Genomic DNA, 56,980 nt, shown 5'->3' with positions numbered 1-56,980 from the left:
ATGATGAGAAAGGGAGTATCCTAAATGAACAGAAAGCCGATTATTATCGGTGTTGCAGGCGGATCCGGTTCCGGAAAAACGACCGTTGCAAACGAAATCTACTGCCAGTTTAAAACCCAGTCGATCGTGATGATCGAACAGGATGCCTATTATAAAAACCAGGATCATCTGCCGATGGAGGAGCGTCTTCAGACGAACTACGATCATCCTCTCGCTTTTGATAACGACCTGCTCCTCGAGCATCTGAAAATGCTCAAAAATGAGGAGCGGATTGATAAGCCGGTTTACGACTATAAAAACCATACCCGCAGTGATGAGGTTATTCCCGTGGAGCCGAGGGATGTGATCATTCTTGAGGGAATCCTCATTCTTGAGGATGAACGCCTGCGCGATATGATGGATATTAAGCTGTTTGTGGATACGGATGCAGATATACGCATTATCCGCCGGATGATGCGTGACATCAACGAGCGTGGCCGGACAATCGAATCTGTGATCGATCAGTATACTGATGTGGTCCGTCCGATGCACCAGCAGTTCATTGAGCCCACGAAACGGTATGCGGATGTCATCGTTCCTGAAGGCGGGCAAAACCGCGTGGCCATCGACCTTATGGTTACGAAAATTAAAACAGTACTTGAAGAAAAAGCCATTTTATAATAGGATTAGGAAGAAACGCACAGACTGTCTTTAACAGTATGAAATGTATGTTCAGCGTCCTGAAAAAGGGCGCTGAGCCTTTATTTATATAGACGGCAGGTATTCTGTTTGCGTTTTGAGCATTTTTTCTTTATGCTAGTACCTATTCTTACTTAGCGAACGTGATTTGGACAGACAGACCGTTCAGACGGTTCTGTTAAAATACTGTTCATTTTTACCCGAAATTCTCATATGACTGATATACAGGGCGTGTCCGGAATGGACGCAGGCGCTTTTTTCGCGTAAAATGGCCTTTAAAAATTGTAAGCGTTCGCTTGTGGAGCAAATTGTCTGGAGGAGTGAAAGAGCATGGTAGAAGAAAAGCATTATATGACAGAAGAAGGAAAACAGAAGCTCGAAAAGGAGCTGGAGCACCTGAAAACAGAACGACGCAAGGAAGTCGTTGAACGGATAAAAGTCGCTCGTGACTTCGGTGATCTCTCCGAGAACTCCGAGTACGACTCTGCAAAAGAAGAGCAGGCTTTCGTGGAAGGCCGTATCAACCAGCTGGAAAAAATGATCCGTAATGCAGAAATAATCGAAGAAAACGCCGGAGATTCCAATGTGGTAAGCCTTGGTAAGTCCGTGAAGTTTAAAGAGCTTCCTGACGGGGACGAAGAGAGCTATCAGATTGTCGGCCGCGCAGAAGCCGATCCAATCGAAGGAAAAATCTCCAACGATTCACCGATGGCCCAGAGCCTTCTCGGTAAAACGATCGGCGAAAGAGTCAGCGTATCGACTCCTGGCGGCGACATGGAAGTGGAGATTATCGAAGTCAGCTAGCATTATGACAGTAAAGAAGGCACCCTGTTCCGGCGGGGTGTCTTTTTGCATGTTCCCGCTGTTCCGGACAAGGCGTTATATAAAAGCTCTTTTCGTAAAGATTGTTGCAATTGGTGTTATTTAGGAGCGAAAGGCCGATGACTCCAGCGACGAGCGATTACTCCGTGAGTTATCTTCGAGTTGCTTCGACGCAGCCTTCTTCGGAGCTTAACCGGCAGAGGAAGAAGCAGGAAACTTTCACGCCGCTGAGGTGTTGCCTGCGGAAAGCGTCGGTCTGCAGCGTAGAAAAACAATCTTTCCGAAAGGCTGTGTTCGTATAGATTGTTGTTATTGACCAAATTAATAATGCAGCGAAAGGCGGCGACTCCGGCGGGAACAGCATCAGGCGAAGACCCCGCAGGGTGTTTTTCCCGAGGAGGCTGAAGCGATGCCCGCGGAAAGCGTCCGCCTGCAGCGGAACAAAAAACAATCTTTCCGAAAACGCCTATATAAAAGTCTGCAAGAGATCCTCACAGCTGTGCAAAGAAGAGCCGGACTCGTGTAAAATTGTCGAAAACACGGTCACACCGGTGAATTAGGCCTCGAAAAATATACGCAGACAGGTTATAATAGCCGTGTATGAGCTTGCCGCAAAGGGAGGGGAAAGAATGGCTCAGTATGGAACATACGGCAGCCCGAATCGGGCAGAAATGAGAAAAAAACAGCGAATTAACCGTTTCCTGAACATCGCCATTGTTCTGGTAGTCGTTTCTATTTTTGCAGTCGGAGGAATGACACTCTTTGGAGGCGGAGGCACAACGCCTACCGCCGGTGATGAGGAACAGGAAGAAAACAATACAGCAGAAGAACAAGCCAATGAAGAAGCTCCAGAGGAAGATGAAACTGAAGATGATTTCGGGAGCGATTTCGATACAGGAACTAACGAAGAAGACGCAGATGAATCAGAGGATTCAAACGGTACAGAAGATGAAGGGGCATCTTCTGAGGAGACAGCTGCTGACGATTCCTCCGAAGAAACAAATGGTACGGAAGAAGACGACACATCAGATGAGAACGGCAGCGGGTCTTCTGCACCGGAAGACGGTGAGTGGGAACCGATTGGGACCGAGCAGAACTTTTCAGAAGGTGAGTTCCACGCTGACTATACAAGGGACAGCACGAACTGGAACGAAATGCGTGAGGCATTTGCCTATGCCATTGATGTAAATGAATCCGATATGATTATGTGGCGGGTTGAAAATGGCGGGGATGCCCAGAGCGCTGTAGGGACGGTAGGTCTCGATGAACACAGTGATAATCCGTTTAGAGTCCGGATTGAGTGGGTAGATAATGAGGGATGGCAGCCTGTCTCTGTAGAGCAGCTTGACCATAACCCTTACTAAAAACAGCAAGAGTAAAAAGGGTGATCAGTAAGGTGAAAGAACCGCCTGACTGATCGCCCTTTTTTTCTTTCAATTGCGGGAAGCACGGAACTATAAACCTGTCATTTATCGAGCTTAAAGTGAACAACTGCAGTGTAAATCCGCTGCCCCTTATCCGTCACTGTAACCTGATGTGATACATGGTGAACGCCGAGCATCAGCGCCTGGTTGTCATCAATTTTCCGCTGGATCTGCTCTTCAAGCTTTGCCATTGAGGCGGCTTCAAAGAACTCAACTTTATCTTTCAGGCTGTCTGTGTGAAGAATCATGGTTTAAAAACTCCTTACTTAGATTTCTGCTTATTAAGCATACTAAAAAACATCTCAAATGAACAAGCGCAGGGACGTCCCTTAAAATAACTGCATCAGTATAAACCAATAGACTCAATACACTATAAATATTTGTCGTTTCTATTTCTCGCGGGAGGGATTGCTGTGTCACCAGAAATGGTAGGGCTGGCGTTTATTATTCTTGGTTTATTTATCGTGATAGGAAAATGGATCCGCGTTTTTTCACCACTGCTTCAGAAACTGTTTCTGCCCTCATCGATCATCGCAGGGCTGCTTGCTCTGTTTTTCGGACCTGAAATTCTCGGGAGGATCGCAGGGATTTTTGCCAGTGATGATTTTTTCCTTACAGATGGATTTATACCGGAGGAAGTAGTAGCAGTCTGGGCAGAACTTCCGGGCCTGTTTATTAACATTGTATTTGCTTCACTCTTTCTTGGAAAAACACTGCCGAGTCTCAGGAAAGTCTGGATTATCGGTGGACCGCAGGTGGCAATGGGGCAGATGGTATCCTGGGGTCAGTACGTTGTCGGACTTCTGCTGGCTATCTTTTTTCTTGCTCCGGTTTTCGGGGTAAATCCGATGGCCGGTGCGCTGATTGAAATCAGTTTTGTCGGCGGCCACGGAACAGCTGCCGGACTCAGCCCCACGTTCAGTGAACTTGGTTTTGAAGAAGGGGCTGACCTTGCGATCGGTCTTGCCACCATCGGTATTCTGACAGGGGTGATTGTCGGTATTATCCTCATTAACTGGGGAGCGCGCACAGGACGTGCGAAAGAAATCGGCGGCGAGCGTCAGGGTCTTTCAAGTGAAGGAAGAAACGGCATCGTGGAACTTGAAAACCGTGACAGTGCCGGTGAAATGACAACTCGTCCGGAATCCATTGAACCTTTGTCGCTGCATATCGCTTATGTCGGAATTGCGATTCTGATCGGCTTCTTTCTTCTGGAAGGGCTGATTCTTCTGGAAGCTCTTACGTGGGGACCGCTGACGGATACGTATCTGATGATCTATGTGCCACTGTTCCCGCTTGCGATGGTCGGAGGCATCATTACCCAGCTGATCTCGGATAAGTATGACCGTTTCAGGCTGATCGACCGTAAAATGATCAACCGGATCAGCGGGTTTTCTCTTGATATTCTGATTGTAAGTGCGCTGGCGACGGTTTCCCTTACTGTAATTGGAGAAAACTTCGCTGCTTTTGCCACTCTTGCTGTTGCAGGTGTTGTCTGGAACGTTCTGGCCTTTATCTTCCTTGCACCGAAAATGATTCCGACCTACTGGTTCGAACGTGGAATCGGGGATTTTGGTCAGGCGACGGGGATCACTGCGACCGGACTTCTGCTGATGAAAGTGGCGGACCCGGATAACCGGACTCCGGCTCTTGAAGGTTTCGGATACAAACAGATTTTATTTGAACCGTTTGTGGGAGGCGGACTGTTTACCGCTGCATCACTTCCGCTCATTTTCCAGTTCGGTCCGGTTGCCGTTCTTATACTTGCTTCAGTTGTAACACTGTTCTGGCTGCTGTTTGGTCTTCTGTACTTTGGCCGGAAATAAAAGCTTGTCCGAACTTTCGTGATCGGCTATGATAAAAAAAGTGACCCAATAAGAAGGCGCGGGCAGGTGATTTAAAGGTGCTGTTTTTAACAGAACGGCATCTTTTTTGACACCGGACAGTACGTGCAATTTCCGGAGAGAAAGGACATCCCATTATGACAGTAGGAATTATCGGTGCGATGGAAGAGGAAGTAGAGCTGCTGAAGAAAAAAATGAACGTAAGAGACGAACAGGTAATTGCAGGCTGTGAGTTCTTTTTCGGGAAACTTCAGGGAGTGGAAGTCGTGCTTGCCAAATCGGGAATCGGAAAAGTGAACGCGGCAATCAGCACAACGCTGATTAACCAGCTTTATCATCCTGATGCGATTATTAATACAGGCTCGGCAGGAGGCTTTCACAGTGAGCTTGCGGTCGGCGATGTGGTTATTTCGACAGAGGTGCGCTACAACGATGTGGATGCAACTGTATTCGGGTATGAATTCGGTCAGGTGCCGCGGATGCCGGCTTCCTACGAGCCGAACGAGGAACTTATCACAATCGCCAAGCGGTGTGCCGAGGAAGTCGGTGTCCGTGCAGTGCCGGGCCTGATCATTTCCGGTGATTCGTTTATGAGTGATCATGAACGGGTGGAACAGATCCGGAAACGATTTAAGGATCCCTACTGTTCCGAAATGGAAGCAGGGGCGATTGCCCAGGTATGCCACCAGTTTCAGTGCCCGTTCGTAATCATTCGCTCACTTTCTGATATAGCCGGAAAAGACGCAAAAATTTCATATGACGAATTTCTTGAAACGGCGTCGGTTAACTCCGCCCGTCATGTTCTGCTTATGCTCGAGGAACTGCGCAGACAGCAATAGATGCTTATAATGCAAACCACCCGCTCCCGGGAATACCGGAGCGGGTGGTTTTTTTCGGGAAATAAGCAGAAATGTGCTCAATTGAGCCCGAACGTCACGACCACCTCCTGTTATATCGGGACTTTGAAGGTTTTCCCCTTAGCTATTGTGAAGGAATCTACCTTATTCTGGAGAATACAATTATAATTAACATGAGCCTAACCTGCATAGGGAGGCCCTAAATGATATTTTTCATGACAGCGATGGTCGGTTTGAGGCCGAGCTGCTGAAAGTCCGTAAGGAATAATAATATTTCCGCCAGGAGGTGTTTTGCTTGCGTCGTTTGTTTGAATCCGATCACATTGCGCCATTCTTAATTGCATTCGGGGTACTCACGATCATTGCCTCTCTGTTTGTCCCCATCGTTACCCTTATGTACGTGCAGGATGCGCTGTTCCTAAACGAGGCTGTCTGGGCTCTCGTGCGTCCGCGGGAAGCGTATCTGTACTTTGGAGGGGCTTTGATTGGTTTGGCCGTAATCTGTTTTGGTTTGTCCGCAACGATCATCTGCATCACAAATTTTTACTGGTTTCGTTTTTCCGTTATTCTTCACAGTGCGGGCGTGTTCGTTATTGGTATTTTGATTGCGCTGTCGGTTTTTCATTATCAAACGATTACAGAAGACGCTTTTGTCGAAAGTCCCATTTTCTCTCTTACCGCTGACACTTTCCCTTATAGCGACATCACCCACGCTGAAACCGAGGAAATCTTCCGCGCAGACGGCCCCCGGACGAAATATACGTTTTATACAGACTCGGGAAGCATCTCCATCGTGAATGACCGTCGTAACCACGCCCTTCGCACAAGCCTTCAGCAGGTGCTCGAATCCCACACTTGGCCGATTACCGCCAAGTAAGAAATATATGATTAGGTTAGCTTATAAGTCAAACCATAACTGAGCTTCGCGGTAAGGGTTCAGGGTGCATCTGCCAACAGCTGGTGCGAATTGCCACCCCGCCTCAGGTCTCTCCCATGTTATACTGTTTTCAGAGACAACGAGAGAGGTGAGCATCGATGGCAGAAAAGCAGATGAAAGCACTTAAGGAAAAAGTAACTGATTATAAGCGCTATGCATTCGTACTTCTGAGCTTAAGCATATTCATGTTTATCGGGCTTCTCCTCCCGACAGAAGCACTGGCGACAGAAAGCCAGCCCCTCTATGTAGTTATGAACATGGCCGTTCTGGTTCTGGCCGTTGTTTTTCATAGAATTGCAATGTTTAATCAGAAGAAGCTTAATGAAGGTGAAGCATAATAGTGTAATATAAATAAGTACAACGGATGTCCTAATGCGGGCATCCGCTTTTTTGTGCCTGCGTCCGCTGCATTAGGCCATCTCTTTTACCTGGCGGATAGATGGTATACTTTTACTTAGACATACGAAAAGGACCGGGAGTGGCCAGTAAATTTGAGCGGACATTGAGGGGGAAGCGGGAGTGACAGGGAATAAGAACAAAAGACCTTTGGTACTGGCTTGTGTGATGCTCGCCATGTTTATGGCAGCAGTGGAGGCAACAATTGTATCAACAGCGATGCCGAGTATCGTAGCCGATCTCGGTGGATTTTCGCTGTTCAGCTGGGTGTTTTCAACCTACTTGCTTATGCAGGTTGTTACTATACCCATCTACGGCAAACTTTCCGACATGTTCGGAAGAAAGAGGGTATTTGCTGCAGGAGTTACCCTTTTCCTTGCCGGATCGATTCTTTGCGGATTTGCCCCGTCCATCGAGTGGCTCATCGCCTTCCGTGTCCTTCAAGGGCTGGGTGCAGGAGCTGTTCAGCCGATAGCAACCACGATTGTAGGAGATATTTATACCCGTGAGGAGCGGGCAAAAATACAGGGGTACCTTGCCAGTGTGTGGGGAATTTCAGCTGTTCTTGGCCCCGTGATCGGCGGTCTGATTCTGCAGTTTGCTCACTGGCAGTGGGTGTTCTGGATTAACATCCCCATTGGTATACTTGCTGTCACCGGTGTGGCACTTTTCCTGAAAGAAGACGTTGAGAAACGGAAAAAGCCGATCGACTATGCAGGGACAGCCATTCTTCTGACCGGTGTAACGGCCCTGATGATCGTTTTCATCCAGGGAGGCACGGTATGGGATTGGACCGGGCCTGAGATTATAGGACTGACTGGTCTGTTTCTTGTCTCCTTACTGCTGTTTATCCTACAGGAAAAGCGGGCAGCAGACCCGGTTATGTCCCTTACGATATGGAATAACAGGCTCATCGCCACTGCCAACGTGGCTTCTCTAACCCTTGGAGCGGTCCTGATTGGGGTATCCAGCTATCTGCCCACCTATGTTCAGATTGTTTTAGGAGAGTCGGCGATGGTGGCAGGTTTTACGCTCACCGCCATGAGTGTGGGCTGGCCGATTTCATCCACCCTTGCCGGACGTTGGCTTGTACCTCTTGGCGCTAAAAAAACCGCCATGATCGGCGCTGCCAGTCTTTTAACCGGAGCAGCCATGTTTACCTTCCTGCCCCAGGTCCAGCACCCGCTGTGGGCGGGTGCAGCATCCTTTTTCATCGGAGGCGGTATGGGCTTTACGACAACAACGTTTATTGTTTCCATACAGAGTCAGGTGGTCTGGAACCTCAGGGGGGTGGCGACAGCCTCCAATATGTTTATGCGGCTTCTTGGAAGTGCACTTGGAGTGGCGATGCTCGGGGGCATCCTGAACAACCGGCTGGCAGCATATCTCAGAACGGAGGGCGCAGATCTGGATCTCCCGCGGACGCTTGATGTTGCCAATCTGCTCCTAGACCCTGTTCAGCGCAGCCGGTTTACTGAATCGGAACTGGCTGTACTGGCAGGCGGAATTTCGGAGGCGCTTAACAGCGTGTATACAGGGGTGTTTATAATGGCCGTTATCAGTATCATTCTCATCATCAGTCTTCCGAACGGGGATGTTTCCAAAGGATCAGGCGATCAGCGTGACGAAAGCAGATGAAGGACGTGCTTTAAAATTCTTGCCGTCAAACCCCATATGACCCGCCCCTCGTACTCGTAAAAATGCTCATGAACTACCCCGGTGCGCCAGTCATAATCCCTGCCGCCGGGGATTAAATGATATGGAAACGTTTCTTCAGGCTGAACTTCGTGGTAAATGTTGTATGTGCTCGGCTCCATTTTCAGAAGGGCCTTTACAGGGACGGTAAACACTTCCTGAACCTCCGCCCTGTTCAGATTCATTTCAGCTTCGGATGAGATCTCACCAAGAAACGGATAAATATTGAATTTGTACGGAGTGATCATGTAGTCGAGCTGGGCGTAAACCGTAACCTCGGTGTTTTTTACGCCGATTTCCTCGATCAGTTCCCGGACTGCTGCTGCTTCGGCTGATTTGTCACCGGGATCGACCCTGCCGCCGGGAAAACAGATTTCCCCAGGCTGACGAATTTTTTTCCCGCGCACCTGAAAAAGAAGGTGCGGACCGTCTTCTTTATAAATGAGAGGAACAAAGATGGCAAAAGAGCGGTACTGCTCTTCATCAAGCAGTCCTGCTTTCCTGCTGTTAAAGTACCGGTAAAGATCTGTGTCTGAAGGCTGTTTCACTGTGACCGTCTCCTTTACTGCAAGCTGTTTAAGTTTCAGTTTACCAGAACGAAGGAAAAACAGAGAATAATGAGCACGAAAAAATCCGTTGCCAGTCACATGGAAACTCATTATAATAAAACTAATGTGAGAGGAGGCGAAGAAGATGAAGTTAGTCGTTAACAAACCGATTTTTGCGGAAACAGCCAGCACATTCGTCAATACGGCATCAAAATATCCGTCCACCATCATGATAAAAAAGGAACACTGGGTGGTGGATGCGAAAAGCCTGCTTGGCGTACTCGCCTTGTCTCTGCAGCCCGGCCAGGAAATTGAATTTACTTTTGACGGTGAAACTGAGACAGGTTTCATCGACGACCTGCTGGAAACAGGAAAATTCTCCAGAGCAGAATAACGAACGAAACGCAAAAACAGCGGTTCCCGCAAGGGCCGCTGTTTTTGTTTGATTTAAGAAACTTTAAAGTTCCACTGCAGGCGGACGCTTTCCGCGGGCAGGGCTTCAGCCGGCAGAGTAGTTTTCGTGCTTCTTCCTCTGCCCGTAACGCTCCGAAGCTTCTGCGTCGAAGCAGCTCGAAGCGAACTCACGATGTAAACGCTCGTCCCTGCGGGGTCTTCTGCTCCTGCTCTTCCCGCAGGAGACGCCGCCTTACGTTCCGCTCTACTAATTAAAAATTACTTCAGATACTGTTCAAACCAGTTCTCCAGTTCCTTCAGGCGTGCGTAGCGGAGTTTTGGCAGACCGCTCCTTGACAGCTCGTGGTTGGCACCCGGGAAACGTACAAACCGCGTCTCCTTCTTCTGGTGTTTAAGGGCCACGAACAGCTGCTCTGCCTGTTCAACCGGACAGCGGAAGTCCCGTTCCCCATGAAGAATGAGGAGGGGCGTATTGATATTTTTTACGTATTTCAAGGGAGAGTGCTCCCACATCTTATCCGGGTCGCTCATGAGATCGGCCCCGATTTCCCAGTCAGTAAAGAAGTATCCGATGTCACTTACGCCGTAAAAGCTAATCCAGTTTGAAATGGAGCGGAGGGTGGCGGCTGCCTTGAAACGGTCGGTATGGGCGACAATCCAGTTCGTCATGAAACCGCCGTAACTTCCACCCGTAACTCCGAGCCGGTCTTTATCAATGAAATCGAACTTTTCCAGCGCCTGGTCTGTGGCACTCATAAGATCGGTGTAATCACTGCCTCCGTAATCACCACGGCAGGCGTCTACAAATTCCTGGCCGTATCCGTGTCCACCCCGTGGGTTTGTGTAGAGCACAGCATACCCGGAGGCAGCGAGAAACTGCATCTCATGGAAAAAGCTGTTCGCATACATCGCATGGGGCCCGCCATGAATCTCAAGGATCGTCGGATATTTCTTTCCTTCCTCAAATCCGTGGGGTTTCATAATCCAGCCGTGAATATCCCAGCCGTCATCGGCCTTGAATGTCACTTCCTCCGGTTCGGAAAGAGTGACTTCATTCAGGTAATTTCTGTTAACATCTGTGAGCGTGCGATGCTCGTTTGATTCAAGATCGAGAAGCACCACATCTCCAGGATTTACCGGCGTGCTTACAGCAAGGAGCGCTTTACCGTGCCGGGGTGAAACACTGTATCCATATACATGATGGCGGCCAGTGAACAGTTCATCGACTTTGCCGTCAAGGTTTACCCTGTAGAAATTCGTATTCCCGTACACACTGGCGGTCAGATAAACAGCGGTTCCTTCCTCGTTCCATACAGGCCCCGGGGACGGGTGACCGGAGCGTAAATCTCCAATTGCCGAATCGCCAAGGTTCACATCCCAGTCCTCTGTTACGCATTCCGTGTCACCGGAATCCAGCTCCGTCACCCAGAGCTTACTGTGTGTAGCTCCGGAGTATTCCTTCCGGTGACCGAAATAGGCGAGCTTCTTCCCGTCAGGACTGAAAGACGGCAGTGAAAAGACGCCTTCCCCGTCGGTGAGGCACGTTTCCTTTTTCGACTCCACATCAAGCAGGAAAACATCCGAAATAATGTGATAATCGCTTTCCTCTTTTTTATTGGCTGAAAAAGCAATCTGTTTTCCGTCAGGGGACCATCCGCCTGGTTCATGATGATGGGGTCCTTCAGTCAGAAGTTCGGATTCGTCCTTTTCAAGAGAATAGCGGCCGATCTGTTTGTACGTGTCGTCGAGAAAGCCTGTGGCATCCGACTTGTATTTCAAACGAGTCACTACAAGCGGTTCAGAGTCTTTACTGCCGTTCTTTTTCTTATCTTCATCATCACTGTTCTCGTTCAGGTCCTCCCCTTCTTCAAGGGAGGTGGTGAAGAGAATATGGCTGCTGTCAGGTGACCAGGCAGGCTGCATGGCTCCATTTTTAAATGAAGTGAGCTGTCTGGCCTCGCCACCGGATGTGGAGAGGAGGAACAGCTGCGGCTTGTCTTTACGGTTTGAAACAAAAACCACCCATCTGCCGTCCGGGGAAAAGCGGGGATAGCTGGCCCGTTCCTTCCCGAACGTCCACTGGACAGACTCCTCACTGTCGATGGACTGTAGATGTAAATGGGAAACGTACTCGTCTTCCTCGCTGACGATCTGGTTTATGTAGGCAAACTGCCGTCCGTCAGGGGAAAACTGGGGTTCATTCAGGACATTAATTTTTTTCAGGTCTTCAATTTCTACTGGTCTTGTCATGTCAGGTCTCCTTCTTATCGGGGGTTGTTATCCAGTATAAAGAAGATATTCTGAATCTTCAATTCTTTTCTCCTCCTTTGAAAACGTTTTTACAGTGTGATATTGTAGAGAACGTAAACGTTTACGTAAACGAGGTGATGCAATGTCGATCACGATTAAGGATGTGGCGAGGAAGACCGGTGTGTCGATTGCCACAGTGTCGCGGATTGTCAATAACCAGAGCGGATATTCCGAGCAGACACGAAAGAAAGTAATCATGGCGATTGAGGATCTCGGTTACAGCCCGAATGCCCTGGCAAGAGGGCTTGTAGGCCAGGCCACCAGAACAGTGGGGGTTCTTCTGCCCAATGTATCGAGCCTTTTTGCCGGTAAGCTCCTTGAGGGAATTGAGGCTGCTGCACAGAGTGAAGGCTACAGCATCGTGGTGTGCAACACCGGCTCGGAAGGGGAGCGTACGGATGATTATCTCACCATTCTCAAACAGAAGCGGGTCGAAGGTATCCTGTACGCAAGCGGTGATTTCCCGAAAGACCTTGGTGAAAAAATTGACGGTCTTGGTCTGCCGGTAGTCACTGTTGCTACACGGAGCCATGAAGAGACAATCCCCTATGTAAAGGTGGATGACCAGACAGCAGCGTTTGATGGAACGAGCTGCCTGATAGAAAAAGGTCACCGCAGCATTGCCTTCCTTGGCGGCGGGCTCAGTGATCCGGTTGCAGGAAAACCCCGGTTTGACGGTTACCTCGACGCACTTAAGGCCCACGGGATTCCGCGCCAGGACTCTCTGGTCCGGTTTGGGGATTTCCGCTTTGAATCGGGCAAACGGGAGACTGGCCGCCTTCTGGATGAGGGAGCTGCGTTTACAGCTCTTTTTGCATCAAGTGATGAAATGGCAGTAGGCGCGCTCCATGCAGCAAGGGAACGTGGTGTCAGGGTGCCTGAGGAACTGTCGGTGCTGGGGTATGATAATACGCTGGCAGCGGAAATGGCACTGCCGCCCCTGACCACCGTCGAGCAGCCTCTCCATGCAATGGGTGAGCAGGCATTCAGAACACTCATAAATGGTGGGGGATCCCTTACTGCAAAGCACGCGATTATAGAACGACAGACAGTTAGACAAATAGAGGAGGAATAAAAATGAGCAGACAATGGTGGAAGGAAAGCGTTGTATACCAGATTTACCCGAGGAGCTTTAATGACAGTAACGGAGACGGCGTCGGTGATTTGAACGGTATTACAGAAAAACTGGACTATCTGAAAGACCTGGGAGTGGACGTTCTCTGGCTGTCCCCGGTCTACGACAGTCCGAACGATGACAACGGTTACGACATTCGCGATTACCAGGCCATTATGGATGAGTTCGGTACGATGGAGGACTGGGAGAATCTCCTCTCCGAAGTACACGGACGGGGTATGCGTCTCATCATGGATCTTGTTGTCAACCACTCGTCAGATGAGCATAAGTGGTTCGCTGAATCCCGCAAATCCAAGGATAACCCGTACCGCGACTACTATATCTGGCGTCCGGGAAAAGAGGACGGTTCGGAGCCGAACAACTGGGAGTCTGCATTTTCCGGTTCAGCCTGGCAGTACGACGAGCAGACCGGGGAGTATTTTCTCCACCTGTTTTCAAAAAAGCAGCCGGACCTGAACTGGGAAAATCCGAAAGTGCGCGAAGAAGTATACGGCATGATGCGCTGGTGGCTCGATAAAGGAATCGACGGTTTCCGAATGGACGTGGTGAACTTCATCTCCAAAGTAGAAGGACTTCCGGATGCAGAACCCCAGGAAGGTAAAAAGTATGCCCCTGGCGGTGAGTACTTTGCCAACGGTCCGCGCATTCACGAGTTTCTCCATGAAATGAACCAGGAGGCCATGAAAAACTACGATGCCATGACAGTGGCTGAGATGCCTGGCGTCACACCTGACCTGGCACAAAAGTATACAGATGAGGCGCGCGAGGAAGTGGACATGGTGTTCCAGTTTGAGCACGTCGATCTCGACTCCGGTCCGGGAGGCAAATGGGACCTCCGTCCGCTCCGACTCCGTGATCTGAAAGAAAATCTCAGCAAATGGCAGAAGGCACTTGAGCATAAGGGATGGAACAGTCTGTACATGAACAACCATGACCAGCCACGGATGGTGTCCCGCTTTGGCAACGACGGTGAGTACCGGGTCAAGTCAGCAAAAATGCTTGCAACGATGCTTCATATGATGAAAGGAACGCCGTACATCTACCAGGGTGAGGAAATCGGCATGACGAATGTGAAGTTTGAATCAATTAATGAGTATGAGGATATTGAGACTCTGAACATGTACCGTGAGAAACGGGCTGAGGGCGTGCCTCATGAGGAAATCATGAAGTCGATTTACGTGAAGGGGCGTGACAATGCCCGTACTCCTGTTCAGTGGAATACAGAGAAAAACGCCGGATTCACAACTGGCGAGCCGTGGCTTAAGCTCAACCCGAACTATACTGAAATTAACGCCGAGCAGGCGGTGGCAGATCCCGATTCGGTTTATCACTACTATCGCCGTTTGATTGAACTGCGCCACAATAACGAGGTTATCGTATACGGAGGCTATGACCTTCTTCAGCCTGAAGACGAGACGTTTTTCGCTTTTGAGCGCCCTTACCAGGGAGAGAAACTTCTCGTGATCTGTAACTTTACCGGTGAGCAGGCCGAATTTGTACTGCCGGAGGAATACAGCGGAAAAGAAGGCGGCCTCCTGATCAGCAATACCGAGTCGGAGGAAGTGGTGACATTTGATACGAAGCTGAGCTTCACTCCTTATGAAGCGAGAGTGTACCGCGTTATGGTCTGACGTTTCGCTTAAGGCAGGGAAGGGAAAATCATCTCCAACACACTATCACTAAAGGAGTGACGGAGATGTTATTTTCCTATAAACGAATGCTCAAGCCTTTTGATGTAATCGGAGAAGATGATGAGATCGGAAGTGTAAGTGACCTTTATTTTGACGAGCATTCCTGGACCGTGCGCTATATCGTGGTGGAAGGGGGATGGCTGAAAGGTGAAACACGTTTTTTATCCCCTGCCTCGATTAAGAGTTTCACCATCGAAGAGGAACGTCTTCACGTGGATGTCACAAAAGAACAGGCTAAAGACAGCCCGGCACCTGAAGATGAGCCGATGACCCGGAAGTTCGAACGGCAGTTTTCCCGGTTTTATGGACTGAACCCATACTGGATGGGGGCCGGGCTCTGGGGAAGCGGTGCAGTGCCCCGTGACCTGTCCCAGGGGGAAACAGAAACAGTTGAGGATCTCCAGGAAGAAGAGACGAATATTATAAGTGTTAAAGATCTGGTGGGGTATGAAATATCCACCGGTGATGAAAGCTTCGGCAAGGTAAAGGATATACTTGTCGAAGAAGATTCCTTTAAAGTGCGCTACTTTGTGGTGGATACGAACCGCTGGCTTCCGGGCGGAAAAGAGGTGCTCATCTCCACTGAATGGATTCTCGATGTAAACTGGCCTCAGTCCATTGTGAGCGTGGACCTGAAGAAAGAGGCAGTGGAAGAGGCACCGGAATATACGGAAGGCATGACCCTCGATCGTGATATGGAAACAAGTGTCTTTAACCATTACGGAAAACCGAAATACTGGGACTGATCGCAGGCTCTGTCCAAACCCGGGTGCATATGATGCATCCGGGTTTGTTTGTGTGCTCACTATAAGAGGAGATACAGGGATTTCGATTAATTTACCTGTGTGTGATTCATTACCTGTACTTAAGGTGCAGCCTGCTCCAGGATTAAAGTTAGAAACGGGAGTTTTTCCTTGACTCATAATAGATTCATCCCCTATAATGTGGACATAATCACAAAAGTTGCACAAGGGAAACAAACATAGCTTGAGAGAAAATAGTTTTAGGACGTCACACTTTTACATAACCATCATAATGTGATGATGTAATCATGAAGGGAGCGGACATCGGCAATGAAAAAATGGTTTAAACAGACAGTAGCAGCAGGTGTTATTCTTGCGGGCGGCCTTACACTGGCGGCTTGCGGCACTGATGAAGGAGACGCAGAGGACAGGGAGGGTCTGGCGATTACAACAAGCTTTTCCGTACTGGGCAATATGATTGAAGAGGTTATCGGGGACCGCGGTGAAGTTGATTATATTGTACCGGTGGGAGAAGAGCCTCATGAGTACGAGCCTGTGCCGAGTGACTTCAGAAAAGTGAGTGATTCAGACGTTTTTTACATTAATGGAATGGATCTTGAAGAGTGGCTTGAGAGAATTGTCTCAAACGCTGCTGATACAGAAATCGTCGAACTCTCTGAAGGTGTAGAGCCGATTCCGCTTGAAGGAAGCGACGAAGCTGACCCTCATGCCTGGCTGACGCCGAAAAGCGGTATCACTTACGTGGAAAACCTTCTTGATGACCTGATCGAGCGCGATCCGGATGGGGAAGAGCATTACCGGGAAAACGCGGAAGCCTACATTGAGGAACTACGTGAACTTGATGCATGGATTGAAGAGGAAGTCTCAGTTATACCTGAAGAAAACCGTCTCATCGTTGTAAGTGAAAATGCGTTCAAGTACTTTGGTGCCGATTACGGTTTTGACACTGAAGGAGTCTGGGAAATCAACTCCCACGAAGAAGGGACACCTCAGCAGATCAACCGCGTCATTGACCTCGTTCAGGACCGGGGCGTACCTTCCGTATTTGTGGAAAGTACAGTCGATGACCGTTACATGAGCCAGGTATCCGACAACGCCGGCGTACCGATTGCCGGGGAAGTTTACACAGATGCGCTTGGGGGAGAAGGATCCGGAGCGGAAACGTACATCGATATGCTCCGTCACAATGCAGAGACGTTCGTTGAGGGCCTTAAATAAGAATACATGTACCTGCCTGCCGCTTTCTCCCTATTCCGGAGAAAGCGGTTTTTCTTTCGCTTACCGAATTTAATTTCCATCCATTCCCACAACGTGCGGGAGTTCCTGTATAATAAACAGCAGACCGGGAAATTTTAGAAAATTCAGCCGGGTCTGGAGGGACACTGAAGATGGATCAATACCGTGAGAATGTCCGTCTCGGACTTCTTTTGTTCGGCATTATTGCCATTGTAGGGGGAACGCTGTTTTCCCTGTTTACGCTGTACGTGACGCACGGTTACTTGTATAATTCACTGCCGTACTGGTTTATGGTTATTCCCGATCAGGCATTCCTCATGCACTACACTGCCTATGCATGGGCCGGAATGGTGTGCCTCGGTTACCTGATCGTTACGAATTGGATGGATGAACGCGGGGTGCTCAGACCCGGACTTGCCGGTACAGTGGCAGCGGTTCTGTTTTCATTCAGCTTTGTTATTTTTTACTTCTCCCTTGAACATCACTACTACGCTGATATGGAGGGCATTACCTACAAGCCGGCGTTCAGCCTGGGCGAGGAGTACATTGCCTGGGACGAAATTGTGGAAATGCAGCCCGTGGCCAATGAAGGGCACTTTGAGCTGTATTACGAGTTTTTTGTTTTCAAAATGGAGGACGGATCCACTTTCAGGCTCGAATCGTCCGAAGCTTTTCTTGAATACCGGCGTAATGTCTACCAGATTATCCGACACCACGGTGGTGAGGTTAACCGTTACATACGAATAGAGGAATACCAGGGATGATACTCCGGTAAGCTTCTTTTATGTCAGAACCGGAGTTACCCGGTCACATAATGTCACTTTTTAAAAAACTTAGAGAAAGAAGCATCGTGCTATTTCTCCTTTTCCGGTCATTTTATCTTTGTACACGCACACAGGAGCGGAAGTGGGCATAAACATAGAGGTAAAGTGCCCACAAGGAGGTTTTTCCATGTCCGGATTTTTGGCAGCGGTCACCTACCTCATCAAAGAACTGTTCGTTTTTGTGTCCTTCGTGAAAAACAACGCGTTCCCTCAGCCGCTAAAAGAAGAGGAAGAACGAAAGTACCTGAAACTCATGAAGGAAGAAGGAGACCCAGACGCCAGAAACCGTCTCATCGAGCACAACCTGCGTCTTGTCGCCCACATTGTCAAGAAGTTCGAGAACACCCGGGAGGACACTGAAGATCTTATTTCCATCGGGACGATCGGTCTCATCAAGGCGATCGAAAGCTACTCGTCGGGAAAAGGCACCAAGCTCGCCACTTACGCAGCACGATGCATTGAAAATGAAATCCTCATGCACCTGCGTGCCCTGAAAAAAGTGAAGAAGGACGTTTCACTTCAGGATCCGATTGGTACGGATAAGGAAGGGAACGAAATCACCCTGATTGATGTGCTCCAGGCTGAAACGGTTGACGTAGTGGATGCGATCCAGCTGAAGATGGAAAAAAAGCAGATTTACGAGTTCATCCACGTTCTCGATGACCGGGAAAAAGAAGTGATTGTGGGCCGCTTCGGGCTTGATCTGAAAAAGGAAAAAACCCAGCGGGAGATCGCCAAAGAGCTGGGGATCTCAAGGAGCTATGTATCGCGCATTGAAAAGCGTGCCCTTATGAAGCTGTTCCACGAGTTCTACCGTCACCAGAAAAACGCTTTGAAACCGAAGGAAACGGATTAAACAAGCGCCATCCGCAAAGGGTGGCGCTTGATCTTTTAGTCTCCTGGCAAATGGATCCCGAGCGCCTCAAGTGTGTAATACGGTCTGTCACAACAGAAATGATCCGAGTACGATAAAGCCGACCATGATAAATACGTTGATTACCGGATACAGGGCGCTTAAGAAAGTTTCCGGATACAAACGGACGTTGAGGGCGATAAAAACGATATTTTGCGCCAGGAAAACGGAGAGAACATAGGCAATAAAGAAATCGAAGAACGTGATGGGCATCCCAATGCCGTACAAAGTTAAAAAGGATCCCGTAACGAACAGAAAAGCAGTAAGCTGATGCCAGCTGACGTGAAATGATGCTTTTGTCAGTGATGTTGCATCTGATTTCCGCAGGTCTTTAATTATACGTTTTTCTCCCCACGCTGCGTGGGCAAAGCATGTCACAATCGCTAGAATACCGCTCACAATAAAAAAGCCGTTCACGTCGTTCACCTGCTTTTAAAAAAATGAGTGTTTGTAAAAAGAGGGTAATTGGAAGGAAGTCAGTTTGCTTATCAGCCGTCATCTTCGCGAGATCTTCAGTGACGATTCTGAGTCTGCCGCTTGAATATCGGTGTTCACATACTTTTTAATGATATTTATAATGGGATTCCTTTATAAAACAGGACTCAGGTACTTATTAGCCGAATTCGATGGAAATAAACAATATATTCATTTAAACAAAAATAACCCCAAACACGCCTCTGTAATCCAGGAAATAAGAGGCGTGTTCGGGGTGCCTGAAACAAGTAAACCTGTGGCCCATCAGAACAGGCTTTTTCATAAAAGATACCGTAATGTTTACTTTTAGGGTTGCGATGTACAGGAACCACGACTGGTTTTATTTCAGCGCGAACTCTGCAACTGCATTGGAGTGTATGTACGTTGTATCAAACAAAGGCAAGGATGTGTCCTTCTGATTTATGAGCAGGGGTATTTCTGTGCAGCCAAGAACTACTCCCTGTGCACCCTTTTCGGCAAGCCTTGACAGAATCGTCAAGTAAGCATTCTTAGAAGATTCTTTTATAACCCCTTGACAGAGCTCCTCATAAATGACATTATGAACGGCTTGCCGGTCTCTCTCGTCAGGAACGACCACATCGATCCCATGCTTTTTCAAGCGCTCCTTGTAAAAATCCTGTTCCATAGTAAAATTAGTGCCGATAAGGCCTACTGTATCCAAGCGCTGTTCCTTAATCTTAACAGCGGTGGCATCGGCAATATGAATCAGCGGAATCTCTACATTTCCTTCTATTACTTCAGCCATTTTATGCATCGTGTTGGTGCATATGACAATGGCCTCGGCCCCGGATCTCTCAAGTGTCTTTGCCGCCTCTAACATGGCCTGTGTCGCTTTTTCCCATTCTCCGTTATGCTGCATTTCAACTATTTCAGCAAAATTAAAAGAGTGCATGAGGCATTTAGCGGAGTTTAATCCACCACGTTCTTCCTTCACAAACATGTTGATGTAACGATAATATTCTGCGGAAGACTCCCAGCTGAGTCCACCTATTAAACCGACTGTTTTCATAATATATACCTCCCCGTCTGTAAAAAATATATCATGCTATACTGGTAGGTAATAGAGCCACAGATCAGTTATTTTGATAGTACCAGAAAAGAGCGGGGGCGTTCTGATTGCTTACTGTGAAACGCGAAAGCAAGGTATCTCTTACACAACAAGTATATGAACAGATTCGAAGCGGTATTTTAAAACAGAAATTTACAGAAGGGGAAAAACTCCCCTCCACCAGAGAACTGGCCGCAAGCCTTGGAATTTCAAGAAATGTGTGTCTGGAAGCCTTCGATCGGTTAATTACTGAGGGATACCTGGACGTGAGACCCAGGTCAGGAACTTATGTAGCAAAAGGGATAACCTTTCAGAGGGAGGAAGAAAGGTCTCACCCCGTTTTTCCAGCCAGGGTTTCTAATTTATCCAAGGATGTTATTGATTTTCGGGCCGCCAATCCAGCAATGGATCACTTCCCCCGGAAAATATGGGGCCGTTTATTAAAAGAGGTGTGTATTGACACGCCGGAAGAAGCATTTGCCTACAGTGGTTCCGAGGGAGTCAGGAAACTCAGAGAGGTGCTCTCCCAGTATTTACTGAAAATAAGAGGTGTGCACTGCCATGCGGATCAAATCATCATTACAGCCGGTGCAACCCAAGCTTTGTATATGATTTCCAGGGTATTAACACACCACAATGATCGGTTTATTGCAGTAGAGGATCCGGTGACTGATGAAATGAGACGGATCTTTTCTATTGCTGGAGCAAAGGTGCATCCTGTTCCGGCTGACGAAGAAGGGATTATTCCGGAAAGTCTGCCGCTTCACATTAAGCCAAGCTTTCTTTTTACCATCCCATCCCACCAGTTTCCTTTAGGAGGGACACTATCCATTCAGCGGAGAGTAAAGCTTATAGAATACAGCAGGAAAATGGATACCTATATTGTGGAAGATGATTATGACAGTGAATTTACGTATGAAGGAGTTCCGGTGCATTCCATTCAGGGGCTGAATCCGGAAAGGGTCCTTTATGTGGGAACCTTCAGTAAGATTTTATCGCCGGCACTGAGAATAGGATATGTGGTGCTGCCGCCGTACCTGGTGAACCGCTTCCGCGAGCTGAAATGGTACACTGACCGTCATACCTCCTCGCTGGAACAGCATGTTTTAGCCAGGTTTATTGAAGAAGGCTTTCTTGACCGACATGTCAGAAGGATGAAGAAAATATATCAAAAACGCCGCGAAGCACTTACGGCCAGTCTTCGTGAGCATTTTCCTTCAGCAAAGATATTAGGGCAGTCATCGGGGATGCATTTAGTGGTTGAATTCCCGGGAGTCGTATTTTGTGAAAAGGTGAAGGAACTGCTCCATGAAGCCGGTGTCCTCGTCTACCCCGTGGAAGATTATGCACTCAATAAAGGTGCTCACCAGCAAAAAGTTGTCTTAGGATACGGAAGCTTAACAGAGAAGAAAATAAAGGAAGGTGTGAATAGACTGAGTGAAGCGCTGCAGAGGATTAAAGAAGCGCCATCCTAAGCCGGATGGCGCTTGATCTTTTACTCTGCAGGCAACTGGTTTCCGGGCGGCTTTTCCTTCTTCAGGCGCGAAGTTTGAAAAAAAAAACACTATAATAAGATATAAAACAGTTAAAGGAAATGTGTAAATAGACCCGATCGGTGATCAGATCGGGCTATTCCTATTCCTTTATTGAGGGTTATTTCCACTCATACTACTTTCATTCGAAATATCAAATGTATTAAAAATGAAGGTCTCTTCAAATTTTTTTTAAACATTAAGGTTACAATGGGGAAAAAAGCATAGGAGGACATATAGTGGTTAAAATCCTGATCGTTGAAGATGAAATTCAGATGCAGAATCTGCTTTCTTTCTGCCTGAAGTCCATGGATGCCCAAATTACCAAGGCTGATTCTGGTGAGCAGGCTTTAAGCATTATAAAAAACGAACCGTTTGATATCATTCTGCTTGATATCCTGATGCCTGGCATGAGCGGATTCGAAGTACTTGAACAGCTTGAAAAGGAAGGAAGTCCTGTTCCGGTAGTTATTCTGTCGGCCCTCGGTGAGACCGAGGAGGTTGTAAGAGGGCTGAATGCCGGAGCGTACGATTATGTAACCAAACCATTTGAACCTCAGGAACTGCTGGCCCGTGTGCAGTCTGTGATCAGGAGGACAAATCAGCCGAAAGTCAGTAAAAAGAGGAAAGTGAATGGAGGGATTGTTCTGGATACAGAAGATATGATGGTGCTGTACAGGGAACGCCCTGTACCTCTGACAAAAAAGGAATTCCACCTCTTTGCACGCCTTTTTTTAAACCCCGGCAGAGTGTATACAAGAGAACAGCTCCTCTACCTGGAATGGGACGATCTGGATGAGCGCGATTACCGAAATGTTGATGCGCACATTAAAAATGTAAGGGAGAAGCTGAAAAGCGCGGGGGTGGAGCGTAAAGTCATTGAAACGGTATGGGGAATCGGGTATCGGATTCCGGTGGAACCGGAGGGGCAGACATGAAGCTCTCGTCAAAACTGTCATTTTTCATATTAGCTGCCACAACAGCAGTCATTCTTGTTATGGGAACATCCTATTATTTTATCTCAAAGAATTTTTATCAGAGCCAGCTTGAGGGAGAAGTGAAAGATCGTCTTCAGGCACACAGAGATGCAATAGAGTCTGAGCCTGCCGAGGCTACTTTCGAACACGTTATTCTGATGGAGCGGAGAAACATTGAAAATAGCTTCATTATCTTCAACGAAGATTTTACGGTACAGGCAGAAACAGGTGCCATATCAGAGGAAGATCTTGAAGTATATCAGAGCTGGATAGCTGCTGCCGAATCTTCAAGGCATGGAGGAGCAGGGTTTGTAGAAACAGTGGAACAGCATATTCCTCATATATGGGCATTCGAACCAATCGTAGTTGATGGTGAAATTACAGCCTTTTTGTTCATTGATCAGGACACCGGTGAATTTGAAACGATTAAACAGAGTCTGATTATGCTGATCGTCATAATGAGTGCTGCAGCTCTCGTTTTCTCAGGCATCATGGTGATTTATTATACAAATAAAATTACCTCCCCCCTTGTGAAATTGCGACAGACGACGAAGGAAATTGCATCAGGAAACTTTAATGTGGAATTTTCCAGAAGGGAAAGAGACGAACTTTCCTTTCTGATAGAGGATATTTCATCTATGGCGAAGCAGCTGAAGGAATACCGTGATACTAAACAGTCATTCCTGTCCAATATATCTCACGATCTGCGAACGCCATTAACTTACATTAAGGCTTATTCTGCTTTTCTGAAGGAAAGAGATGGCGATCAGGAAGTACAGGAACAGTCAGGGATCATATATAAGGAAGCTGAACGTATGGAAAAACTGGTTCAGGATCTATTTCATTTAATGAAACTGGAGGAAGGTAACGAACCACTAATGTGCCAGAGAACAGACCTCTCACCTTTTCTTAGTGAAGTCATCAGTAAAGTGAGGTTCCTTACAAAGGAAAAGAACCTCACGGTCACGGAAAATTATCATCAGGAGAGCATCCATGTGGAGCTTGATGCTTTTCAGATGGAGCGGGCACTTCTGAATCTAATGGAAAACTGTATCAGGCATACCCCTGAAGGAGGGTCTTTAAAAATTGGAACGGCCCTGATTAATGGTCAGGCGATGATTGAAATAAGTGATAACGGAGAAGGCATTCCACAGGAGGCACTTTTAAATATCTGGGACCGATTTTACCGGGTGGACAAGGCAAGAAACTCTGAAAAAGGAGGCAGCGGTCTGGGGCTTCCAATTACTAAACAGATAGTTAAACAGCATGGCGGTACAATTCAGGTGTCCAGTAATCCTGGAAAAGGAACAACTTTTTATATTTATCTGAATGCTGAAAGTTGAGGCTTCAGGTTCAATCCTGAAGTCTTTTTCTACAGTAATTTCAGCTTGCCTGTCCCGATCAGTCATCAAAAATAGACAATTTTATACAATAAAATTGTTAATTTTTCACCTTCATTACATGAATTTATTAGTTTGGTAACGAATATCAAATAATCTTTTATATATTCCCTTCAGAATGTAAGATAAAACCTGTGGTAGCGACAAAATAGAAATAGAGAGAAAAAATACCACAATCATTAAACAGGGAGAGGAATTATTATGAAAAAGGTTATTATGAGTGCATTAATTGCAGGAGGAGTTTTAGCAGTTCCGTCCATAGCAGATGCATCTTTGAGCTCTGGAGATCGTGGACAGGATGTTCGAGACCTGCAGATTGCTCTTGCAGAAGAAGGGTTCAGCGGAGGCACACAGGGGATTTTTGGTCCAAAAACCCTTGCAGCTGTACAAGCCTACCAGCTTCAAAACGGTATATCGAGCCCGGCAGGTAACTTCTATGGTGTAGCAGGTCCACAGACATTAAGCTCACTGGGACTGAGTGGTTCATCTTCGTCACCTGCAGTTGCAGGTGTCAGTACAGGCAGCACATCAGGCGTTATTGGTACAGCTGAAGGTTATCTTGGAACTCCATATGTTTGGGGAGGGACAACGTCGGCGGGATTTGACTGCAGCGGTTTTATCCAGACCGTTTATGCTCAGCATGGCAAACAGCTTCCGAGAACAGTTGCACAAATGTGGGATGCGACAAGCCCTGTCTCAAATCCACAACCGGGAGATCTCGTCTTCTTTGAAACACGGACAGGTCCATCTCATGCCGGTATTTACATGGGTAACAACGAATTCATTCACTCCGGAGCCTCAACAGGGGTTACAGTATCTGATATGACCAGCTCATACTGGAGCAATGCCTATATGGGTGCACGGCGTTAATAGATTAAATATTTCAGGATGTCTAAGACCGTCTGTGACGGTTGGGGACATCCTTTTTTATTTTGCTCTGGAAAAATGGCAATTATGGAGATCTGTTCTTCATAAAAACTTCAATTTTCTTTTATATGATTTAGAACATGTGACTGTAGTGATCGCTATTGTTTAAGGATGGAGAAAGGCGAGCAGATTAAATAGCTTAGAACCTTCTGCGTGTGCAGGAGGTTTTTATTATAGTGCGCTTTTTCATACTTTCTTAAAATTTCTTGGGTATGGTTGTTAGGAATCTACAAAAGGAAGTGTTCTAAATGAGTGATATAAGTAAAAATGCAATTCAGACAAGGCTGAAAAATGGACTGATCGCCATACCGCAAATATTAATGGAAGAGGAGATCATAAAAAAAAACACAGAAATTACGGTAGTGATTTCACCAGGAACAAATGATATTGTTCTCAGGAATGATAAGGAACCGGGCCAGGAAAATAGAGCCGTTGTCAATAAGAGGGGAGCCTTCTGGCTTCCGGTGGAAATAAAGAACATTCTTGGTATTCGGGAAAACGATCTTTTTATGGTATATGCAGGCCGGGAGAAGGAAGTCATTTTGACACCTGTGCCTAAAGGTGAGGAAAGGCAGGGGAGGTAATATTAAGAAGCGGAGAATGTATCTCAGATCTGCTGTGTTGTCCATTCTAATCCTCGCTAGTTTAATTAATTGATAAAGACGGAATGGTGCTGGAAAGAACTGTTGGGGGAAAAACCGAAGACCAGGTTATAGAAGCGTTGGACCGCCTAATTCCGGATGTGTCATAAATGAATTAACGCCTGCCCTGTATTTTCATACTTTCTTTAAATATCCAGGGTAGGATTACTGTAGATGGTGGAAATAACGGTTGGCCTTTAATTGCTTTATCTTCACTTTAATACGTTAAGTGTCAGGATGGACCAGGGTCAGCCCCAAGATTAGTAAAGCCGGGGGAGGTATTCGTTTTTGTTTGAGGCAGTAGAGCGAGTCAGTTCCATCTTCAGAGAACCATTTATGAATGCTGCGATGAGTGTAGAATCAGTCCCGATTCTCTTTGCACTGATGCTTGGGAGCGTAGGGGCCCTGGCCCCATGTCAATTTTCAGGGAATCTCAGTGCTATTACCCTGTACGGCAGTAAATCAATTAATAAAGGAGTTTCCTGGTCCGAGACGCTTTTTTACACGCTTGGAAAAGTGGTGGCGTTTACAGGGCTTGGAGCCATTGTCTGGCTCCTTGGTCAGGAATTCCAGCGGGAACTTACATTATACTTTCCATGGATCAGACGCCTTTTAGGCCCAATGCTCATTGTAATTGGTTTGTACATGGTGGGGGTATTTAAACTCAGAGGAAATCTGTTTTTGTGGAAACAGAAAAAACATAAGCAGAACGGAGGAAAATGGGGCGCATTTATGCTTGGTTTCAGCTTCTCTCTTGGATTCTGTCCCACAATGTTTCTGCTGTTTTTCATGCTGCTGATGCCCTTAACCTTATCAACTTCCTATGGTGCAGTTCTCCCTGGGGTTTTTGCTATAGGAACAGCAATTCCTTTCTTAATCGTCATTTTAGCAATCTGGTATTTGGGTTCAGGAAGTTCAGTGATAAAAAGAGGGAGGAAAATAGGGAAAATAATTCAGTATTCAGCAGGGGTCTTTATGATTCTGCTTGGAGTACTGGATATGCTGACTTTCTGGTAATTAAATTGGAAGGAATTTAAAAAGAGTTTTTTTACCCTAATTTTAAAGGAGGAAATATGATGAAAAAGGCAAAATTTCTTGCAGCAGCTATCTTGACAACCGGTGTACTCGCAGCAGCCTGTGCCCCTCAGGAGGATCAACAGGATAATATGGATGATGACATGGAACAGGGTGATATGGATCATGAAGATATGGACGAGCACCATGAAGACATGGACGAGCATCATGACGAGGATGAACACCATGAAGAAGATTCGGATAACGGTCATCATGACGACGATGAGCATCATTCGAATGGAGAAGAACATGATGCTTCTCCGCCGGGCAATATGAATGACAATGCCCGGGAAGGCCTGCAGGTGGAAAATACAAAGAATGTTACCAGAATTAGTGAAGATAATCCCGTGGCATTTTCCGTTCTTGCTTCCCAGACAATCTGGCCTGCTACCCACGAAGAGAATCAGCCAGGCACCGTTATTCTTGCACCATTGGATCAGTGGCAGTACTCGCTGGCATCACTGACGCTTGTCCATCACCCTAATGACGGCCCGGTGCTTTACTATGATGAATCCTTAACAGAGGAGGTGATGGATGAAATAAACCGGCTGCAGCCGAAAGGGAATTCCGAAGGCATTGAAGTCATGGTAATGGGAGATCTCAGTGAGGATGAGATGGATAAGCTTGATTCCTACGAATTAGAACATCTGACTGCGGAGGATCCAGCCTCATTTGCTGCTTTGATTGATGAGCATTATGCAGAGCTGACTGGCAGCCTACCGGAAAATGTGATTGTTGGTTCAATGGAGGATGATGCAAGACTGATGACATCGGTAGCGGGAGACTGGATTTCCCACATGGACGAGCCTCTTCTGTATGTGGAAAGCGACGACATTCCTGAGGCAACAGTCGAAGCCCTTGAAAAACGCGAGGACGCAGTAATTTACATTGTAGGAAGTGAGAATGAGGTATCAGGTACAGTTGAGGAAGACCTCAGCTCCTATGGCGAAGTTAAAAGAATTGACGGGGATAATCCCGTAGATCTGTCCATCGCATTTGCTTCTTATTATGACGAGGACACCGGTTTTGGGTGGGGCATTGATGAACCGGGCCATGGTCTGACATTTGCTTCAACATCCAGTCCGGATCTTGCTGTACCTGGAAGTCCACTGGCCCATCTGGGCAAACACGCCCCGATGATCTGGCTTGAAGATGGAGAACTGAATGAGTCAGTATATGAATACCTGGCAGAACTGAAGCCGACTTTCGAAAACGATCCGACAGAAGGGCCGTATAATCATGGCTACCTGTTCGGCAGTGAAGAGCTCATTGACTTTTACGTGCAGGGAATTATTGACGAGCGAATGGAAATTGTATCTGCATCAGGAGATGACCACGGAGGCCATTAAGAGAAAAGCAGTTTAAACTGTTATGTTAAGTCTACAATTGAAGTTAATTTAAGGAGGGCTTTAGATGGCACATGAAAAATACAGTACTTTGATTTCAGCACTGCACGAGTGTATGGAGGCATGTAACCACTGCTTTGATTCCTGTTTAGAAGAAAATGATGTTGCGATGATGGCAGAATGCATTCGTCTGGATAGAGAATGCGCTGACATCTGCGGTTATCTTGAACAGGCTCTTGGCCGAAACACACCATTTGCGGAGGACCTTGCAGAAGTATGTGCAAAGATTTGTGAAGCGTGTGGAAAAGAATGTCAAAAACATGACCATGACCATTGTCAGAGATGCGCTGAAGCCTGTTTCAAATGTGCCGATGAATGCAGAAAGTTCGCTGCTTAATTGTATATTTACAGAGGCTGCTCCGGAAAGCAATCCGGAGCAGCCTCTTTCTGCTGTATCTGAAAGATCTTGGGGGTTCAAAGGATGGCTTGGTTTTGTTGTTGTATACCCAAGGAGGGTATAGTATAATAATTTGACAATTATAAAAATTAAGCGGGGGAGGATTATTCTGAAGAAAAAGTTTACCGCGTTTGCGGTCAACGGTGGAATTGGATTTGGTGCAAAATTAACTCCAAAACAGCTTGTTGTACTAGGGAATTACCTTGACGAAGACCAGGAAATTGAACTGACAACTTTTCAGCAGCTGATCATTAAAGTGGAGGAGGAAAAGGCAGCAGAGGCGGAAGTACAGCTCAAACGTGCAGGATTTTCAGTTTATAAAGTTGGCCCTTACGTCAAAAGCCTCCGGACATGTAATTTCTGTAAGGGTGAGGAACGAGAAGGGATGCCGGTAGCTAAAGAGCTGAACGCAAGGATTGCTGGTCAGCCGGTTCCATTTACACTAAGGGCATCGTACACCGGTTGTTCCAATGCATGTGGAGAACCCCTGATTAATGATATTGGGGTAATTAAGCGCAAGGATACCTATGATCTTTATGTGGGAGGAAAAGCCACAGGTGAAGATGCCCGAACCGGCAGATTGCTTAAAGATGGTCTTAAACCGAATGAATTGTATGATCTGGTTGATGAGGTATTAGGCGTCTACAGAGAAAATGGAAGGAAACGTGAACGGATTGCAAAATTTGTCGACCGATTCGGTTTCGACAATCTGAAAAGAGAAGTGGGTTTATAATTGGAGTCTCAAGATCAGAGCAAAGTGATTTGTACTGATCTTGAGGTTTATTAGTTTACGATCAATGTCCCCCTCATTCCTGCCTCTTTATGACCGGGGATGGTACAGAAAAATTCATAAGTTCCAGTTTTCAATGGTGTAAAGATGATGGAGGATGTTTCGTGCGGCATTGCGTGAACATGGACTGAATAGGGCTTGTGGTATCCTGCATGGTTAAGAGAATGATAGATCAGGAGGTATACTGTGATGATATCCTCAACCAGATGTCAGCTGTACAGTCAGCACTAAACAGGCATCATTTTCACCCGGAGCAGACCAGTGAGGGAACTTTTTCAAGTTCGGCAGATCTGGAGAAGTGGAGTAGCTTCAAAAGCTGCTGGGGTGAAAACAACTCAGCGGTGAAAGATAAAAAGCCATGGGGGGTTAAACCCATGGCTTTTTTGGTGATTCCCGACTAGCAGTGCAATGTTGTTATGAAGCTTCTGAAGACTCTGGCTCACTTTCTTCGTGCCCTTCTTCCGATTTGGAAACCATAGCAGCACACGTAGCATCTCCGGTAATGTTAACAGCGGTACGAAGCATGTCAAGAATCCGGTCTACACCAAGAACAAGCGCAATCCCTTCAACAGGGAGACCGACAGCAGTGAGAACCATTGCCAGCATGATCATTCCTACTCCAGGAACACCGGCTGTTCCAATACTCGCAAGCGTTGCCGTTAAGATTACCGTAAGCAAATCACCGAAAGATAAACTTGTCGCATATACCTGGGCTATAAACACAGTTGCCACTGCCTGCATTATTGCAGTACCATCCATATTAATCGTAGAACCGAGCGGCTGGACAAAGCTGCTGACAGGTTTTGATACTTTCAAATCCTGCTGCGCTACACGCATGGATACCGGCAATACAGCACTGCTGCTTGACGTACTGAATGCCACGACCATTGCAGGGAAGAACTTTTTTATAAACTCAATCGGGCTGCGTTTTGCGATGAACTTCAGAACCGATCCGTAAGTGATCACTGTATGGAGAACAAGTGCTGTAATAACGGCTGCCATATATAAAAGCATGGCTTGAAGAGCTGACATCCCCAACTCTCCAATTGCTGAAGCGATGAGTGCAAATGCACCGACAGGAGCCAGATACATTACAACCTTAACAAGGAACATCATAATGTCGTTCCCTTGTTCCACAAGCTTTAAGACTCCTGATGTTTTGTCCCCCAGCCTTGAGAGCGCAAAACCGATTAAGACAGCAAAGGCAATAATCTGAAGCATTTCCCCTTCTGCCATAGCCTGGATCGGATTTTCCGGGATGATGTTGAGCAGTGTATCCATCACCGGCGGCGCTTCTTCCGCTTCATAGTCCGTTGTTTGTGTCTCAAAACCTCCACCGGCACCTGGCTGAATAATATAGGCCATTGAAAGTCCGATAATTAAAGCGATTGCAGTGGTTATTAAATAAAAGCTTACCGTTTTACCGCCAATTCGTCCGAGCTTCTTCGGGTCACTGACGCCTGCTGTTCCTAAAATAATTGAAAATAAAACCAGGGGAACAACAAGCATCGTTATTGAATTAATAAATAAAGTACCAAGAGGGGTAAAGAAATAATTATCTGCATAAACAAAAGCCCCAGGGGCGACCAGGTTAAACCCCAAACCTGTTACCAGTCCCAGTATTAACGCAATGATAATATACTTCGTTAATTTCATAAGCTCCTCCTTTTTTAAAATGATGGCTTTGTTAAATCTTAATGTTGATTTTTAGTAGTTGATTGGAGCGAACGCGCGACACTCCTGCGGGAACAGCACCAACGGAAGACCCCGCAGGGCGGTTTTCCCGAGGAGGCTGCAGTGGTGCCCGCGGAAAGGGAGCGCAGTGAGTGAAAATCAACAACGAACTTTAACAGAGCCAATAGGATAAAGACAACCGCTTTTATTTTAAAACTATTTATCGCATTATGTCCCACGCGACAATCACTTTCTTTATAAAAGAATATGTAATTTGGTGTCTGTTTCACTCGAATATTGTCGAACGTGCGAGCTTATAAGATCAAGGAGACCATCTTAAAACTGTGCAGGCCGATTCAGAGCTGGACATTTTGACTGTAGAGAAGAAAGGTGCTGATGCGTGAGTAGTCATACTCTTTTTGATAATCACGATGCCGTCAAGGGATTTTGGCCGGTCAGTCAAAAACCGGTTCTACCGTCACCGGAAAAACGCTCTTAAACCGAAAAAAGCGGATTAAAGAAGCGCCATCCAAAGCCGGAAGGCGCTTGATCTCTTCTTCTTTTTATATTCTTTTCCGTTTTTTCTCCGGCCCTCTAAAGCAAATGTTCAAAAAACCTTGTGAAAAAGGCCCACATATTTTTTCTGAATCTTTTAGCAGCCGGTACTTCTGCTTCTTCTGCGAACTCGCTTTCTTCAAAGGAGCCATCATCATTTACTAACAGGCTCTCATGTGTCATAAGATTGTCCACATGACCTCTTAACTCCATAGCAACTTCCTCACTGTCAACCACAATCATACTTTCTGTACTTAAATAAACACTTCTGGGGTCTAAGTTGAACGAACCGATCATACTGATTCTGTCATCAATCATATAGGATTTTCCGTGAATGGACTGGTCCGGCCCTTGATATTCGTACAAATCCGCTAAAGTTCCGGCAAGTTCTTCCCTGTACCTGGAGTAGCCGCCATACGCAGGAAGGTTGGGACTGGCTGCCAGTGAATTGGTCAGTATTTCCACTTTGGGTGCAGAAATAGCGTCAAGATCTAAATGCTTCATTACTCTTTCCGAAGGAATAATAAATGGACTTTGCATAAAGATATATTCTTCTGCGCTTTCAAGCAGGTTGGTTATATCTCTCCAAACTACTGGTTCCTTATTCATCCGTTCTATGGGATTATGGATAAAAGTCACCTTTCTCGTCGGTAAGGAACGTTCTTCCCAATCGATTTCCTGTTGAAATAATTCGCTGGAGGAGTAGTGAAACTCTTCAAGTATCTCTCTCAATTCATTAAGCTGGTCTTCTCCTGCCGCAAGCTGTGGCTCCGACACGTTCTCTGTCTGAGACTGGGAAAACTCATGGTTCCAGACATAATCAAAATAATTCTGTATATCATCTATCACACTATTGTCAGCACCGGAATTATAGATTACGGCATCACGGTCATTAGTCGCCCCTTCAAACCCTTCAGGCGCGAAATATCTGTCTCCGATATTTCTTCCGCTTATCATCGATAGATTATTATCCGAAATAACAAGTTTATCGTGCAATCTGTTATTAAGCGTCCACGGCCTTAGCAGATCCACCGGTTCATAAAATTTCAAATCAATATTAGGGTGGCTGGCAAACGCATATACAATATCTGTATATTCTCCCCTCATCCCATGAAACATGCCATCAAGGAGCACTCTTACTTGAACTCCCCGGTCTGCCGCTTCTACGATCGATGCAAAAAAAATATTGGCTGCACTTCCTTCAGTGAGCTTAAAATTTGTAATATCAAGCGTTTCTTCTGCATTTTCCTTAATATTATTCCTTGCTTCTTTCGACTCCAGCCTTCCTTCAATAAGAGCCACTCGGTCCTCCGATTCGTCATCTCCATAAAAACGCTCCGGGTCGTGATCTGCCGGGCTGCTGTTTGTGTCATATCCTGATAACTGAAAAATGATCACTCCGGAAAAAAGCGCATAAAGAACATATCCAATAATGACAAATATTATGATTCCTGCGATTCGTTTAATCTTTCTCACCTCTTCTGCTGCTGCAAATAAACTGGAAATTAATTATACATGCCACCTGTATACCCTGTTTTATTCCAATTTACCCATCGATTTGCAACGAGGAGCCAGCTATATACTCCCGGCCTTTATGAAGCTGTTCCACGAGTTCTGGATCAACATAAATCGCTTTCTGGAAGCAGGTGAACTGATCGGCTCGGCAATCTGTGATTTTGCTCGCAAAGATCATCCCGGCCGCGGACGTTCCAATAAGGCTCCCGGCAGAACAGGCGTCCTTCTGAAAGAAGATGAACGTCTGAACATCTCCTATCACCGCTAAATAGAAGAACCGTTCCTGCCGGGAACGGTTCTTTTGCTGAATCTCAATATAAAAAAGCTGTACCATTTAGGACAGCCTGGCATTTACTCTGTAAACAAATGGTTCCCTATCGTTGTCACAGTTGGTCTTGAAGCGATTCAGGGTTATGTAATCAACAAAAGAGGCTTTCTCTTTTCGGAAGAGACAGCCCCTTTTAGCCTATGGCCAGATATTTAATTCATTGGTTTATCTTCTATAAAACTGCTGTTTTCAAACACTGCAGTCTGACCTTTGCTTTCCGTGAGCCGGCGGCGATCTTCTCTTCTCAAGTCGGAAATGTTTGCGAAATTAAGCTTTTCGTTTTAACTTTGCTACACTTTTGAGGTAGCACATGTTTTACAGAAGCGGATATCAATCAGGTTGAAATTTGCCCCTCCTGCCACACATTCCGGGCATACCCCTTGTCCGCACTCTTTACAGGCCACTCTTTTTGCTGCCACCTGTCCGCAGCACGAGCAGTTTCTCATTTATTCCACCTCCTTACCATTTGGGCCCTTGTATCATTCCAATACCCTTTTTTCTATGTTCTTTAACTTCTTTTTTGGGACTTTTCTGTCATTTTACTGCAAGGCGGAGCCTCTTTAGTGTTCAATATGATATTCCTGGCCCGTCACACGGAGAAAAAAGGGAGCGAAACCGAAAGAGGCAGAATAAAAAAGCGCCATCCTGAGCAGGATGGCGTCTGATCATTTACTCTGCAAATAAGTGGTTTCCGATGGTTGTCACAGGGGTTCTGGAAAAAATCCACTGCGAGGTTGCGATTTCAGGATTATAATAATAAGTCGATCCATATGATGGATCCCAGCCGAGATGGGCATCTTTTACGGCTTTGTAGGCGGTGCGGTCGGGTGTCAGGTAGTACTGGCCATCGATAACGGCTGTAAAGGCGTTACGCTGAAACACGACGCCATCTACGTTCGAAGGGAAACCCGCATCCCGGACGCGGTTCAGAATAACGGCAGCAACGGCAACCTGCCCTTCATAGGATTCTCCGCGGGCTTCCCCGTGGACAACGTGGGCCATGGTTGTCACGTTATTGGATTTCTGCAGGGTTACAGGTCCGGCAACACCGTCGGGTGCAAGACTGAAGTCAGATTGAAAAGAACGCACCGCTTCCTCTGTCATTGACCCGTAATAGCCGGTAGGGGAAACAGGAAGATAACCGAGCTTGTGCAGAGTTTCCTGAAGTTCCGTTACCTTTTCTCCTGTGCTGCCCTGCTCAAGCATTGATGCTTCGGCGTGGGATGGTAAAATTAGTAATGCAATCATAAGAGCGAAAAGCAAAGTCCATTTCCTCAACGAAATTACCCCTTTCATGCTGTGTGAGATTTTACTCCGACAGTGTGTCGAAGTCTATAATTTCATATTACGACAGACAGATTCCCTGTTCCTACAGGTTGAAACGCGCTCACTGAAGATGGAGGGGAAAGACCTTTTCGTTAAGGGGGCGTTGGTCCGGTCATGAGGTTCTGCGGAGAAAAAACAATGAGTCTTTTATGCTCGAAATATATAAAGGAGCCGGATCATTTTCCGGCTCCTTTTTTCAGCAGCTGCTTACTTTCTCATATTTTCATTATCCGGAACTTTCGGTTCTTCATAGTATTTCGGGATGAGGGACATAATCGTATCCACATCCACGTCCAGATCGTTTTCGTAGGCGTACTTCATGGCAAATCCGAGAGCAATGGTGAGTGATCCGGCCACACCCGCTGCTGTGATGCTGCCTGCGACAGGAACGACTTTGACAGCCTGTCGGAAGGTGGTACGGCCAATATTTCCCACTACCGTTGCTATGGCCAGCTCTTTTGCCCTGCGCCTGCTGATCGGTTTATCATAGAGTTTTCCGAGGCGGACCATCATTGTTACCTGAATGCCCGTGATCGGTACGATATCAGAACCCGGAATTGGCGACAGTCCAACAGTCCCGGCAGCTCCGCCGGCAGCGTAAATCCATTTGTTTGCCACGGGGGATTTGTCCCTCAGGTGTCTGGCAAAGAGAAGGTCTTTACCATTTTTTTTTAGCATATCGAGGATTTCTTCACGCAGTTCCTGAATGTTCGTCCCATCCCTTGATGATATCGGAATTACAGGAAGGGTGACATCCGTGTTGCGCTTCACGTATCCTGCAATATCGTCGATTTCCGAAGGGTCTACTGCATCAATTTTATTCAGTACAAAGATAATATTGCTGTTTTTCCGTTTCAGCTTCCTGAATACTTTCATTTCCCCGTCTGACAATACTGTACCGGCGGCGTTAAGGAAAAACAGGATCACGTCCGCCTGCCGGAAAAATTTCATCGTCTGCTCTGAATTCTTCTTCACCACATCATCAAGCCCCGGTGTGTCGACGAACACGATTTTTTCCGTGTAATAATAGCGGCCCACTTCGATCGTCTGCCCAGGCTCGGGTGCTACAGAAGCAAGTTCATCATCCATCAGGGCATTTACAGTCGATGATTTACCGCTATTAATATCGCCGACAAGAGCGAATGTAATTTCTTTTTCAAGCTGGTCGTTCACCGAAGCAATTTCCTCATCAAATGCTGCTTCGGCTGCATCCTTAATCTGTTTTTCAAGTTCGTCTGATAAATCGTCCGGTTTATGGTCGTACATAGGAGCCACCGTCCTTTCTGTATACGTTAGTAATACCACGGTACAGAAAAGGGCAAACAGATTTTATGTGCTGTTGGTCCTGTGTCAAAGGGCTTTTTTCCTGGCAGGGGCCGCTGTCTTCCGCCTAAATCTTACCTGTGTAGTGAGCATTACCCCTGCGATCACTGTTACGGTGCCTGCCACCTGCATGAGTGTGATGGTTTCGTTCAGAAGGAGCCATGCTCCGACCATCGTGAACACCGGGAGCAGGTTTAGGCATACGGATGCCCTGGACGGTCCAATCAGATCCACTGCCCGGTTGTAGCAGATCAGTGCGACGAATGACGGGAAAATACCAAGATATAGAATTCCGGCCGCATGGGATCCTGCATCGAACGCTGGCAGCCCGGTTATGAACCATTCTCCGATCATAAGAGGGAACAGGACAGCAAGTGAAAGACCGGTCATCACCAAAAGCGCACCGAATGGAGGAAACAGGTGCATGTACCTCTTCACAGCAATGGAGTAGACAGCCCAGGTCAGAATTGCCCCGGTCATGATGAGATCCCCGGCATTCCAGTTAAAGCCTGCCAGGGCAAAAAGGCGACCGTCCATGACAACCCACACTGCGCCTGCAAAAGAAATAACAATACCTGCCCATTGAATCCGTTTCAGGCGCTCTTTTAAAAGAAGTGCACTGAGAACGACAGTTACAACGGGAATCACTGTTTCAAGCACGGCTACATTGGTGGTGCTTGTAAACTGGAGGGAAGCGTAAATAAACGTATTAAAAAAGGCGATACCTGTGAGAGATAAAATAAGAACCGGTTTTCTGTGCTTAATAAAAGAATGTCTGTGCCGCCATGCGGCTTTCGCTCCGATGGGCAGAAGAATTATAAAGGCAATGAGCAGGCGGGAAAAGGCGATGGTGACGGGAGGGAGGTCGTTAATCGCCTTTCCCACAAGAATATTGCCTGCATATAAAAGAACAGCTATGAGCATAAGTACGTAAGGGTAAATCGTGATCACTCCAGAATTAACCGTTTTTTCCACCGTACCATAAGTCGGGTGAATTTGGATCAAAGGAAATAGATAAAGGAAACAGTCGTGCTGCAGCATCGAGAGCAAGGAAGTTCCAGAAGAGGAGGCATGCTGTAAGAAGAGCTTATAGTGGGTGCATCCCAGCTGTTCCCTTATATATGGTAAAATATATGGAGCCTGGTTTTAGGGAGAGATTCTGGTGAAACGTATGATTTTTTATGCAATTGTTTCTGTTCTGCTCGTCATAAACGCCATCCTGGCTCTGATTCAGGGACGCGACCATCTTTGGCTCTGGCTTGCAGTGGCCGGGTTCGCAGTGGCAAGCACCTTTTATGTATTTAAAACAGAACGGAGCGGAGAAGCATAACAGCCATGCGGCACAAGCCGCATGGCTGTTTTTTTAAGCCCGACGTGACTTGTTAACATACAGACCGATAAGAATTACTGCACCGACCCCGCCGAGTATGAGAAGGTAGGGGATAGCCCCGATCAGCACGTTCATCCAGTGAAAGGGAGCATCCCTGGCATATTCCGCCAGAAGCAGCCTGTTATTCTCATCCTGCACGGCGATCGCTTCCTGATCGGAAACACCGTCAATGGAAAAGTACGGCGTGCCTTTTGGATAGGCATTCGACGCGTTGCCGAAGTAACTGCCCGTATATTCGTCTGCCTGCGTACGCACGGAACCGATCTGACCGGTCACGTCCTCAGGATCCACTTCCTCGTCGGTCACTTCATAGACATTCCCGTCCCATACCACAAAGTCGTGTCCCCACGATAATGCATAGGCAGGCAGTGCGATGAGGAGTGCTGAAATAAAAAGCGTTAGACTCATAAACTTTTTTGTCATTATGTAATCACCCGATTAGTTATTAATAACTGTAGTTTATCATAAAAAAAGATACCACTTTCCATTGTTTGACTTTTTGCAAATCGGATTGGCAGAATAGAAATTAATAGGGGAGGTACGTAGCCGTGATTTTATTAATGGGGTTTGTTTTTCCAACGATTATTCTTCTGATGGCGGCGGCCAGACTCATATTTGATGGGGGAGAATGGCCGTACAGAATAACGTGGAGCTTTTTTATCTATTCAGCACTGAACATTATACTTTTTGTTACCTGTTTTTACTGCCTCTTTTCCAATCAGGCCGCAGATATTCTCTGGGATATACTGTGGATCGGAAACGCTCTTACAGGTATTCTGACGGCGGTCAATGAGTGGCGTAACAACCGTGCTTTTGCAGTGGTCATTTTCTGCTTTACTGCTTACGTGCTCATGTTCTACTTATTTTCCCTTTTTATCGGGAGCATGTAATAAGAATAAACGGAAAACGGGGAAGGATCTATCTACAGCTGTTTTTTACATACTGCAATACCGATAGGGTAATAGACGTCCTTACGCTTCGTGCTCTCGATGGCCACGCCGTTCTGGAAAAAGTGCGAAATCTCCGCGAAATCGTACTGCTGTTCCTGAAAAAGCGAAAAGAACTCCGCCTCCGTAAGCTGGTGATAGTGAAACTCCTGGCCGCATGGTACACCGCGCCCTTCACCAAAAGGGGTGGAGATTACAAGTGTACCGCCGGGGTTAAGAAGTTCATTCAGCCGGCTCAGAAACACACGATCGTCCGGAACGTGTTCGATGGTTTCAAAAGAAAGGATCGTATCAAAGGTCCCGATCTGTTTTTTCAGTTCAGGGTCGAGGGCATCACCTGTCTGAAATTTCAGCAGGGGATGATAATAATGTTTTACTGCATAGTCGATTGTTTCCGGGCAGACGTCCACACCGAGCATATCAGAGATCTGTTTCTTCCGTGTTTTTGCAATAAACTTCGCCCCGTAACCTGTGCCGCAGGCAATGTCCAGAGTCCTCCCGGTGACATATGCTGCAGAGAAATGGTAGCGGGCGATATGCTCCAGAAGGGACTCATTCATAGGCTTCATGGCTTCGGGGATGACCCTTTCACCGGTATCTTTTAACACAGTCATCACCGCGATCTGTAAAAATTGGAAAAACGTCTAAAAGTGCACGAAAAACCACGGCAATCCTGAGCCGTGGAAGCAGATGAATTTAAATTGCAGTTTTCCGCTTGAGTGTTGTTTCTTTACTTCCCGAACCTTTACATGCCTGGCACGCAGAGGTTCTTTTTATGAAAAGTATTTCCTTCTCAATCTCGCCTGTTCCTTTACAATCAGGGCAGATCATTCGTATCGCCATGTTTGTAAATCTCCTCCTGACTTAAGCTTACTTACAATTTTAACACATTTAGACGAGATAGAAAAAACAGCCGCCTGGGGAGCGGCTGTTTTTCAAAAAAGAGCTTACTGCAGGTTGTTCGGATGATGTGCTTTACAGGAGATGCTGCTGAGAGCCTCACCGGCTTCATTGGCGTAAATATCCTGCGTTGACAGGTCTCCAAGCGAAAGCATCCCGACCACCTGACCGTTTTCCACCACCGGAAGACGGCGAATCTGGTTCTCCGCCATGAGACGGGCAGCTTCGTGAACATCCATCTGACTGTCAGCTACAGTAACCGTAGCACTCATGCACTGTGAGCACGGCGTATCCGGAGAGAGGTTGTGGGCTGTTGCACGGAGGGTAAGGTCACGGTCTGTAATAATACCGCGGATCTGGCCATTTTCCACAACCGGGATGGCACCGCAGTCGTTCTGCTCCATAAGGGCAGCAACTTCCTGGATGCTCTGTTCAGGCGAACATGAAGCACACCCTTTGCTCATATAATCGCGAATGGACTGGTTCATGATTTTCACTCCCTTTCGGACATAGGATGTGCACGGATTAAATAAACAAGTCCCAATGGACACTGGGAAATGAAGTCAGTTTTCCGGGGCGTTTTCACGCACACGGGCAGCCTGTCTGCTGCTATCTGCCGGATTTCCCTCCTGCACCTGTCGCAAAAGTACGTGAGATAAGGTGATAAACCCTGAAGTATGGTAATATTTTAAGTAAGAACTCATGATACAGGGGGAGGGAGCAGCATGCTGGTCACAGATCTAGCCGGCACTGAAATCGTACTGTTGTTCGTTGTGAATCCGCTTTTTGCCCTTCTGGCCGGTATTTTTGCCAGTACAGCAGGCAGGCGGTACAGACTGAACCCTGTAATGACATTCCTGGCTGTTTTTGCAGCAGGAACAGCCTTAATGATAACAGTCCAGAGATTTACACTTGAGCCGCCAATTTACGGGTACGCTGCATTTTACTCATTTCTGAGCCTGCTCGGTTTTGCATTTGGAAAAGCCATACAAAACGCCATTCACCGGGAAGAGGAGTAGTCCTCCCCCGGTGTTTCCTGTTTACGGCATTCGATTTCTGCTAATTAATAATCCCGTGATCGACGATCTCCACTTTTATTTCTGGTTCTATGGTGATTTCAGGGTATAACTCGTTCCATTTGTGTGTATCCCAGAAGTCAGGGTGATGGACCAGTACCCTGCGGCCGATTCCAAGCGCATCACAGTTGGATTCCTGCAGGGTCTTAAAGATTTCGCCTGCTTCAGCTGTGAACTGCTCCTCCAGACTGGTGTTGAGTTTTGCTATGTTTTCTTTCTCAGTGAGTTCGTTGTGGGGATACTCAATTGCTTCAACTTTCATCGTCAGTTTTACATTTGCTGTTACCTCATCCGAAGCATGATTCACGGTCACCTCTGTGCTGGCCGCTGTATCTCTTATACGAAGGGTGATGTAGTTGTCCTTGTCATCCTCTTCTTCCTCCTGGTGAACTTTTTCGGTAAGAAATGTGGCCGATCCGAGCTTTCCTTTCATAAGCAGCAGAAGGGTGGAATCCTCCACGGATAGAGACCCGGTCATCGTATCTCCGTTGAAAAGGGCATTACCGATCAGTCGGGGATTATCCTCCTCGTCCACTCCTATATAAGGTAAAATCATATCCTCCCCCGGATCCATCATAATCGGACAGATGAGCTGCACATTGATATCATCTACAATGGTGTTCGACTCAGCAGTTTCAAGGAGTTCAGCCACAAATTCACTCGTTCGCGGTTTATCGGTCAGTTTCATGTGAATGAGGTTACTTCCCACACCGTCAAACACAGCGATTTTCGCACCGAGGGACGAGCGGGGGTCCCTGTACATAATGTCGAGTGGAGGAAAGATATTTTTACGGGCGAGCGGTTCACCAAGCACGAGGATCCGCAGCTTTGCGGTATCAATCTGTTCGGATACTTTCCCATCAAGTGCCATCCGCGCTTCCCTGATTGTATGGCCTGTTCCTGACACGACCAGCGTCCGTTCTTCCGCCTGGTACTTCCGGGGCACAGGTGAAGAGATTGTGGACTGGTATATGCCGTCATCCAGAAGGTCCAGAGCGGCACTCTTTGCAATCGTAATATCCCTCAGCTGCCTGCTGTCCCAGCAGCCGGAAAGAAGCAGGAGGATGGCAAGGCTAAGAGGAATGAGTCGTTTCATGTTGCTGTCCTCCTTTAGAAGAGGGTTTTCCCCTGATCAGTGACAGGAGGTAAAGGAGCAGGGGGATCACAATGACCATGACGATACTGAAATAATCCACTCCTTCGGCGAACTTGGATATTGTCAGATTATTTGTCGGTCCCATGGCTATGAAAAATATGGCCCCTGACGTCCAGAGTGTCAGCTTTTTCCGTTTGACTCCTTTAAGGAGGTGCGCACCGGACAATGAGGCAAGGTACACATAGGTCATCAGGGAGGTGGTAACACTCACAATCCACATGGCAAGAAAAATCAGATCCAGTCTGTCAATTACCGGTGTGCTGAAAGTCTTAAGCATATAGAGAAGCGGCTGCGGCACGAGTTTCAGTTCAGGCGGACTGAAAAACATCATTGTTATAAGCACGGTAATTCCGTAAAAGGCTGTCGTAAACAGGTTGGCAAAAGTCGCCGTTTTAAGGACATCCCGCTTTTTTTTGTATTCAATATAAGGAAAGATAAACATAAAGACACTGAATCCGAGCATCGCCTGCATGGCAGCCATGACCCCTTTCAGGATGGGCCCGATGCCGTGATGTCCGATTGGAAAAATGTACAGTGGATTAAGGTCTCCAAGGGCGAATAAAAGAACCCCGACAACAAGGAGAAAGAGGGCACTGACGAACACATAAAACCTGACAATAATATGCAGCTTTTCCCGGCTTAAATACCAGGCACTGATAATTAGAAGCAGCTGAATAACCCAGCCGGGAGTAGCGGGAAACAGCCACGTCAGAATGATATTTTTGTAAATAACCAGCACCAGGATCGCAACGGTTATAAAATAAATCGTATAGGCCGTTGTGATCAGCCTCCCTGTCAGTCGTCCGGCGATAAGTTCCATGGCATGAAAGAGTATATGCTCCGGATAGCGGGACGACAGTGCATATAGAAGGAGTATGATGAGCTGGATGCCGATCCCTCCCAGGAAAACGCTCATCCACCCATCCCAGCCGGCTTCTTCATGAACGCTGAACGAAAGGGAAAGAATCCCAACGCCAATCTGGGTCTGCACAATGAAAAAAAACAGCTGCGGATGTGAGATTTTCATTTTTACGTTCATAGAAGTCGCTCCTCAGATGGCTGTGTCAGGATCAGGATTTCTGTGACTGGCCTTTTCCCTTTTTTTTAGGACTATTTTCAACATAGACCGTGTGCGGTAGACGGATAAACCGGTTTAACAGCCCTTTGGCATTCAGTGGTGCAAACGGATAGAAAAAAGGCTGGCCGATACTGGTCAGTTTGCAGAGGTGTATAAGATACAGGCTCAGACAGAAGACGATACCGAGAAAACCGAGCATGGAAGCCATGATCATGATTGGATACCGGAGAAGTCTCATTGCCATACTCATTTCGTGAACGGGTACAACGAAAGAGGATATGGCGGTCAGGGCAACAACGATGATCATGATACTGGAAATGAAACCGGCGTTGACAACGGCATCCCCGATAACAAGACCACCGACAATGCCGATCGTCTGCCCGATAGGTGTCGGCAGCCGGATACCGGCCTCACGGATCAGCTCCAGGGTCAGCTCCATAATCATCGCCTCCACCAGGGGAGGATAGGGTATGTGTTCAACTGCATCCTTAATTACATACGTCATGCCAAAAGGAATAATCTCGAAATGAAACGAGATGATCGCAATGTAGATTCCCGGCAGTGTCACTGCCAGGAGGAAACTGATGACCCGGATCAGCCGGAAAAAATTCCCTGCTGCCCAGCGGCTGTTATAATCGTCGGTTGACTGAAAGAACGAAAAAAATGTGACCGGCAGAACCAGCACAGTGGGATCCCCGTCGGTCAGGATGAGTATCCGGCCGTCAAGAAGGTTAAGGGCCGCCCTGTCGGCCCGTTCCGTGCTGATGAACTGGGGAAACAGTGAATAGATATTATCCTCCAGATACTCCTCAAGCACCCCGTTATTGAGCAGTTGATCTACTTTGATCTTTTTGAGCCTTCTCTGTATTTCATCAACCACTTCAGGGTCCGCTCTTCCTTCCATATACATCATGGCTGTTTTCGTCTGTGAAAGTTCCCCAAGAGTCGTATAGTTCACCTGGAGCGTCGGATGGCTGATGAGATTTCTTATAAGCTGGATATTGACCCCGATGTTTTCGATAAAGCCGCTGTGGCTTCCCCGGATAACCTGTTCGTTATCCGGCTCTCCGATATCCCGCTTGACCACGCTGTTGGTACTGAGAATATAGCAGTGGCCCTTTCCTTCAAGAAGAAGAATGCTTTTCCCTGAAAGAAGTTCACTGACAGCATCCGAGAGATGGACCATTTTGGCCGAATCCATATCCTGAAGCATCCGCTCGAGTTTTACCTCCGAGTCGATATCCCTCAGTTTCTGATAAAGGTAACTGTTGAGCTTGTCGGTATCTGACATCGTCTCAATGTAAAAAAGGTGACACGTGCCGGGCAGTTCGGTTCTCAGACTTTTTTCAACGAGATCTTCCGTGTAGTAAAGTGTCTCCTTGATGTAACGGCGGTTCTTATTCATGTCAAAGGAGACCGGGAAGGTGGGAATATCCGGCGGCTCAACGAGCTGCTCCTGCTTCTGCCCTTTCTTTGCGCTGTTTTTCGTATGTTTAAAAGCTTTAAACAGGCCCACTGCAGCTCGCCTCCTGAAAATGTCATATCCTTAATGTCTCTCAGTAACCGGGCAAATTATACACGTCTGGGCAGAATGTGGCAGTCCGACCTGAGTGTGCTAAAATAAGAAATAAACAGTTATGAGGAGGAAGCATCATGAAGTTTATCAGTAACGAGGGAATTACGGATCCTCAAATCAACCTTGCCATTGAGGAATACGCCCTTAAACACCTCGATCCGGAAGATACATATCTGCTTTTTTATGTTAACGGACCGTCAATTATTGTCGGGAAGAATCAGAACACGATTGAGGAAATTAACAGGGATTACGTGGATGAGAACGGCATTAAAGTCGTCCGCCGGCTCAGTGGAGGCGGGGCTGTTTACCATGATACGGGTAATCTGAATTTCAGTTTTATTACAAAGGATGACGGAGAGAGCTTTCACAATTTCCGCAAATTTACCCGGCCGGTAGTGGACGCCCTTCAGAAACTGGGCGTGGATGCTGAGATGACCGGAAGAAACGATCTCCAGGTCGGGGAACGGAAAATCTCAGGTAACGCACAGTATACGATCAAAGGCAGAATGTTCAGCCACGGCACACTTCTTCTTGATTCGGAGATGGAAAACGTGGTGAAAGCCCTGAATGTAAGTGATGAGAAAATCCGTTCAAAGGGAATCAAATCGATCCGCAGCCGGGTGGCAAACATTAATGAATTTCTTGATGAGCCTCTTTCAATGGAGGAATTTAAGAACCTTCTGCTCCGCTATATTTTTGATGGAACAGAAGACATTCCGGAGTATAAGCTTACTGAGGAAGACTGGAAGGGAATTGAACGTATTTCTTCCGAACGATACCGGAACTGGGACTGGAATTACGGGAAATCTCCTAAATTTGATCTTAAACGTTCCAGACGTTTTGACGCAGGGACCGTGGATATCCGCCTTGACGTCAGAAAAGGGTTGATTACAGACTGCAAAATCTTCGGGGATTTTTTCGGTGCCGGGGAAGTGATCGATGTTGAAAAGGCGCTGATCGGCAGCCGTTACTCGAGGGAGGAAATCGAACAGGTCTTTAACGAACTCGATACAAAGCATTATTTCGGTCCCGTACCGAAAGAAGAGCTCGTTGATCTCGTATACTGAAAGAAGGTATAAGGATTAAGGATATTATAGATTGTTCAAAAATCACGAGACGCCTGCGGGAAAAGCAAGAGCTGCGAGCGTATACACCCTGTGCAGGCTTCGAGCTGCTTCGACGCAGACAGCTTCCAAGTTCAACTTGCAGAGGAAGAAGCAGAAGTACTTCCCCGGCTAGCTGCAGCCTTGCCCGCGGCAAGCGAGTGTATTTTTGAACAATCAAAATTAGTATACTCATACAGGAAAAGGCCCTCACCGATGGTGAGGGCCCTTCTTATTAGCTGGATTTTCTTATTCTATTTCTTATTTAGACTGAATTGCAGCTGTCAGTGCAACCTCAACCATTTCGTTGAACGTTTCCTGGCGCTCCTGGGAGCTTGTTTCCTCACCAGTGATGAGATGGTCACTCACAGTAAGAACGCTCAGGGCATGTACACCAAAGCGTGCAGCAATCGTGTAAAGGGCGGAAGATTCCATTTCAACTGCCAGTACCTGGTGATCGGCAAGCTTCTGAACAGTGTCCTTGTAGTCGTTGTAGAAAACGTCACTTGTAAAGACGTTCCCGACTCGCACATTCAGACCGCTTTCCACTGCACCATCGTATGCGGCTTTTAATAGCCCGAAGTCCGCTGTAGGAGCGAAGTCGATGCCGTCAAAGTAACGGCGGTTCACCCCGGAATCACTGGAAGCACTCTGGGCGAGGATCACGTCACGGACTTTTACATCTTTCTGGAAAGCTCCGCACGTACCTACGCGAATCAGATTCTTGACCCCGTAGCTGTTGATCAGCTCGTGTACGTAGATGGAGATGGACGGTACACCCATTCCCGTTCCCTGAACGGAGATACGCTCACCTTTGTATGTTCCTGTGTAGCCGAGCATGCCCCGGACTTCGTTGTAGCAGGTTACGTCTTCGAGAAAGTTTTCAGCGATATATTTCGCACGGAGAGGGTCCCCGGGAAGCAGAATGGATTCTGCAATTTCGCCTTCTTTGGCACCAATATGTACGCTCATAATAAAGCCTCCTATAAAATCCTTCAATTAAGCTCCGCCTTTCGGGTTCACCTCAGTGACCCCGGCAGCGCCTGTCCTCCTCTAGAATAGCTAAAACGAAAGGCTTAAGTCAACTTACAGCAGCAAATTTACAGAAGGAGGGGGAGTTTTCTGCCTGTGTGGTTTTCTTCTCGTGAAGTCACTCGGAATACGGAACTGGTACTTAATATTATTCCGATTCCGGTCCGCACTTCTGTTTAACAAAATACCCCGTCTGTGCACACAAGCTCACAGACGGGGGCTTAAAAACGATTCTTTATTTCTCTTCATTTCCAAGAACGCGGTTTACCCGCTTACGGAGCATTTTCATACCGCCTCCGCCAGCCTGGAAGTGGCGAAGTTTGCCTTCTTCGTCGAACACGTAGTAGGCAGGGACATACTGGTTTTCAAATGCATCTGTAAGTTTGTGTTCGTTGTCCACAAAAATCGGCTGGGTAATGTCGTGGCTCATAGCCATCGCTTTAATAACGCTCATGTCCAGATCTTTCTCGGAACGCGGCATATGAACAGCCACCACGTTCAGATCATCTTCGAATTCGTCACGGAATTCGTTGATGTCCGGCATCGCTTCTTTACAGAGTCCGCAGCTGACAGACCAGAAGTGGAACAGGGTTGGTTTATCTCCTACAAGATCTTCACGGGTAAGTTCATCGTTGAGCCATTCTGTGGCGCCTGTAAGTTCAGGCATTTCTGCTCTAAGTTTCATAAAGTCATCACTCCTGTACTGGTAGTTGTTCTGTTCGGCAGTTCACAATTAAAGGAGGCACGATGCCGGGATGACACCGTGCACAGGGAATTTCTGCTTAAGTTAGAGGGTCGCCTGTCCCGGCTTCCAGTTTGCAGGGCAGAGCCCACCTGTCTGAAGTGCCTGCAGCACGCGCAGGGTTTCGTCTACGTCACGGCCGATGTTGTTATGGTTGACAACCGAGTACATAAGCTCGCCTTCAGGACTGATGATGAAGAGTCCGCGGAGTGCTACACCTTCATCTTCGAGAAGTACGCCGTATTCACGGGCGACACGGTGGTTCGTGTCCGCTGCAAGTGAATGCTCGAGCTTACCAAGGCCGTTATCGTCACGGTCAGTATTAATCCATGCAAGGTGTGTGTGGATTGTATCTGTAGAAACGCCGATTACTTCGGCATCGAGATCCTCGAATTCATCCTGACGGTCACTGAGGGAGGTGATTTCCGTAGGGCAGACGAATGTGAAGTCCATCGGATAGAAGTAAAGGACTGTCCACTTGTCGTTTTTCATATTTTCTTCGAGAGAGACTTTCCCGAATTCCTTATTAGGAAGTACTGCGTCCATTTCGAATCTTGGTGCCTGTTTTGCTACCATGCGCTTGTCTGTCACAAAAATCTCTCCTTTGTTAATAACTATTATTAATTGATACAAATTATATTTTAACAAATAGAATTCGTATGTCAACAGTTAATTATAATAATTATAATTTACATTCTGTTTTCGCCGGCTTACTGTTTCCCATTATACGGGTCTTGAACAGACCTTCAAGAAAAATGCTCACAGATGTACAAACATCGTGAGCATTTATAAGAAGGAAAGCTTTCTCAATCATTCGATACGATTCTCACTGGACGAAGAGGGTCTTTTCTGCCCAGGACATGACCTCTTTTTTCGTAAGAGATGGCTCATCAAGCCATTTCGCCTCCATTTCCAGCAGCCAATCCTTAAACGATGGACCGGGTTCAAGGCCGAGATCAATCAGATCCTGTCCGGTTATCTGTCCTTTTACACGCTCTCTCTCAACCAGATAGGTACGGCCGGATTCCGCTGTTTTCTTGTCTTCCGACCCTGCTTTGGCAAAATAGACAGCAGAGGCGATCGTACTTTTTCCTGCCAGAAGCCTGTGCCAGTCAGACAGGCGGGGGAAATCTCCCGCTGCCGCATCACAAATGGAACGAATATCCGATACGAGCTGCGTTTCCTGTTTATTCTGACCGTAGGAAAGGCATTCGAGGAATGCTTCTTCCGTAAAGCTGGACAGCAGAACCAGAATCGCGGTCCAGTCATGAAGGGGAGTGTCTGCAGCGTTTATCTGCTTTACTATTTCTTCATAAACAGTAAGTCGCGACAGGCAGGTGATAACATCCTCGTGGGATGAAAGAATGTAAGGCAGTACACCGAGATCTGCTGCTCTTTTGACGAAGTAGACAGGACTTTCTTCAGCGAGAAGGCGTGAAAGCTCTCCTGCAAGTCTCGACTTTGAGACGGAAGTGAGGGTTCGTCCATGATTTTTTGCCAGGTTTTCGGTCTGCTCGTCCATTTTGAATGAAAAGCGGTGTTCAAACCGGAGAGCGCGAAGGATGCGGGTCGGATCCTCGGTGAAGCTCAGGTTATACAGTACTTTAATCTTTCCGCTCCGAATGTCCATGTAGCCGTTGAAGAAATCAATGAGTTGGCCGAAGTCTTCGGGGGACAGTGACATTCCCAGGGCGTTAATCGTAAAGTCCCTTCTGTAGAGATCTTCTTTAATACTGGAGAGTTCGACCTGAGGAAGTGCAGCAGGATAATCATAGTACTCCGTCCTTGCGCTTGTCAGGTCGATTTTAATCCCATGCGGGGATGTCCATGTTGCCGTCTGGAACGCTTCATGTGTGCGTACGGATCCGCCTTCCTCTGCAGCCAGGTTTTCCCCGAGTTCTATAGCATTTCCTTCCACGACGATATCTATATCTTCATTTTCACGACCCAGTATAAGATCTCTTACGATGCCGCCGATCAGGTAGGGCTTCATATTGAGATTTGAAGCTCTGTTTCCAATGAGGGTGATCAGGGTGTAGAGTTCTTCAGACAGTCGGCTTTTTGCCGCAAATGCAAGATTAGTGCTGGGAGTGCCTTCCGACGCTGCTATTCCGGCTTTCGGTTTAGGGGATTTCCCCTGGAGGGCCTCGATGACATTCGATCGGGATACGATACCCAGCACCTCACCGTGATCAATAACAGGCATCCTTCCCACGTTTTTTTCGGTCATAATGGCCTGGATTTCCTCAAGAGACGTATCAGGTGTAATCGTAACCGGGGAGGTGCTCATATAGCCTTTAACCGGAGCGTGCCCAAGGTTGTGATGCAGGGCTTTGTCCACGTCACGGCGGGAAATGATGCCGGCGAGTCTGCCTTGTTCCGTAACAGGAAAGCCTGTATGGCCGTATCTGTAGAGCATTTTGGATACATCCTCCACAGAGGTGTCTGGAGCAACGACTCTGACGGGGCTGCTCATAATATCTTTTGCCGTTATATTCGATCCGGTAATTGACTGAAGCTGATGGCGCAGTTCATCGGCAAGGACGAAGGGGGAGAGATCCTTGCGCATGGCACTGGCCGCTTTGGCATGACCGCCGCCCCCGAGTGTTTTTACTACCGGAAGCACGTTGATCCGGTCGGATGCGGAACGTGCAGTGACAAAAGTTTTATCACTCATTCTGACGAGACAGAAGATCGCGTCCGCCCCGGTTACGGAAAGTAAAATGCCGGCAATCGAGGCGAGTCCCCCTGTGTAGCTGTCCTGTTCATGAACGGCAACGGCAACATCAACCCCATCAAAATACTCTATTTCCAACCCGTCCATAAGAGCCCGGAAAAGCATCTGCTCCTCTCCGCTCAGTGGAGCTTCCCTGAACTGTTCAACAACTTCAAGACTGGCACCTGCCTTAAGAAGACGGCTTCCGGCAAGCAGGTCTTCCGGGCAGGTTGAAGAGTAGCTGAGACTTCCGGTATCTGAATAGAGGCCAAGTGCAAACAGGGTGGCCTCAAAAGGGGAGACTTCAATGGATTCGTTATCAATCATCTCCAGAAGAACGGTAATACACGCTCCGTATTTTTTATGTATGCACGTAAAGGATGCTGTTTCAGGCGGCGGATCCCCGTGATGATCGTAGGCCAGGACCGGAATGTCTTCCGCAAGGCGGGCGGCCTTTCCGGTACGCTGGAGTGAGGAGGTGTCGGTGAGGATCGCCTCCGTTACGCTTTCCCAGTTCACGTGCCGTTCATCTGTAATGGAAAAAAGATCCTTATGTATGGCGAGGTAATGAGCGACAGCTGACTGGCATTTGCCGGGCAGCACGAGTAGGGCATCCGGATGAAGTTTTTTTGCGGCCACCATGGAAGCAAGGCCGTCAAAATCAAGGTTTGTATGGGAAAGGATTACCTGCATAATTGCTCTCCTTTAATGAATATTTTTCGTTATAAATCAGCTGGTGATTCAGGATGCTGAATATACTGCATATGAATTAAGGATCATAAGCCGGCAGGGAACGGTAAGCAGTTCTCCTTAAAGAGGGGAAAGGGCCGCTTTCTTCAACCGTCATCCCTTCCGTTAACAGTCTGCCCCTGTTAAACTGACGGAAACGCATGAAACAGGGAAGGTAAGAAAAAAGAGCGTCCTTTTGCTGGCAAAAGGTCGCTCTCGAGCTACATCTTTCTGACGCGGAACGTACTGATCATCATAAAGGACAATCCGAGTATGATCCACATAAAGGCCGGTGCAGGCATCGTGTTGTTTAACATATGGCTCAGTGTCAGGATACAGCCGGCTGCGGTAATAGGCAGACCCACGAAGAACCCTTCCTGCTCTGTAACATTGAACCTGGCAAGTCTAATTGCACCACAGGCAATAAAGATAATGGTAAATACCATACCTGCCGCCGAAAACTGGTATAATACTGATTGATAGAGAAGTAACGCAGGGGCTACGCCAAATGATATAATATCACATAATGAATCCAATTGTTTTCCCATGTCTGAAGTAATGTTAAGTTTTCTGGCTACTTTTCCATCGAGCCTGTCGAACACGGCAGCAAGGACGATAAAGGCTACACTCATACCGTATTGTCCCTGGAGTACTGCCAAAATGGCAAACCCGCCGAGGCTGAGATTGAAGATTGTCAGCAGATTGGCTGTCTGGCTCCGGAACTTCCGGAAAGTGTTATCAAATAAATGCTGTAACAGCGTCAACGTCATCACTCCTTCGTTTTGTGACGTGAAATTGCAGTCTGCTTAAATATTTATTTTACCATAATACAGTCTTTTAAACTACTAATAACTGTCACCTGCCGAATGATAAAGCAGGGGGCCTGTTTGAATGCGTGGAGGAATTTACCTGATGAAGAAACAACTTTACCGATCATTAATGGAACTTACAAAAAGCCCATTGCAGTCGTGGGGAATCCGTACTTTTGCGCAGTCCCGTGCGAGCCGTCCCCTCGTCCGCTCATTTGCAAAAGTATATAACATTAATATGGAGGAAGCGAAGGAGAAGGTTGAGAATTTCGACAGTCTCCAGTCGCTGTTTATCAGAGAGCTTGCTCCCGGCTCCAGAACCGTCTGCACAAATGCCGATTCTGTCGTCAGCCCGGTGGACGGCTTTCTCGCTGACACGGGCAGAATCGATGAGACTGCTTCATTTTTCATTAAAGGTCAGCCGTACGACGTGCGGGAACTTGTAGGACTCAAAAATACGAGCAGCCGCTACATTGGTGGTAAGTATATGTTATTTTACCTGAGCCCGACCGATTACCACAGAATTCACAGCCCGGTGGACGGAACGGTTCTGAAGACGTGGGCACTGGGGCGGCATTCGTCACCTGTAAACCCTGTGGGGCTGGCACTCGGCGACCGGGTACTGGCTAAAAACTACCGGATGCTCACTGAAATGAAAACACCTGAAGGGAAACATGCATGTGTCATCAAAATAGGCGCATTGAACGTAAACAGCATTCATCCTCACATCTCCATAAAAGAAGGAAAGATGGAAAAGGGACAGGAGATGGCGTACTTTTCATTCGGATCGAGCGTCATGCTTCTTTTTGAAGACGGAATGATTGAGGAAAACGATCCGTTAGAGCGGCCTGTTAAGCAGGGGGAACCTATAGCACAGATCTGCCACAGCTGATCAGGTGAAGCCGGCCTGCCTGGAACAGATAATCTGAATAAGAAAAAACGGTGCCAATTATCGCTTATCGATAGTTGGCACCGTTTTGCTGGTCTAAAATAACCTGATAAAGCCTGTTGGGCGGTGTACTAATCCGATTCACCGATATCATGGCAATCCAGGGGCTGCTTGTACTTTAATTTACGAGTTACAAAGTCGTTGATTGTTCAAAAATCACGAGACGCCTGCGGGAAAAAGCAGGGTCTGAAGATCCACCGGGGCGATCCCGCACAGTTAGCTGAAGCCCTGCCCGCGGCAAGCGAGTGTATTTTTGAACAATCAGCACTAATTATATACTGAAAACAGGAAAGAGCTCTCACCGATGGTGAGAGCTCTTCTTATTAGCTGGTTTTGTTCCAGCTTCTTTTTATACTCAGTCCCAAATGGAGAGGGCAGCCTCCGGGCTTAATCTTTCCTATGAATTACTTTCCCGGTTTTTCCGGTACTTTTTCATGTCCTCCGCAAGATCGTCCTGCGTACTGCGGTCCCACATTTTCACTCCTACGTTGTAGGCGGATTTGGAAATCATAAATCCGGCTACCGGGGCGGTCAGGAATACAAACAGGATCGTGAGGAGGAACTTTCCGACGAAGTCACCCTGTACGACGAGAAAGTAAAGAAAGACCCCGATCATAATACTGATTACCCCGAGCGTCGCACTTTTTGTCGCTGCGTGCAGGCGGCCGTATACGTCGGGAAAACGCATGATTCCAAAGGAACCGAGGGCACTCAGTGCTGCCCCGATCAGAATAAAAATACTAACGATCACCTCGATCAATGACAACACCTCCCTCGATAAATTTCGCCAGTGCAATTGAGCCTACAAAAGCAAGAATCGCAATAACGAGAATGACCTCCGCGTACATGAGTGTATTCTGGATCAGCATGATGATGCCGATGAAGCCGATCAAATTAATCCCAATTGTATCAAGGGCCACAACCCGGTCTGACAGGGTGGGGCCAATGATGACCCGGATAAACAGAATGGCAATGGAGATGGCCATGATCACAAGTGCAATATTAGCCAGTGTGTACAGCATTACTTGGTCACCTCCAAAATAGCCTTCTCAAATGAATTCTGAATTTCATCGATCGCTTTATCCTTGTCAGGTACATGAATGGCGTGGACATAAATTGTTTTCGCATCCGGGGAGAAGTACATGGAAAGTGTCCCCGGAGTAAGTGAAATCAAAGTTGAAAGAAGTGTCACTTCCCATTCGGTTTCAAGCCTGGTGGGAACTGCAATGATTCCCGGCTCGATATTCAGCTTAGGTCTGAGAATGATTCTGATCACATCGATGTTTGCCTCAATAAGTTTATAGATAAACAGCAGGATCAGCTTTACGAGGGCTATAACCCTCGCAAAGTAGAACCTGAACTTCAGGAAGCGTCTTAAGAAGTAGAGGATAAACAGTCCCACAACATATCCGATCCCGAATTCGAGAACGTTGGCCTCGTCTCTTAAGAGCATCCAGATAAACGCGATTGCAATGTTTATTAAGATTTGAAAAGCCATTTTACCTACTCCTTAAGTACAGCATTAATATAGTTTGCCGGCTCGAGCAGTTCATTTGCCACATCCATTGAGAATGAGAAGATCGGTTCCGCACCGAATCCAAGGATAACTGTTAACGCGACCAAAGGCAGTATCGGCATCAGAAGCGGCATGAGCGGCTGTCTTCGCTGCTCCCCCTTCAGGGATTCCTCTCCCCAGAATACGTAGATAAAGATCTTCATCATGGAGAACAAGGTCAGAATACCGACAAGAAGACTGATGAAGACGATAAAGTAGCGACCCTGATCAATACCGTCAAGAATCAGGGCAAACTTACTGAAGAAGCCGCTGAGTGGCGGTATGCCGGCAAGGGATATTGCCGTAACCAGGAACAGCCACCCCAGAACAGGGTAGGTCTTTAAAAGGCCGCTCATCTTTTTCAGGTCGGTAGTGCCGGTTATCTTCTCGGTTGCACCGCAGAAAAGGAACAGGGCGGGCTTAACAATAATGTGGTGGGCGATGTAATAGATCGCACCTGCAATTGCCAGCTGGGAGTAAAGTCCGAGTCCGAGAGCCATGTAACCTACCTGCGAGATAATGTGATAGGAAAGGATTCGTTTAAAGTCAAACTGTGCAACCGCTCCAAGTACGCCGAAGAACATCGTTCCCCCGGCAAGGAACAGAATCAGGTTGTGTGTGAACCCTGGATCGTGCGTGAAGATCAGCGTAAATGTACGGATGATCGCATAAATACCTACTTTTGTCAGCAGTCCCCCAAACAGGGCAGCAATTGCTGATGGCGGGCCGAAATAGGAATTCGGAAGCCAGAAGTAGAGTGGAAACAGAGCCCCTTTCATACCGAATACGAGCAGGAACAGGACGGCAATGGCGTTAAGTACGCCTGTCTGTTCAAGTTCGCCCACCCGCTCGGCAATCTGTGCCATGTTCAGTGTGCCGGTAATGCCGTAAATATACGCAATACCAACAATAAAAAAGATCGATGCGAATACGTTAATCACAACGTATTTAAATGATTCCCGAAGCTGATACTTTGTACCTCCATGAACGATGAGAATATAGGAAGCAATCAGCATAACTTCAAAAAATACGAATAGGTTAAACAGGTCGCCAGTCAGGAACGCCCCGTGCACCCCTGCAAGCAGGAACATGTAAAACGGATAGAAAAAGAACTTTTCCCGTTCCGGACTGATGGTCTGAAACGCAAAGAACAGACAGACAACCCCGACAATACTTGACAGGATCACCATAAGACTGGCAAACAGGTCCGCTACCAGAACGATTCCGAAAGGCGGAACCCAGGTTCCGAGCTCGACTGTCTGAATACCGTTTACATAGACTTCGTACGTAATGTAAAAAGCAAATACGAGCATGATAATCGCTGTAACTGCACTGATCACCCGCTGGGTCCGGTGATGATTTTTGAACAGGATCAGGATAGTACCGATCAGAAATGGTGCAACAACTGGTACAAGTAATAGGTTATTCATCTGCATTTCCCCTCAATTGATCCATTTTATCCGTTTCATGTGCTCTGTACGTCCGGTAACCCAGAACCAGAAGAAAAGCAGTTACTCCGAAACTGATAACAATGGCGGTAAGAATAAGTGCCTGCGGCAGGGGATCCATGTATACAGAGGCTTCTTCCCCAAGAAGAGGGGGAGCCCCGTCGTTAAATCCGGAAAGTGTGAGAAGGAGCAGGTGAGCTCCGTGAGACAGCATCACAATCCCGAAAATAACCCTGAGCAGACTGTTTGTCAGCATCAGATACGTACTGACTGAGAAGATGATGCCAATGAGAATAATCATCAGAAGTTCCATTATGCTTCATCCCCCGCAATCGTCAATATAGTCAGAAGTGCAACACCTACTACGACAAGAAAGATGGCAATGGCAAAGGGTGTTGTTGTCGTGAGGCCTACTTCACCAAGCAGCCAGACATCGTAGTAGTCAAAATACATAGTGAGAAACGGATCACCGAACAGGAGAGAATTCAAGCCGGTTCCGATTCCAATAAGAAGACCGATTGCAATCACCTTTTCAAAGTCGATCGGCAGAACGGTCGTTATCTTATTCAAGTCAAAGCTCAGATAAAGGAGGAGAAGTCCACAGGCAAACATCAGTCCGCCAATGAAGCCTCCTCCCGGTGTATAGTGCCCTGCAAAGAACAGGTACACGGAAAAAGAGAGAACAATCAAGGCTACGATTCGTGTAATGGTATGAAGCATTACATAGTTCGTCTTCACACGTCTTCGCCTCCTTTAAAGCGCAGTTTGATCAGGGCGACGACACCGAGTGCGGCGATTCCGAGAACGAGCACTTCAAGAATTGTATCCAGGGCCCGGAAGTCATCAAGAATCATGTTTACCATGTTTTTGCCGCCTGTCAGCTCGTACGTATTCTCGATAAAGTACATCGAGATACTTTCGTAGCCGTCGGTCTGTGAAAGGGAAAGGGCACTTATACCGATCAGGGAAACCGTAAGCCCGACAGAAATCGAGATTACAAGGTTTAACCAGCGGAACTTCGGTTTAAAGTCGCCTCTTTTAAGCTCCGGCAGGAAGTAGAAACAGAGCAGGAAGAGAACGACCATAACTGTTTCAACCAGAAGCTGTGTAAGTGCAAGGTCAGGTGCCCGGAAGTTAACAAACAGCAGGGCAATAAGGAATCCGACTACACCGAGAACAGCAATGGCGGACACGCGGTGCTGAATAAACGGCAGTGCAAGAGACACAACTGCAAGCAGCACGATGATAATAACCGCGTACGGAGTTATGGAGCCCATCATTCCGAAGTTCACATCGAAAGTAAATGCGTCAAACCAGAACATTGTGAACATCAGTGCTCCAACCATGAATACACTCATGTAGGCAAAGTAGTCACGGAGGAGTCCTGTCATCTGGATGTTGGTAATTCCCTGGGCTCCGGTGATCAGCCCGTCAAGTCCTTTGTCATACACCTGGTTGAGCGGATCTCGCTCCCGCAGGAAGAAATACGTTTCCTGCCATCTGTTCAGGTTCATAAAGATCAGGGAACCGAACAGGATGACCCCTACAGTCATAAAGATCTCTGTATTCAATCCGTGCCAGTGATAGATGTTTGGTTCAAATGTAAATCCAGGCAGGATAGAATTCATAACCGGTTCGATAATCGTATAGGCCAGAATGTTCGGGAAGAACCCGATAATAACAACAAGAGAGATCAGAATGATTGGAGAAATAAGCATTCCGATCGGTGCTTCGTGTGCTTCTTTTTCAAGTTTTTCCGGCTGGTATTTGCCGAAGAAGGTTTTCATGAGCATGATCAGACAGTAAAGGAACGTAAAGATACTCGCGATCCAGGCAAGGACAGGGAACATAAGGCCCACTGTCTGCATGTTGAAGATC

62 protein-coding genes and 1 pseudogene (2 of these 63 cut by a window edge) are annotated in these 56,980 nt (G+C 47.1%); 32 read left to right on the top strand and 31 right to left on the bottom strand.

Annotated elements, in window-relative coordinates:
• The 4 genes from FGB90_RS06635 to FGB90_RS06620 form a co-directional block, all read left to right on the top strand.
• Positions 1-24, top strand: the final stretch of a protein-coding gene (locus FGB90_RS06635) for a peptidase U32 family protein (RefSeq protein WP_138809725.1). Its footprint begins 1,245 nt before the window's first position; only the last 24 of its 1,269 coding nucleotides appear in the window; its start codon lies off the left edge, out of view; it ends in the stop codon at positions 22-24.
• Positions 25-660, top strand: a complete 636-nt coding sequence (gene udk / locus FGB90_RS06630; RefSeq protein WP_138809724.1) for a uridine kinase — start codon at positions 25-27, stop codon at positions 658-660. It abuts the gene before it with no gap.
• A 348-nt stretch (positions 661-1,008) separates the two neighbouring features.
• The gene (greA, locus tag FGB90_RS06625) at positions 1,009-1,482 is read left to right on the top strand and encodes a transcription elongation factor GreA (protein ID WP_138809723.1); all 474 of its coding nucleotides are present in this window, start codon (positions 1,009-1,011) and stop codon (positions 1,480-1,482) included.
• A gap of 647 nt (positions 1,483-2,129) precedes the next feature.
• Entirely contained in the window at positions 2,130-2,864 is a 735-nt protein-coding gene (locus FGB90_RS06620; RefSeq protein ID WP_138809722.1) for a YrrS family protein, read from the top strand.
• Positions 2,865-2,965: 101 nt separating this feature from the next.
• Here the strand turns inward: FGB90_RS06620 and FGB90_RS06615 are convergent, their stop codons facing one another.
• Positions 2,966-3,172: a DUF2536 family protein gene (locus FGB90_RS06615; RefSeq protein WP_138809721.1), complete on the bottom strand. Its 207-nt coding sequence runs from the start codon at positions 3,170-3,172 to the stop codon at positions 2,966-2,968.
• A 165-nt stretch (positions 3,173-3,337) separates the two neighbouring features.
• On the opposite strand from FGB90_RS06615, the gene FGB90_RS06610 reads away from it, so the two are divergent.
• The 5 genes from FGB90_RS06610 to FGB90_RS06590 all read left to right on the top strand — a co-directional run bounded on the left by FGB90_RS06610 (position 3,338) and on the right by FGB90_RS06590 (position 8,596).
• Complete coding sequence (locus FGB90_RS06610) at positions 3,338-4,750, top strand: sodium/glutamate symporter (protein ID WP_138809720.1); 1,413 nt, start codon at positions 3,338-3,340, stop codon at positions 4,748-4,750.
• Between the two features lie 155 nt (positions 4,751-4,905).
• Complete coding sequence (gene mtnN, locus FGB90_RS06605) at positions 4,906-5,607, top strand: 5'-methylthioadenosine/S-adenosylhomocysteine nucleosidase (RefSeq protein WP_138809719.1); 702 nt, start codon at positions 4,906-4,908, stop codon at positions 5,605-5,607.
• 313 nt (positions 5,608-5,920) lie between these two features.
• Entirely contained in the window at positions 5,921-6,502 is a 582-nt protein-coding gene (locus FGB90_RS06600; protein WP_138809718.1) for a hypothetical protein, read from the top strand.
• Between the two features lie 158 nt (positions 6,503-6,660).
• The gene (locus FGB90_RS06595) at positions 6,661-6,900 is read left to right on the top strand and encodes a YrhC family protein (protein WP_210237226.1); all 240 of its coding nucleotides are present in this window, start codon (positions 6,661-6,663) and stop codon (positions 6,898-6,900) included.
• 181 nt (positions 6,901-7,081) lie between these two features.
• Positions 7,082-8,596: an MDR family MFS transporter gene (locus tag FGB90_RS06590; protein WP_306419222.1), complete on the top strand. Its 1,515-nt coding sequence runs from the start codon at positions 7,082-7,084 to the stop codon at positions 8,594-8,596.
• Here FGB90_RS06590 and FGB90_RS06585 read toward each other — a convergent pair.
• The gene (locus FGB90_RS06585) at positions 8,575-9,201 is read right to left on the bottom strand and encodes an NUDIX hydrolase (RefSeq protein WP_138809717.1); all 627 of its coding nucleotides are present in this window, start codon (positions 9,199-9,201) and stop codon (positions 8,575-8,577) included. The genes FGB90_RS06590 and FGB90_RS06585 overlap by 22 nt on opposite strands.
• A gap of 145 nt (positions 9,202-9,346) precedes the next feature.
• On the opposite strand from FGB90_RS06585, the gene FGB90_RS06580 reads away from it, so the two are divergent.
• Positions 9,347-9,595: an HPr family phosphocarrier protein gene (locus FGB90_RS06580; RefSeq protein WP_138809716.1), complete on the top strand. Its 249-nt coding sequence runs from the start codon at positions 9,347-9,349 to the stop codon at positions 9,593-9,595.
• A gap of 278 nt (positions 9,596-9,873) precedes the next feature.
• On the opposite strand, the gene FGB90_RS06575 is transcribed toward FGB90_RS06580, so the two are convergent.
• The gene (locus FGB90_RS06575; RefSeq protein WP_138809715.1) at positions 9,874-11,865 is read right to left on the bottom strand and encodes a S9 family peptidase; all 1,992 of its coding nucleotides are present in this window, start codon (positions 11,863-11,865) and stop codon (positions 9,874-9,876) included.
• A gap of 130 nt (positions 11,866-11,995) precedes the next feature.
• On the opposite strand from FGB90_RS06575, the pseudogene FGB90_RS20230 reads away from it, so the two are divergent.
• The 7 genes and pseudogenes from FGB90_RS20230 to sigK all read left to right on the top strand — a co-directional run.
• Positions 11,996-12,142: pseudogene (locus FGB90_RS20230) on the top strand (LacI family DNA-binding transcriptional regulator); the annotation flags it as partial.
• Positions 12,122-13,000 carry a substrate-binding domain-containing protein gene (locus FGB90_RS06570; RefSeq protein ID WP_497706971.1) on the top strand — a complete coding sequence of 293 codons (879 nt, stop codon included), beginning with the start codon at positions 12,122-12,124 and terminating at the stop codon, positions 12,998-13,000. The pseudogene FGB90_RS20230 and the gene FGB90_RS06570, both read left to right, overlap by 21 nt.
• 2 nt (positions 13,001-13,002) lie before the next feature.
• Positions 13,003-14,691, top strand: coding sequence for a glycoside hydrolase family 13 protein (locus FGB90_RS06565; protein ID WP_138809713.1), 1,689 nt, complete (start codon positions 13,003-13,005; stop codon positions 14,689-14,691).
• 65 nt (positions 14,692-14,756) lie between these two features.
• Positions 14,757-15,497 carry a PRC-barrel domain-containing protein gene (locus FGB90_RS06560; protein ID WP_138809712.1) on the top strand — a complete coding sequence of 247 codons (741 nt, stop codon included), beginning with the start codon at positions 14,757-14,759 and terminating at the stop codon, positions 15,495-15,497.
• Positions 15,498-15,824: 327 nt separating this feature from the next.
• Positions 15,825-16,733 carry a metal ABC transporter substrate-binding protein gene (locus tag FGB90_RS06555; RefSeq protein ID WP_138809711.1) on the top strand — a complete coding sequence of 303 codons (909 nt, stop codon included), beginning with the start codon at positions 15,825-15,827 and terminating at the stop codon, positions 16,731-16,733.
• Positions 16,734-16,903: 170 nt separating this feature from the next.
• Positions 16,904-17,515, top strand: coding sequence for a hypothetical protein (locus tag FGB90_RS06550; protein ID WP_138809710.1), 612 nt, complete (start codon positions 16,904-16,906; stop codon positions 17,513-17,515).
• Positions 17,516-17,702: 187 nt separating this feature from the next.
• A complete protein-coding gene (gene sigK / locus FGB90_RS06545) occupies positions 17,703-18,431 on the top strand; it encodes an RNA polymerase sporulation sigma factor SigK (protein ID WP_138809709.1) in 729 nt (242 codons plus the stop codon).
• An 87-nt stretch (positions 18,432-18,518) separates the two neighbouring features.
• Here the strand turns inward: sigK and FGB90_RS06540 are convergent, their stop codons facing one another.
• Positions 18,519-18,905 (bottom strand): hypothetical protein, encoded by a 387-nt coding sequence (locus tag FGB90_RS06540; RefSeq protein ID WP_138809708.1) that lies wholly within the window; start codon positions 18,903-18,905, stop codon positions 18,519-18,521.
• Between the two features lie 397 nt (positions 18,906-19,302).
• A complete protein-coding gene (locus FGB90_RS06535; RefSeq protein WP_138809707.1) occupies positions 19,303-19,992 on the bottom strand; it encodes an aspartate/glutamate racemase family protein in 690 nt (229 codons plus the stop codon).
• A gap of 116 nt (positions 19,993-20,108) precedes the next feature.
• Here FGB90_RS06535 and pdxR point away from each other — a divergent pair, with 116 nt between their 5' ends.
• The 9 genes from pdxR (at position 20,109) to FGB90_RS06490 (ending at position 29,118) form a co-directional block, all read left to right on the top strand.
• A complete protein-coding gene (pdxR, locus tag FGB90_RS06530) occupies positions 20,109-21,506 on the top strand; it encodes a MocR-like pyridoxine biosynthesis transcription factor PdxR (protein ID WP_306419226.1) in 1,398 nt (465 codons plus the stop codon).
• Between the two features lie 296 nt (positions 21,507-21,802).
• Positions 21,803-22,501 carry a response regulator transcription factor gene (locus FGB90_RS06525; RefSeq protein ID WP_138809705.1) on the top strand — a complete coding sequence of 233 codons (699 nt, stop codon included), beginning with the start codon at positions 21,803-21,805 and terminating at the stop codon, positions 22,499-22,501.
• Positions 22,498-23,883 carry a sensor histidine kinase gene (locus FGB90_RS06520; RefSeq protein WP_171051725.1) on the top strand — a complete coding sequence of 462 codons (1,386 nt, stop codon included), beginning with the start codon at positions 22,498-22,500 and terminating at the stop codon, positions 23,881-23,883. Before FGB90_RS06525 ends, FGB90_RS06520 begins: the two co-directional genes overlap by 4 nt.
• 258 nt (positions 23,884-24,141) lie before the next feature.
• The gene (locus FGB90_RS06515; RefSeq protein ID WP_138809703.1) at positions 24,142-24,810 is read left to right on the top strand and encodes a C40 family peptidase; all 669 of its coding nucleotides are present in this window, start codon (positions 24,142-24,144) and stop codon (positions 24,808-24,810) included.
• A 305-nt stretch (positions 24,811-25,115) separates the two neighbouring features.
• Positions 25,116-25,451, top strand: a complete 336-nt coding sequence (locus tag FGB90_RS06510; RefSeq protein WP_138809702.1) for a hypothetical protein — start codon at positions 25,116-25,118, stop codon at positions 25,449-25,451.
• Positions 25,452-25,796: 345 nt separating this feature from the next.
• Complete coding sequence (locus FGB90_RS06505) at positions 25,797-26,525, top strand: urease accessory protein UreH domain-containing protein (RefSeq protein ID WP_246056068.1); 729 nt, start codon at positions 25,797-25,799, stop codon at positions 26,523-26,525.
• Positions 26,526-26,581: 56 nt separating this feature from the next.
• The gene (locus tag FGB90_RS06500; RefSeq protein ID WP_138809701.1) at positions 26,582-27,931 is read left to right on the top strand and encodes a cell wall-binding repeat-containing protein; all 1,350 of its coding nucleotides are present in this window, start codon (positions 26,582-26,584) and stop codon (positions 27,929-27,931) included.
• 64 nt (positions 27,932-27,995) lie between these two features.
• A complete protein-coding gene (locus FGB90_RS06495) occupies positions 27,996-28,325 on the top strand; it encodes a four-helix bundle copper-binding protein (protein WP_138809700.1) in 330 nt (109 codons plus the stop codon).
• Between the two features lie 133 nt (positions 28,326-28,458).
• Positions 28,459-29,118, top strand: coding sequence for a nitrite/sulfite reductase domain-containing protein (locus FGB90_RS06490; RefSeq protein ID WP_246056067.1), 660 nt, complete (start codon positions 28,459-28,461; stop codon positions 29,116-29,118).
• Positions 29,119-29,168: 50 nt separating this feature from the next.
• Here the strand turns inward: FGB90_RS06490 and FGB90_RS06485 are convergent, their stop codons facing one another.
• Positions 29,169-29,288, bottom strand: a complete 120-nt coding sequence (locus FGB90_RS06485; protein WP_138809699.1) for a plastocyanin/azurin family copper-binding protein — start codon at positions 29,286-29,288, stop codon at positions 29,169-29,171.
• Positions 29,289-29,327: 39 nt separating this feature from the next.
• Here FGB90_RS06485 and FGB90_RS06480 point away from each other — a divergent pair, with 39 nt between their 5' ends.
• The gene (locus FGB90_RS06480; RefSeq protein WP_246056066.1) at positions 29,328-29,576 is read left to right on the top strand and encodes a metal-sensitive transcriptional regulator; all 249 of its coding nucleotides are present in this window, start codon (positions 29,328-29,330) and stop codon (positions 29,574-29,576) included.
• A 13-nt stretch (positions 29,577-29,589) separates the two neighbouring features.
• Here FGB90_RS06480 and FGB90_RS06475 read toward each other — a convergent pair whose 3' ends face one another.
• The 6 genes from FGB90_RS06475 to FGB90_RS06450 form a co-directional block, all read right to left on the bottom strand.
• Entirely contained in the window at positions 29,590-30,831 is a 1,242-nt protein-coding gene (locus FGB90_RS06475) for a dicarboxylate/amino acid:cation symporter (protein WP_138809698.1), read from the bottom strand.
• A gap of 612 nt (positions 30,832-31,443) precedes the next feature.
• A complete protein-coding gene (locus tag FGB90_RS06470; RefSeq protein ID WP_138809697.1) occupies positions 31,444-32,880 on the bottom strand; it encodes a phospholipase D-like domain-containing protein in 1,437 nt (478 codons plus the stop codon).
• Positions 32,881-32,950: 70 nt separating this feature from the next.
• Positions 32,951-33,253, bottom strand: coding sequence for a hypothetical protein (locus FGB90_RS06465; protein ID WP_138809696.1), 303 nt, complete (start codon positions 33,251-33,253; stop codon positions 32,951-32,953).
• Between the two features lie 663 nt (positions 33,254-33,916).
• A complete protein-coding gene (locus FGB90_RS06460; RefSeq protein WP_246056065.1) occupies positions 33,917-34,525 on the bottom strand; it encodes a cell wall hydrolase in 609 nt (202 codons plus the stop codon).
• A gap of 255 nt (positions 34,526-34,780) precedes the next feature.
• Positions 34,781-35,839, bottom strand: coding sequence for a GTPase (locus FGB90_RS06455; protein ID WP_138809695.1), 1,059 nt, complete (start codon positions 35,837-35,839; stop codon positions 34,781-34,783).
• A gap of 84 nt (positions 35,840-35,923) precedes the next feature.
• Positions 35,924-36,847: a DMT family transporter gene (locus FGB90_RS06450; RefSeq protein ID WP_306419221.1), complete on the bottom strand. Its 924-nt coding sequence runs from the start codon at positions 36,845-36,847 to the stop codon at positions 35,924-35,926.
• A gap of 211 nt (positions 36,848-37,058) precedes the next feature.
• Here FGB90_RS06450 and FGB90_RS19625 point away from each other — a divergent pair, with 211 nt between their 5' ends.
• Complete coding sequence (locus tag FGB90_RS19625) at positions 37,059-37,226, top strand: hypothetical protein (RefSeq protein WP_171051724.1); 168 nt, start codon at positions 37,059-37,061, stop codon at positions 37,224-37,226.
• A gap of 33 nt (positions 37,227-37,259) precedes the next feature.
• On the opposite strand, the gene FGB90_RS06445 is transcribed toward FGB90_RS19625, so the two are convergent.
• On the bottom strand, positions 37,260-37,709 hold the full coding sequence (locus FGB90_RS06445) for a hypothetical protein (RefSeq protein ID WP_138809694.1): 450 nt from the start codon (positions 37,707-37,709) through the stop codon (positions 37,260-37,262).
• Positions 37,710-37,834: 125 nt separating this feature from the next.
• Here FGB90_RS06445 and FGB90_RS06440 point away from each other — a divergent pair, with 125 nt between their 5' ends.
• The gene (locus FGB90_RS06440) at positions 37,835-38,176 is read left to right on the top strand and encodes a hypothetical protein (protein ID WP_138809693.1); all 342 of its coding nucleotides are present in this window, start codon (positions 37,835-37,837) and stop codon (positions 38,174-38,176) included.
• A gap of 32 nt (positions 38,177-38,208) precedes the next feature.
• On the opposite strand, the gene FGB90_RS06435 is transcribed toward FGB90_RS06440, so the two are convergent.
• The 3 genes from FGB90_RS06435 to FGB90_RS06430 all read right to left on the bottom strand — a co-directional run bounded on the left by FGB90_RS06435 (position 38,209) and on the right by FGB90_RS06430 (position 39,621).
• Positions 38,209-38,847: a class I SAM-dependent methyltransferase gene (locus tag FGB90_RS06435; RefSeq protein ID WP_138809692.1), complete on the bottom strand. Its 639-nt coding sequence runs from the start codon at positions 38,845-38,847 to the stop codon at positions 38,209-38,211.
• 82 nt (positions 38,848-38,929) lie between these two features.
• Positions 38,930-39,076: a hypothetical protein gene (locus FGB90_RS19620; RefSeq protein ID WP_171051723.1), complete on the bottom strand. Its 147-nt coding sequence runs from the start codon at positions 39,074-39,076 to the stop codon at positions 38,930-38,932.
• A 104-nt stretch (positions 39,077-39,180) separates the two neighbouring features.
• Entirely contained in the window at positions 39,181-39,621 is a 441-nt protein-coding gene (locus FGB90_RS06430; RefSeq protein ID WP_138809691.1) for a CBS domain-containing protein, read from the bottom strand.
• Between the two features lie 237 nt (positions 39,622-39,858).
• Here FGB90_RS06430 and FGB90_RS06425 point away from each other — a divergent pair, with 237 nt between their 5' ends.
• Positions 39,859-40,152, top strand: a complete 294-nt coding sequence (locus tag FGB90_RS06425; RefSeq protein WP_138809690.1) for a hypothetical protein — start codon at positions 39,859-39,861, stop codon at positions 40,150-40,152.
• Positions 40,153-40,192: 40 nt separating this feature from the next.
• Here the strand turns inward: FGB90_RS06425 and FGB90_RS06420 are convergent, their stop codons facing one another.
• Genes FGB90_RS06420 through FGB90_RS06410 form a run of 3 tightly spaced genes read right to left on the bottom strand, consistent with a single transcriptional unit; the run spans position 40,193 to position 43,959 of the window.
• On the bottom strand, positions 40,193-41,305 hold the full coding sequence (locus FGB90_RS06420; RefSeq protein WP_138809689.1) for a Ger(x)C family spore germination protein: 1,113 nt from the start codon (positions 41,303-41,305) through the stop codon (positions 40,193-40,195).
• Positions 41,283-42,404, bottom strand: a complete 1,122-nt coding sequence (locus FGB90_RS06415) for a GerAB/ArcD/ProY family transporter (protein WP_138809688.1) — start codon at positions 42,402-42,404, stop codon at positions 41,283-41,285. The genes FGB90_RS06420 and FGB90_RS06415 overlap by 23 nt, the downstream gene beginning before the upstream one ends.
• 31 nt (positions 42,405-42,435) lie before the next feature.
• Complete coding sequence (locus FGB90_RS06410) at positions 42,436-43,959, bottom strand: spore germination protein (protein WP_138809687.1); 1,524 nt, start codon at positions 43,957-43,959, stop codon at positions 42,436-42,438.
• A 137-nt stretch (positions 43,960-44,096) separates the two neighbouring features.
• On the opposite strand from FGB90_RS06410, the gene lplA reads away from it, so the two are divergent.
• The gene (gene lplA, locus FGB90_RS06405) at positions 44,097-45,086 is read left to right on the top strand and encodes a lipoate--protein ligase (RefSeq protein ID WP_138809686.1); all 990 of its coding nucleotides are present in this window, start codon (positions 44,097-44,099) and stop codon (positions 45,084-45,086) included.
• 297 nt (positions 45,087-45,383) lie between these two features.
• Here the strand turns inward: lplA and deoD are convergent, their stop codons facing one another.
• The 5 genes from deoD to pssA all read right to left on the bottom strand — a co-directional run bounded on the left by deoD (position 45,384) and on the right by pssA (position 51,105).
• Positions 45,384-46,094: a purine-nucleoside phosphorylase gene (gene deoD / locus FGB90_RS06400; protein WP_138809685.1), complete on the bottom strand. Its 711-nt coding sequence runs from the start codon at positions 46,092-46,094 to the stop codon at positions 45,384-45,386.
• 295 nt (positions 46,095-46,389) lie between these two features.
• Positions 46,390-46,839, bottom strand: a complete 450-nt coding sequence (locus FGB90_RS06395; protein ID WP_138809684.1) for a redoxin domain-containing protein — start codon at positions 46,837-46,839, stop codon at positions 46,390-46,392.
• Positions 46,840-46,941: 102 nt separating this feature from the next.
• On the bottom strand, positions 46,942-47,472 hold the full coding sequence (locus tag FGB90_RS06390; protein WP_138810069.1) for a peroxiredoxin: 531 nt from the start codon (positions 47,470-47,472) through the stop codon (positions 46,942-46,944).
• A 250-nt stretch (positions 47,473-47,722) separates the two neighbouring features.
• Positions 47,723-50,305 carry a CBS domain-containing protein gene (locus FGB90_RS06385; protein ID WP_138809683.1) on the bottom strand — a complete coding sequence of 861 codons (2,583 nt, stop codon included), beginning with the start codon at positions 50,303-50,305 and terminating at the stop codon, positions 47,723-47,725.
• A gap of 257 nt (positions 50,306-50,562) precedes the next feature.
• On the bottom strand, positions 50,563-51,105 hold the full coding sequence (gene pssA / locus FGB90_RS06380; protein ID WP_138809682.1) for a CDP-diacylglycerol--serine O-phosphatidyltransferase: 543 nt from the start codon (positions 51,103-51,105) through the stop codon (positions 50,563-50,565).
• Positions 51,106-51,253: 148 nt separating this feature from the next.
• Between pssA and FGB90_RS06375 the strand changes: the two genes are divergently transcribed.
• Positions 51,254-52,042, top strand: coding sequence for a phosphatidylserine decarboxylase (locus tag FGB90_RS06375; RefSeq protein WP_171051722.1), 789 nt, complete (start codon positions 51,254-51,256; stop codon positions 52,040-52,042).
• Positions 52,043-52,496: 454 nt separating this feature from the next.
• Here the strand turns inward: FGB90_RS06375 and mnhG are convergent, their stop codons facing one another.
• The 7 genes in view from mnhG to FGB90_RS06340 are tightly spaced (at most 5 nt apart) and all read right to left on the bottom strand, a layout consistent with a single transcriptional unit that may run on beyond the window.
• Positions 52,497-52,859 carry a monovalent cation/H(+) antiporter subunit G gene (gene mnhG / locus FGB90_RS06370; protein WP_438502675.1) on the bottom strand — a complete coding sequence of 121 codons (363 nt, stop codon included), beginning with the start codon at positions 52,857-52,859 and terminating at the stop codon, positions 52,497-52,499.
• Complete coding sequence (locus FGB90_RS06365; protein WP_138809679.1) at positions 52,840-53,121, bottom strand: Na(+)/H(+) antiporter subunit F1; 282 nt, start codon at positions 53,119-53,121, stop codon at positions 52,840-52,842. Before FGB90_RS06365 ends, mnhG begins: the two co-directional genes overlap by 20 nt.
• Positions 53,121-53,597 carry a Na+/H+ antiporter subunit E gene (locus FGB90_RS06360; protein WP_138809678.1) on the bottom strand — a complete coding sequence of 159 codons (477 nt, stop codon included), beginning with the start codon at positions 53,595-53,597 and terminating at the stop codon, positions 53,121-53,123. Before FGB90_RS06360 ends, FGB90_RS06365 begins: the two co-directional genes overlap by 1 nt.
• Positions 53,598-53,602: 5 nt before the next feature.
• Positions 53,603-55,084, bottom strand: a complete 1,482-nt coding sequence (locus FGB90_RS06355; protein ID WP_138809677.1) for a Na+/H+ antiporter subunit D — start codon at positions 55,082-55,084, stop codon at positions 53,603-53,605.
• Positions 55,077-55,415 (bottom strand): Na(+)/H(+) antiporter subunit C, encoded by a 339-nt coding sequence (locus FGB90_RS06350; RefSeq protein ID WP_138809676.1) that lies wholly within the window; start codon positions 55,413-55,415, stop codon positions 55,077-55,079. The genes FGB90_RS06355 and FGB90_RS06350 overlap by 8 nt, the downstream gene beginning before the upstream one ends.
• Positions 55,415-55,840 (bottom strand): Na(+)/H(+) antiporter subunit B, encoded by a 426-nt coding sequence (locus FGB90_RS06345; protein WP_138809675.1) that lies wholly within the window; start codon positions 55,838-55,840, stop codon positions 55,415-55,417. Before FGB90_RS06345 ends, FGB90_RS06350 begins: the two co-directional genes overlap by 1 nt.
• On the bottom strand, positions 55,837-56,980 hold the final stretch of the coding sequence (locus FGB90_RS06340; protein WP_138809674.1) for a Na+/H+ antiporter subunit A. The gene runs 1,268 nt beyond the window's last position; the window shows 1,144 of its 2,412 coding nt (coding positions 1,269-2,412); its start codon lies off the right edge, out of view; the stop codon is at positions 55,837-55,839. The genes FGB90_RS06345 and FGB90_RS06340 overlap by 4 nt, the downstream gene beginning before the upstream one ends.

Source organism: Alteribacter natronophilus, assembly GCF_006007885.1.
Lineage (GTDB): Bacteria > Bacillota > Bacilli > Bacillales > Salisediminibacteriaceae > Alteribacter > Alteribacter natronophilus.
This window is presented reverse-complemented; position numbering and strand designations above follow the sequence as displayed.

Coding starts and splice junctions, on each gene's coding strand:
- FGB90_RS06495 (WP_138809700.1), top strand. CDS start 27,996: ATGGCACATGAAAAATACAGTACTTTGATTTCAGCACTGCACGAGTGT.
- FGB90_RS06385 (WP_138809683.1), bottom strand. CDS start 50,305: ATGCAGGTAATCCTTTCCCATACAAACCTTGATTTTGACGGCCTTGCT.
- FGB90_RS06435 (WP_138809692.1), bottom strand. CDS start 38,847: ATGACTGTGTTAAAAGATACCGGTGAAAGGGTCATCCCCGAAGCCATG.
- lplA (WP_138809686.1), top strand. CDS start 44,097: ATGAAGTTTATCAGTAACGAGGGAATTACGGATCCTCAAATCAACCTT.
- FGB90_RS06510 (WP_138809702.1), top strand. CDS start 25,116: ATGAGTGATATAAGTAAAAATGCAATTCAGACAAGGCTGAAAAATGGA.
- deoD (WP_138809685.1), bottom strand. CDS start 46,094: ATGAGCGTACATATTGGTGCCAAAGAAGGCGAAATTGCAGAATCCATT.
- FGB90_RS06580 (WP_138809716.1), top strand. CDS start 9,347: ATGAAGTTAGTCGTTAACAAACCGATTTTTGCGGAAACAGCCAGCACA.
- FGB90_RS06375 (WP_171051722.1), top strand. CDS start 51,254: ATGAAGAAACAACTTTACCGATCATTAATGGAACTTACAAAAAGCCCA.
- FGB90_RS06555 (WP_138809711.1), top strand. CDS start 15,825: ATGAAAAAATGGTTTAAACAGACAGTAGCAGCAGGTGTTATTCTTGCG.
- FGB90_RS06465 (WP_138809696.1), bottom strand. CDS start 33,253: ATGGTACAGCTTTTTTATATTGAGATTCAGCAAAAGAACCGTTCCCGG.
- FGB90_RS06445 (WP_138809694.1), bottom strand. CDS start 37,709: ATGACAAAAAAGTTTATGAGTCTAACGCTTTTTATTTCAGCACTCCTC.
- FGB90_RS06365 (WP_138809679.1), bottom strand. CDS start 53,121: ATGCTGTACACACTGGCTAATATTGCACTTGTGATCATGGCCATCTCC.
- FGB90_RS06550 (WP_138809710.1), top strand. CDS start 16,904: ATGGATCAATACCGTGAGAATGTCCGTCTCGGACTTCTTTTGTTCGGC.
- FGB90_RS06485 (WP_138809699.1), bottom strand. CDS start 29,288: ATGCCGCACGAAACATCCTCCATCATCTTTACACCATTGAAAACTGGA.
- FGB90_RS06350 (WP_138809676.1), bottom strand. CDS start 55,415: ATGGAACTTCTGATGATTATTCTCATTGGCATCATCTTCTCAGTCAGT.
- FGB90_RS06390 (WP_138810069.1), bottom strand. CDS start 47,472: ATGGTAGCAAAACAGGCACCAAGATTCGAAATGGACGCAGTACTTCCT.
- mtnN (WP_138809719.1), top strand. CDS start 4,906: ATGACAGTAGGAATTATCGGTGCGATGGAAGAGGAAGTAGAGCTGCTG.
- FGB90_RS06455 (WP_138809695.1), bottom strand. CDS start 35,839: ATGTACGACCATAAACCGGACGATTTATCAGACGAACTTGAAAAACAG.
- sigK (WP_138809709.1), top strand. CDS start 17,703: ATGTCCGGATTTTTGGCAGCGGTCACCTACCTCATCAAAGAACTGTTC.
- greA (WP_138809723.1), top strand. CDS start 1,009: ATGGTAGAAGAAAAGCATTATATGACAGAAGAAGGAAAACAGAAGCTC.
- FGB90_RS06480 (WP_246056066.1), top strand. CDS start 29,328: ATGGTTAAGAGAATGATAGATCAGGAGGTATACTGTGATGATATCCTC.
- FGB90_RS06425 (WP_138809690.1), top strand. CDS start 39,859: ATGCTGGTCACAGATCTAGCCGGCACTGAAATCGTACTGTTGTTCGTT.
- FGB90_RS06430 (WP_138809691.1), bottom strand. CDS start 39,621: ATGAACCAGTCCATTCGCGATTATATGAGCAAAGGGTGTGCTTCATGT.
- FGB90_RS06575 (WP_138809715.1), bottom strand. CDS start 11,865: ATGACAAGACCAGTAGAAATTGAAGACCTGAAAAAAATTAATGTCCTG.
- FGB90_RS06415 (WP_138809688.1), bottom strand. CDS start 42,404: ATGAACGTAAAAATGAAAATCTCACATCCGCAGCTGTTTTTTTTCATT.
- FGB90_RS19620 (WP_171051723.1), bottom strand. CDS start 39,076: ATGGCGATACGAATGATCTGCCCTGATTGTAAAGGAACAGGCGAGATT.
- FGB90_RS06395 (WP_138809684.1), bottom strand. CDS start 46,839: ATGAAACTTAGAGCAGAAATGCCTGAACTTACAGGCGCCACAGAATGG.
- FGB90_RS06565 (WP_138809713.1), top strand. CDS start 13,003: ATGAGCAGACAATGGTGGAAGGAAAGCGTTGTATACCAGATTTACCCG.
- FGB90_RS06560 (WP_138809712.1), top strand. CDS start 14,757: ATGTTATTTTCCTATAAACGAATGCTCAAGCCTTTTGATGTAATCGGA.
- FGB90_RS06620 (WP_138809722.1), top strand. CDS start 2,130: ATGGCTCAGTATGGAACATACGGCAGCCCGAATCGGGCAGAAATGAGA.
- FGB90_RS06570 (WP_497706971.1), top strand. CDS start 12,122: ATGGCGATTGAGGATCTCGGTTACAGCCCGAATGCCCTGGCAAGAGGG.
- FGB90_RS06475 (WP_138809698.1), bottom strand. CDS start 30,831: ATGAAATTAACGAAGTATATTATCATTGCGTTAATACTGGGACTGGTA.
- FGB90_RS06595 (WP_210237226.1), top strand. CDS start 6,661: ATGGCAGAAAAGCAGATGAAAGCACTTAAGGAAAAAGTAACTGATTAT.
- FGB90_RS06520 (WP_171051725.1), top strand. CDS start 22,498: ATGAAGCTCTCGTCAAAACTGTCATTTTTCATATTAGCTGCCACAACA.
- FGB90_RS06360 (WP_138809678.1), bottom strand. CDS start 53,597: ATGGCTTTTCAAATCTTAATAAACATTGCAATCGCGTTTATCTGGATG.
- FGB90_RS06500 (WP_138809701.1), top strand. CDS start 26,582: ATGATGAAAAAGGCAAAATTTCTTGCAGCAGCTATCTTGACAACCGGT.
- FGB90_RS06615 (WP_138809721.1), bottom strand. CDS start 3,172: ATGATTCTTCACACAGACAGCCTGAAAGATAAAGTTGAGTTCTTTGAA.
- FGB90_RS06420 (WP_138809689.1), bottom strand. CDS start 41,305: ATGAAACGACTCATTCCTCTTAGCCTTGCCATCCTCCTGCTTCTTTCC.
- FGB90_RS06355 (WP_138809677.1), bottom strand. CDS start 55,084: ATGAATAACCTATTACTTGTACCAGTTGTTGCACCATTTCTGATCGGT.
- FGB90_RS06535 (WP_138809707.1), bottom strand. CDS start 19,992: ATGAAAACAGTCGGTTTAATAGGTGGACTCAGCTGGGAGTCTTCCGCA.
- FGB90_RS06515 (WP_138809703.1), top strand. CDS start 24,142: ATGAAAAAGGTTATTATGAGTGCATTAATTGCAGGAGGAGTTTTAGCA.
- udk (WP_138809724.1), top strand. CDS start 25: ATGAACAGAAAGCCGATTATTATCGGTGTTGCAGGCGGATCCGGTTCC.